Below are 53,215 nucleotides of genomic sequence, written 5' to 3' on the forward strand. Positions count from 1 at the left end.
CCTCCCCGGGGAGGGGGTAGAAGCGGGGACGCTTCCACTGCCCGACGTCCTCGAACACCGCGCCGCGGCCGACGTGCCAATCGTGCAGCGCCGTCACCCGTTCGGGGTCGAAGAGGGCGCCGCGGCTGCGGCCGGCGAGGGCGGCGAACGCGACCGGGGTGTAGGGCGGCCGGAACGTGGTGGTGCCCAGTGTCTCGATCGGCCTGCCCAGCAGTTCGGCCGTGATGCCGGAGGAGATCACACCGGACGTCTTGCCCTGGTCGTGCGCGGTGCCGATGGTCGTGTAGCGCTTGATGTGCTCCATCGACGTCATCCCCGCACCGACCGCGCGGGCGAGGTCGGCGACCGTCGCGTCGCGCTGCACGTCGACGAACTGGGTGTCCTCACCGGCGACGTCCCGCACCCGCCAGAGAACCAGCGGAGTGGACTGTTCGATCGTGGGTGCAGGTTCCGGGTCGATCGTGCGATCGGGAACGGTGAAGCCGAGATCGCGCATGATCGACTGGCCGGCGGTCTGCCCGTCGCGCAGGCACCCGTCCAGGTCGAGCACACCGTTCGCGGACCCGGCAACGGAGACTCCGTCGAGGTCCTCGCCGGGCACGAAGGCACCGAGGGTCTCGTCGTAGCGGAGCTTGCCGCGGGCCTGGGAGAACAGGTGCACGGCCGGGTTCCAGCCGCCGCTGACCAGCAGGACGTCGCAGGCGAGGGGGACGCGGAACCGGTGATCGGTGTCCGTGCGGTGCGACACGACGGCGTGGCTGATCCGGCCGTTGCCGCGGGTGCCGGACACCACCGATGCCGTGCGGATGGTGATGCCGCGCGCGTCGCACTCACGCTGCCAGCGGGCGGGTGCCTCGTCCCGGGCCTCGACGATCGCGTTGATGCGGACACCCGCATCGTGCAGGTCGATCGCGGCTTCGTACGCGCTGTCGTTGGTGGTGAACACGACGGCCTGCTCGCCCACCTTGACACCGTAGCGGTGCAGGAACGTGCGGGCGCCGTGCGCGAGCATGATGCCCGGGCGGTCGTTGTCGGTGAAGACGACGGGACGCTCGTGCGCTCCGGCGGCGACGAGGATGTGCCGGGCGCGGATACGCCAGACCCGTTGGCGGCTCAGCGCGGCGGGGGCCTCGACACCGAGGTGATCGGTGCGACGCTGCAGTGCGAGGACGAAACCGTCGTCGTAGTTGCCGAACGCGGTGGTGCGCTGCAGGTGCAGCACATCCGGGTAGGTCGCGAGTTCGGCGACCGCGGCCGCGACCCAGTCGAGGGCGGGTGCGCCGTCGATGAGGTCCGTGCTGCCGAGGAGGTCTCCGCCGGCTTCGCTCTGCTCGTCGACGAGCACCACCCGCGCACCGGCCCGGGCCGCGGTGAGCGCGGCGGCGAGACCGGCCGGTCCGGCGCCGGCGACGAGGAGGTCGGTGTGGACGTGCTTGGCGTCGTACTTCGCCGAATCGGGGATCTCGGCGAGCCGTCCCTGACCGGGGATGCCGCGGGCGACGAGGCCGTCGAACAACTCGACGGTGGTGGCGAGCAGCATCGGCTCGGGGAACGGCTCCTCGATCTGCACGAGGCCGCCGGTGTCCTCCGCCCACGCCGCGGTGATGCCGCGGGCCCGGCCGAGCTTGATACTGGTGGTGATCTGGTGGACGCCGTTCGCGAGCAGGGCCGAACCGAGCGTGTCACCGGGGTGACCGGTCAGTTCCCGGCCGTCGAACGTGAAGGTGTAGGAGGTGTCGCGGTCGAGGCGACCGCCCTGGCGGGTGCGGAAGGGTGCGTTCACGATATCGTCGGCTTCTGCTCGTCCAAGCGGTAGACGCTGTGGAATCGGTAGGTGGCGGTGTCGCGTACGGCGTTGAACCAGCGCCGGCAGCCGGCGCTGTGGTTCCACCGTTCCGCGAAAAGACCTTTCGGGTTCGCGCGGAAGAACACGAAGTGTGCCCATTGTTCGTCGGTCAGCGATTCGGGGTCTTCCGGATAGGCGACGTGGGCTTCGCCGCCGTAGTGGAACTCGGTTTCCTCACGGGACCCGCACCACGGGCATTCGATGAGTTGCATTGTGGCTCCTGAATTTCAGTACGCGACGGGGGATCAGTGCGCGACGGCCGCGGCGCCGTGCTCGTCGACGAGGGCGCCGGTGACGAACCGGTCGAGGCTGAACGGCGCGATGAACTCGTGCGGTTCGTCGTTCGCGATGGTGTCCGCCAGACACCATCCCAACCCCGGAGTGGCCTTGAATCCGCCGGTGCCCCAACCGCAGTTGAGATACACGTTGTCGTACGGGGTGCGTCCGACGATCGGGGAGGCGTCGGGGCACACGTCGACGATGCCGCCCCAGGTGCGCAGCAGATGGGCGCGGGCGAACACCGGGAACAATTCCACCGCGGCCGCCATCTGACGCTCGATGATGTGGAACGCGCCGCGCTGGCCGTACCCGTTGTAGGAGTCGACACCTGCGCCCATCACCAATTCACCCTTGTGCGCCTGCGAGACGTACACGTGGATGGCGTTGGACATCACGATGGTCGGGTGCACGGGCTCGAGCAGCTCGGAGACCAGCGCCTGCAGCGGGTGGGACTGCACGGGGGTGCGGATGCCGAGCATGTCGGTGAGCGTCGAGGTGTGCCCGGCCGCGCACAGCGCGACCTGACCGGTCGCGATGTCGCCGCGGGTGGTGCGCACCCCGGTCACCTTGTTGCCGTCCGTGACGAACCCGGTGACCTCACAGTTCTGGATGATGTCGATGCCCGCCTCGTCGGCGCGGCGCGCGAATCCCCACGCCACGTAGTCGTGCTTGGCGATGCCGGCGCGCGGCTGATAGGTCGCGCCGAGGACGGGGTAGCGGATGTCGCTCGAGATGTTCACCAGCGGGCACAGCTTCTTGACCTCGTCGGGTCCGACCCACTCGGCGTCGATTCCGTTGAGCTTGTTCGCCTCCACCCGGCGGACGCTGTCGCGGACATCCTGCAGGCTGTGCGCGAGATTGAGGACGCCGCGCTGGCTGAACAGGATCGGGTAGTCGAGGTCGTCCTCGAGGCCCTCCCACAGCTCGAGGGCGTGCTCGTAGATCTTGGCGCTCTCGTCCCACAGGTAGTTCGACCGGATCAGCGTGGTGTTGCGGGCCATGTTGCCGCCCGCGAGCCAGCCCTTCTCCAGGACCGCGACGTTGGTGATGCCGTGATTCTTGGCGAGGTAGTGCGCGGTGGCGAGGCCGTGTCCGCCGCCGCCGACGATGACGACGTCGTACGACTTCTTCGGTTCCGGGTTACGCCACAGGAAGTCGGGGTGGTCGGGCAGGTGGGCGCCGGGCGGCTGGGTGGCACTCATCAGTTCGCCTCCGTGAGGTCGGGGTAGAGCGGGAAGCGCAGCGCGAGGGCATCGACGCGGGCGCGGAGTTCGTCGAGTCCGGCCTCGTCGGTGGCCGGTCGCAGCGCGTAGCTGATGATGTCGGCGACCTCGGTGAACGCGTCCAGGTCGAAACCGCGGGTGGCGAGCGCGGGGGTGCCGATCCGCACCCCGGAGCTGACCATCGGCGGACGTGGGTCGAACGGGACCGCGTTGCGGTTCACCGTGATTCCCACCCGGTGCAACCGGTCCTCGGCCTGCTTGCCGTCGAGTTCGGACTCGCGCAGATCCACCAGCACCAGATGCACGTCGGTGCCGCCGCTGACGACGTTGATGCCGGCTTGCCGGGAGTCGTCCTCGAGGAGGCGGTCGGCGAGGATCTTCGCGCCGGCGAGCGTGCGTTCCTGGCGCTCCCGGAATTCGGGCTCGGCGGCGAGCTTGAACGAGACGGCCTTGCCGGCGATCACGTGCTCGAGCGGGCCGCCCTGTTGTCCGGGGAACACCGAGGAGTTGAACTTCTTCGCCAGTGCCTCGTCGTTGGTGAGGATGACGCCGCCGCGGGGACCGCCGAGGGTCTTGTGCGTCGTCGACGTGACCACGTGGGCGTGCGGGACGGGGGAGGGATGCAGTCCGGCGGCGACGAGTCCGGCGAAGTGCGCCATGTCGACCATGAGGTACGCGCCGACCTCGTCGGCGATGCGACGGAACGCGGCGAAGTCGAGCTGGCGTGTGTAGGCGGACCAGCCGGCGAGGATCAGCTTCGGGCGGTGCTCACGGGCCAGACGCTCCACCTCGTCCATGTCGACGAGATGATCGTCCTCGCGGACGTGGTACGCGGCGACGTCGTAGAGCTTGCCGGAGAAGTTCAGCTTCATCCCGTGCGTGAGGTGACCGCCGTGCGCGAGGTCCAGGCCGAGAATGCCGTCGCCGGGCTTCAGCAGTGCCGACATCGCGGCGGCGTTGGCCTGCGCTCCGGAGTGCGGTTGCACGTTGGCGAATGTCGCACCGAAGAGCGCGGTGAGGCGGTCGATAGCGAGCTGCTCGATGACGTCGACGTGCTCGCAACCGCCGTAGTAGCGGCGTCCGGGGTATCCCTCGGCGTACTTGTTCGTCAGCACCGACCCCTGCGCCTGCATCACCGCGAGCGGGGCGAAGTTCTCGCTGGCAATCATTTCCAGGGTGCCCTGCTGTCGCTCGAGCTCGGCCGCGATCGCCTGGTGCACGGCGGGGTCGAGATCGGCGAGCGAATGAGTCAGCGTCGGGTTCGCTGCTGCCACCTCGGTGAGGTGTGCGGTGTCCACGGTCATGGTTCGCCTTTCTGGAAGGTCAGTTGACTTCGAACTGATATATCAACTGGAAAGTAGAGTAAGGTCAGCACCGGACAAAGGTCAATAGCTCCGGAAGATCAGGGAGACGGAACATGAGCCTGGCGCATTCATCGGTCGCGGACACGGCATCGAACGGCGGCACCAACGCCGACCGCGCGTACGAGATCGTGCGCGAACGCCTGGTCATGCTGGACATCCGGCCCGGTGAACCGATCAACGACGACCGTCTCGCCGAGGAACTCGGATTCGGCCGGACACCGGTGCGGGAAGCGCTCAAGCGCCTCGAGCGGGAACGTCTCGTCGTCGCTTACCCGCGTCGCGGCACGTTTGCCACCGCCGTCGACATGACCGACCTTGCCGATATCTCCGAGATCCGCAAGCAACTCGAACCGACCGCGGCGGCCCGGGCGGCCCGGACGGCGTCCCCGGACGCCCGAGCCCGGCTGACCGCGCTCGCCGACGAGATCGCGGAGATAGACGACAGCGAAGACCCGCGCGAAGTCCTGCGCAAGGACGTGCGTGTGCACCGCGAGATCTACCGGGCGTCCGGGAACCCTCACCTCGAGGACATCCTCGTCAGCTTGGACGCGCATGCCACCCGCATCTGGTGCCTCTTTCTCGACCGGCTGCCCGACGTCGCGAGCCACGTCCGCGAGCACGTGTCCCTGCTCCGGGCCATCGTCGACGGCGACGAGAGCACCGCCTCGTCCCTCACCCTCGCCCACGTCGCCGGTTTCGAGAAGGCCATCCGCGACCTGCTGTAGGCCTCCGGCCCGTGAGTGGTTAACGAGTCCCTGGACTCGTTAACCACTCACGGGCGGCGGAGCCGCCTCAGCTGAAGACAACCGTCCGATGACCGTGCAGCAGGACGCGGTTCTCGCAGTGCCAGCGCACGGCCCGCGACAGCGCGAGGGCCTCGGCGTCCTGCCCGACCGTGGCGAGTCGCGCAGGGTCGAAGGAGTGGTCGATGCGGATGACCTCTTGCTCGATGATGGGACCCTCGTCCAGATCGGGTGTCACGTAGTGGGCGGTGGCCCCGACCTGCTTGACGCCGCGATCGAACGCCTGGTGGTAGGGCTTGGCGCCCTTGAAACCGGGCAGGAACGAGTGGTGGATGTTGATGGCCCGTCCGCGTAGCGCGCGGCACGCGTCGTCCGACAGCACCTGCATGTACCGGGCGAGGACCACGAGATCCGCGTCGAACTCCTCGACGAGTTCGAGTAGCCGGGCCTCGGCCTCCGGCTTGGTGGCCGGTGTGACCGGGACGTGGACGAACGGCAGCCCGGCGGCCTCGGCCATCGGGCGCAGCACCTCGTGATTGGAGACGACGGCGACGAGTTCGGCGCCGAGGTTGCCTGCTCGCCAGCGGAAGATGAGGTCGTTGAGGCAGTGACCCATCTTGGAGACCATCACGATCACGCGGGGCAGGTCGCTGCCGTTGAAGTTGAAGGTCATGCCGAATTTCGCGGCGACGCTCCCGAATTCCGCCGTGAGGCGTTCGATGTCGACATCTTCTGCCGACACGAGCGACGTGCGGAGGAAGAACGCGTCGCTCCGGGTGTCGTCGAACTGCTGATGCTCGGCGATATCGCAGTTCTGCTCGAAGAGGAAGGAGCTGACTGCGTGAACGATCCCGGGACGCTGAGCGCAGCTGAGCGTCAGGGTGAAGGTCTGGGTCATGTGGGTCTCCTCGATGCCGGACCAATTGAGGTGTCAGTCCGAGCGAACTGATATATCAGAATGGGCCCATGCTATTTCAGGCTGGACGAGCGGGTCAAGGGGTGGAGACGAAGTCAGACGCTGCTACGGAACCCGGCGAGCAGGGAGTCCGATCGAGTCTGGGCGTACTGGGTCGCGGCGGCGTCGACCGTGTGATTGAGCAGCAACGCCGTGGTCACCGGTCCCACCCCGCCGGGGACCGGGGTCAGCGCGCCCGCCCGGCCGTCGACGGCCGCGGCGTCGACGTCACCGAGCAGTTGGCCGTCCGCGGTCGCCGTCGTCCCGACATCGATGACGACGGCGCCGTCGGCGACGTGGTCGGCCGTGATCAGTCCGGGAATGCCGACCGCGACGACGAGGATGTCGGCGTCACGCGTGCCGGCGGCCAGGTCGGTGGTGTGCCGGTGGCAGACAGTCACCGTCGCGTTGCGCTGCACGAGCAGATGCGCGACGGGACTTCCGACCACCGTCGATCTGCCGACCACCGCGGCCGTCCTGCCGTGTGGGGAGATTCCGTGGTGATCGAGGAGAGCGATCACGGCCTGTGCGGTGGCGGGCGCGAACGCGGGCAGACGCGCGACGAGGCGGCCGAGGCTGACCGGGTTCGCGCCGTCGACGTCCTTGGCGGGGTTGATCGCTTCCCGGAGGGCGTCGAGGTCGGTTCCGTCCGGCAGGGGTGTCTGCAGGATGATTCCGTGGACATCCGGGTCGTGGCCGAGTTCGACGAGCGTGCTGCGGATCTGCTCGGTCGACGCCGCGGCGCCGAGATCGACGATGTCGCACAGGATTCCGGTGCGTTTCGCGGCCGACGCGATGGAACGCACGTACCAGGCGGTCGATTCGTCGTCGGTGGCCTGCACGACCGCCAGCTTGGGCCGGACCCCGATTTCGGCGAGGGCTGCTGCGGCGACGGACGCGTCGTTGCGGATGGAGGTGGCGAGTTCGGCGCCACCGAGGCTTCTGGTCATGAACTCAGCTGCTTTCGTACTCGTGTCGTGACTGCGTCGGCACGCTCGACGATCGCGTCGACGCCGGACAGGCACTCGGTGAGGGCCCGGCGGGTATCCGGATCGGTGATACCCGGCAGGTTCACCTCGATGTTGACCCGGGCGGTGGTGGCGGCTGCGCGGGCAGCCTCGGCGGCGGCCGCGACGTCGCTGACGACGGTGCGGTTCGCCACCGGCAGCAGGACGTCGGCGAGTGCGACGACGTCGCCTGCCGCGACCACCACCTCGGCGGGGACCGCGGCGGCGCCGGCGAGGGCGGTCGCGATCGCCGACCTGCGGGCGGCCGTTTCGTCGTCCGTGTCCTGGGGGAGCCGGTAGGCGTCGATGACGGCCGTGAATGCCGCCATGTCGTCCTCGGCGAACTGCAGGGCCTTCTCGCGAAACGCATCTGCTGAGGCGCAGATGCGTTCGACGAGCATCCCGTGGTCGGCGTACCTCTTGCCGGTGGTGTAGCGGGCGACCATCGAGACCAGCGCGGCTGCCTGGCCGAGGTGGAGAGCGCCGGTCGCGCCGCCGCCGGGCGCGGGGGTCCGAGCGGCGAGCGAATCCAGGAATCCGGCGATCGTGTCGTCTCGGAGGGTCATGACCGGATCTTCTTCATCTCGGGGTCGACGAGCGGCTCGGCCACGACCGTTGCGGGGATGCGGCGTCCGAAGTACTCGATCTCCACAGCGGTGTCGACGGTCGCGTTCGCGGGAAGCCAGGCGTAGGCGATCGGCGCCCCCACCGTGTGACCGAACGCGGCGCTCGTGACGTACCCGGCGGGCTGTCCGTCGACGAACACCGGCTCGTGGCCGAGGACCACCGACGTGCGGTCGTCGATCATGAGGCACGCCAGGCGCCGCTCCACCGTCTCGTCGGAAACGCCGTCGAGCGCGTCACGCCCACGGAAGTCGCCCTTCTGCAGCCGGACCGCGAAACCGAGACCGGCTTCGTAGGGGTTGTGCTCGGTGGTCATGTCGCTGCCCCACGAGCGGTAGCCCTTCTCCATCCGCAGGCTGTTGAACGCGGCGCGGCCGGCGGCGATGACGTCGTACTTCTGCCCCTCCGCCCACAGCAGATCCCACAGTCGCAGACCGTTGTCGGCGGACGTGTACAGCTCCCAGCCGAGTTCGCCGACGTACGACAGACGCATCGCCGTGACGGGAACACCGCCGATGCGGACCTGCTTCGCGCGGAAGTACTTGAAGTTCTCGTTCGTGAAGTCGTCGGAGCTCAGCGCCTGCACCAGGTCCCGGGCTCGCGGACCCCACAACCCGATCCCGCACGTGCCGCCGGTGATGTCCCGGATCTGCACACTGCCGTCGTCGGGGGACTGGCGGCGGAAGTAGTCGAGGTCGAGGTTGCCGTTGGCGCCGACCTGGAAGACGGTGTCGGACAGTCGCGTGACGGTGAGGTCGCTGCGGACGCCACCGGTCTCGTCGAGCGCGAGCGTGTAGGTGACGGACCCGACGGACTTGTCCATCTTGCCGGTCGTCAGCCGGTCGAGCAGGGCCAGCGCGCCGGGACCGCTGATCTCGAGCCGCTTCAGCGGTGTCATGTCGTACATCGCCACCGACGTGCGGGTACGCCAGGCCTCGGCCGCGGCGATGGGGGAGTGGAACATCGCCGCCCACGGTTCACGGGCCGGTGGCTGCCATTCGGCCGGAAGGTCTTGCACCAGACGGGCGTTGGATTCGAACCAGTGCGGGCGCTCCCAGCCGGAGCTCTCCAGGAACACGGCGCCGAGTTCCTTCTGGCGAGCGTGGAAGGGGCTGACCCGCAGGTCGCGGGGAGACTCCTTGGGCTGCAGCGGGTGCAGCACGTCGTAGATCTCGACGAAGTTCTGCTGCGACGTCTCGCTGACGTAGTCGGGTGCGAGCTGGATCTCCTCGAAGCGGTGAACGTCGCAGCCGTGCAGTTCGACCTCGGAGCGGCCGTCGACGAGCAGTTGCGCGACCGCCCGGCCGACACCGGCGGAGTGCGTCACCCACACTGCCTCGGCGATCCAGAACCCGGCGACGTCCGGGGACTCGCCGATGAGCGGTCCGCCGTCCGGGGTGAACGAGAAGACCCCGTTGAAACCGGCCTCCAGTTTCGCGGATTCGAGGCACGGCAGCAGCAACTTGCTCTGCTCCCACGACGGCGCGAAGTCTTCCTCCGTGAACGGCAGCATCGACGGCATGTCGGACGCGGACACGTCGTCGCTCTCGTCCAGGTCGCGCAGGTTCACCGGCATCGGGCGGTGAGCGTACGTGCCGATGCCGAGGCGGTCGACGTGCTCACGGAAGTACAGATCCTGGTCCTGGTGGCGCAGGATCGGGAAGCCCGCCTCGGCGAGTTCGGTGTTCCGTCCGACGAGTTCGGGAATCTGCTCGGTCTTCGCGTACTGGTGCGCCAGAGGGAGCAGCGGGACGTCCATGCCCACCATCGCGCCGATGTCGGGACCCCAGAAGCCCGCGCAGGACACCACGATGTCGGCGGGGATCACCCCGTCGGCGGTGGCGACGCCGGTCACCTTGCCGCCGCTCTGTTCGATGCCGATCACCTTCGTCGAACCCTGGAACACGGCACCGCGGGCCTCGGCGCGCCGGGCCAGCGCGACGACGACACGGGACGCCTTCGCGAGGCCGTCCGTCTCCACGTACAGCCCGCCGAGAACCCGCTTCTCGTCGAGCAGCGGGTGCAGCTTCGCGCACTCGGCCGGGTCGAGGACGGCGCCCTCGATGCCCCAGGACGTGGCCCAGCCCTGCTTGCGGTGCAGATCGGCGAGACGCTCGGGGGTGGTGGCCACCTCGAGTCCGCCGAGCTGGTTGAAGCACCATTCGCCGTCCACGTCGAGTCCGACGAACTTCTCGACCGTGTACCGGGCGAACTCGGTCATCGTCTTGGACGCGTTCGTCTGGAACACCAGGCCCGGTGCGTGCGACGTGGAGCCTCCGGTGAGCGGCAACGGTCCCTGGTCGAGAACCGTGATCCGATCCCAGCCGCGAGCGGTGAGCTCGTCGGCCAGATTCGCGCCGACGATGCCGGCTCCGATGATCACTACGCGCGGTGACCCCATGATGGTCCTCCTGGTTGGGTGGGTGCCTGTGTGTGGCGAAGTTGCGGGAGATTCGGTGTTCGGTGTGGGCTCGAACGGCGCCGGAAAGAACTGTGAATTGCGAAACGGATCGGACTGATGTGACTCCATTACGGCAACTGATATATCAACACATTAGGTTCGGAAGAGTAAGGGGGTCAACCCCGAATTGCGGGTAATTCCACGATGATTGGTTGGGGAAATGAGAGCGATTCCGCGAGCGACCGTGGAAATGTGCACCGTGCGCGACGGTGATGACGCGGAACCGGGTGTGGATGGAGGTAACCGTCGCACGGTGATGTCGCCTATCCTGAAGTCGCGATGACTGAATTGGACGATAACTCGAATGGAGATCGGAGCCGGCCGTCCGGCGCTGTGCAGTCAGTGGACCGCGCTCTGGCGGTACTCGAAATCCTGGCGAGGCTCGGTACCGCCGGCGTCACGGAAATCGCCGACGAGTTGGGTGTCCACAAGTCGACCGCGTCGCGCCTCGTTGCCGTTCTGGATTCGCGAGGCTACGTCGCCCAATTGAAGAACCGGGGAAAGTTCCAGCTCGGCAATTCCATCGTCCGTCTGGCCCGCACCGCGTCGCCGGACGGCGATCTGGTGCGGCAGAGTCAGGAATTGTGCGCCGAACTGGCGGAAACTGTCGGCGAGAGCGTCAATGTGTCGATACTCGACGGCAATCGCTCGGTGAGCATCGTCAAAGCGGACGGTCCGTCCGGTGTCGGTACCAATACCTGGGTGGGTCAGAGCAGCCCGGCACATGCGACGGCGAGTGGAAAATTGTTGCTGACGGAATTGTCCGACAGTGAACTCGCGGAGCGCGTGGGAGAAACTCCGATTGCTCTCACGGAGAAAACTCTCACCGATGTGCCTGCGCTCGTGGAATCGCTGAAAACCATTCGCGAGCGGGGCTGGGCGGAGTCCGAGGAGGAACTCGAACTCGGGCTGAACGCGGTGTCCGTCCCGATCCGCGACTACACGTCGAAAATGATTGCTGCTCTGAGTGTGTCCGGCCCCGCCTACCGACTGCTGCCGGAACGGTTCGAGGACGTCGCCCGCGCCGCACTCGACACGTCCCAGCAGATCAGCAGCCGATTGGGCTATGCCGTCACGTAGTGCCGGCATCAGGCCCGCGACCTGGCGAGTTGCTTCTTGTACCGGGTGAACAGCCGGGGACTGTTCATCGCGAAGACGCCCACGGTGTCGCCGTCCCGGTCGTAGGTGGCCACGAACGTGCCGGTTCCGGGATCGCCGTCGACGAACCGGACCTCGTCGGTGCTGTGTCTCGTCCCGGCGAACTGCAGCATCTTGCCGTACTGGTGGGACCAGAAGTACGGGATCGCGGCGGGTCCGGACGGTGTGGCCATGATCGTGTCGGCGACGGTGGCGGCCTGTGCGACGGCGTTGCTCCAGTGTTCGCTTCGGTGGTGCACCTGGTGGGCGTCGTCGAACGTCCGCGCGCAGTCGCCGATCGCGTACACGCCGGGGACGTTCGTGCGGCACGACGAGTCGGTGAGGAAACCGTCTTCGATCATCAGTTCCGAGTCGCTTGCCCATTCGACATTGGGGACGGCCCCGATTCCGACCACCACGGCGTCCGCGGGGAGGGTCGTTCCGTCACTCAGCTGGACGGCTTCGACCGCGTCGTCACCGAGCAGTGCGGCGACGACTGCCCCGGTGAGGAGCCGGACGCCGTGTGCGGCATGCTGTCCTGCGCAGATCGCCCCGAGTTCGATGCCGAGCGGGCCGGCGAGGGGCGTGGGCGAGGCCTCGACGACGGTGACGTTCAGGCTCATGCGGGCCGCGGTGGAGGCCACCTCGGCGCCGATGAACCCTGCTCCCACGATCACGAGGTTCTGTGCACGTGACAGCGAATCCCGCAGTGCGCGTGCGTCGTCGACCGACCTGAGGGTGTGCACGCCGGCGAGGCCGGAGTGTCCGGGCAGGGTCCGGGCGCGCGCGCCCGTCGCGACGACGACGGCATCGGCGTCGAAGTGGGATCCGTCGTCGAACGTGACCCGGTGGCTCCCGTCGGGGGAGCGGACCAGACCGGTGGCCGTTCGGTTCATGCGCCATTCGACGTCGAGTGTGTCGTCGTCGCTGTTCATCAACAGGAGGTCCTCGTCGGTCAGGTCGCCGGTGAGGAATTCCTTGGACAGGGGCGGCCGGTCGTAGGGCAGGGACTGCTCGCTCCCGGCCACGACGAGGCGGCCTGCGTATCCCTTCTCGCGCAGTGCGCGGACCGCCGACAGTCCGGCGAGTGAAGCACCGAGTACCACAATGGAATTCGGGACAGTGTTCATCGGGCGTCGCCCTTCTCTTCGAGATGAAGCAGCACGGTGCCGTCGACGATCGACACATCGTGTGTGCGGACTGCGATCTTGGCCGGTGGGCCCGAGGGCACTCCGGTGCGCAGGTCGAAGCACGCTTCGTGGAGCGGGCACTCGACGGTGCAGCCTTCGACCCAGCCGTCGGCGAGGGAGGCGTCCTGATGGGTGCAGGTGTCGTCGATGGCATACAGACCGTCGGAGGTGTGGAAGACGGAGATGGCAGCCATGCCCGGCGGGGTCACCGTGACGACTTCGCCCACGGGCAGTGTCACGAGTTCGCACACGGGGAAGGCCGTGGCGCCGGGGTGGGTCACAACTGGGGAATCGTTATCGAGAATCACTCGATACCTCCGAAAGCGTCGGGGAGGAAGGACAAGTTGTGGAGCGGTTGTTGCGCTATGCGCGACGACTTGCAAGGTGTGCAACACAATGCTCTCCGGTGCTGCCCCACGGTGTCAAGCATTCGCGTGTAAAAACTGCGTTCCCGAAGTGGGTGGGCATAACCTCGGGGCATGAGTGAATCCGAGGCAACGGCGCCCGCGGCCCAGGGAACGGAAGGAAAGGCGAAGACCGTGCACGCGGTGGAACGTGCCATCGACGTGCTCGAGATAGTCGCGGCAGAAGGCCGTGTCGGCGCCTCGGAGATCGCCGTGCGTCTCGGCGTGCACAAATCGACCGTGTCACGCCTGATCGCCTCGCTGCAGCAACGCGGATTCGTGGAGGAAGCGGGTGTTCGCGGCAAGTATCAGCTCGGATTCGCGGTAGTGCGATTGGCCGAGGCCACGGTCGCGCAGAGCGGGCTCGTCGAGGTTGCGCAGCCGGAGTGCGACCGCCTGGCCGATGCCTTCGGGGAGACGGTCAACCTCGCGGTACTGGACGGTGCGGCGACTCTCAACGTGCTCGAGGCCCGCAGCGATCGCCACGTCGCGCTGCGTACGTGGGTGGGTCAGGTGACCCCGGCGCACGCGACCGCGACCGGCAAGGTCCTGGTCTCGGAATTGACGTCCGGCCAGCTCCGGAGCCGGTTGGGGCCGCAGTTGAGCCCGCTCACTCCCAATACGATCACCGACTTCCGGGCGCTCGACGTCGAACTCGAGCACGTGCGGTCGCGCGGGTGGGCGTCCACGGCCGAGGAACTCGAAGCGGGGCTCAATTCCATCGCCGTGCCGGTGCGGAGCAAGGTCACCAACCGGATCGTCGCGTCGATCTGTGTGTCCGGTCCGGAGTACCGGCTGGCGCCCGAACGGTTCGAGGCCGTGGCGCTCGAACTCGCCGACGCGGTCGCGCGGATCGAAGCGCAGCAATCCGTCGGCGCGGGTGACTGAACGCCCGGAAGTGCTTCTCCCTCAAGGCGGGACGAACGGATAGTCCCGTTTGCCCGGGTTTCGGCCGTCCGCGGTTAACGCGATGTTTCGGTCGTGTCGCGTCTGCGAAAGAAGTGTCGAATGTGATGTTTGACACGTCCGCGGGCCACAGTCTAAGTTGTGTAAATCGCATAGCGTTGCTGATGACGCAACAATGCTGACGCCGCGATGACTCGGCGGGAACAGCTGCCCGCTGTTCGAACGGTCGCCGCGGATCGGGCACGCATGTCGTCACACTCGGCAACGACGCCCCCTGCGATCTGCGCCCCCTACGCACACAGACATCAGGTCACAGCCCGACCGAAACGCATCTTTCCCGGCAACGAAAGAAACGGTGACATCTATGTCCGCTCCGGACGTCCAAGCCCCCGCTCCCGCCTCCGCGCCCGCACCGGCACTGATCCCCACCCTCGGTGGCCGCTATTACACCGACGCCGACATCTTCACGGACGAACAGGAGAACCTGTTCGAGGCGATGTGGTTCTGCGCCGTCCGCGCCGCCGATCTCGCCGACCCCGGAGCCTTCCGGAAGGTCACGGTGGGCCGGGAGAGCGTGCTCCTCGTCCGCGGCCGCGACGGGGAACTGCGCGCCTTCCTCAACATCTGCCGGCACCGCGGCGCCATGCTGTGTACCGAGGACGAAGGGCAGATCCGCAGAAACCTTCAGTGCCCCTACCACGCGTGGACGTACGGACTCGACGGCAAACTGGTGGCCGCCCCCAACATGGCCGCGCTGCGGGACGAGACCGGAGCCGACATCGACCGGGTGCGGTACGGACTGGTGCCGGTCGCGCTTCGCGAATGGCTCGGCTACGCATGGGTGTGCCTGGCCGACGAACCGCCGTCGTTCGAGGACGAGGTCGTCGGCGCCGTCACCGAACGACTCGGTGATCCGGCCGCCATCGACCGGTACCAGATCGGAACCCTGGAACTCGGCCGCCGGATCGTCTACGACGTCGCGGCCAACTGGAAGCTGATCATCGAGAACTTCATGGAGTGCTACCACTGCGCGACCATCCACCCCGAGCTCACCGAGGTACTTCCCGAGTTCGCGGACGGCCTTGCCGCACAGTACTTCGTGGGGCACGGTGCCGCCTTCGGTGACGACGTCGAGGGATTCACCATCGACGGAACCGGCGGATTCGAGTCGTTGTCCGGCATCAGACCCGACCAGGACCGCAAGTACTACGCCATCACGATCCGGCCGCAGGTCTTCGTCAACCTCGTGCCCGACCACGTCATCTTCCACCGCATGTACCCCGTGTCCGCGGATCGCACCATCGTCGAATGCGACTGGCTGTACTCCCCGGAGGTCACCGCATCGGGTCGGGACGTCTCCCGTTCGGTGGAGCTGTTCCACCGGGTCAACCAGCAGGACTTCGACGCCTGTGAGCGGACCCAGCCCACGATGGCGTCGAAGGCGTACCGGAACGGGGGTGTGCTGGTGCCCGCGGAACACCACATCGGCGAATTCCACGACTGGCTACTCGAAAGGCTGAGCGGGGATCCCCGATGACCTACGCCGGCGAGCAACCGAGGGTGACCGACCCTCCCAGGGTGAACGATGTCGATCCGCAACCTCGACACCAGGAGCAGGAGCCGGCGGTGCCGTCCGGCGGCGAGGGGCGGCGGAGCGTCGACAAGGTGGTGTTCGGCACGGCCGCGGCGCTCGGTGTCGGACTCATCCTGTGGGGACTGCTGGCGCCGGAGAACCTCTCGGTCGTGTCGACCGCGGCGCTGGACTGGCTGGTGGCCGACCTCGGTTGGCTGTTCATCGCCGCGTCGTCGGCGTTCGTCGTCTTCTCGCTGTTCCTCGCGTTCTCCCGGTACGGCCGGATTCCGCTCGGCCGCGACGGCGAGAAACCGGAGTTCCGAACGGTGAGCTGGATCGCGATGATGTTCAGCGCCGGCATGGGAATCGGATTGATGTTCTACGGCGTCGCCGAACCCCTCGCCCACATGGTGAGCCCGGCGCCGGGAACAGACGGTTCCGTCGGTTCGGCGATGGCCACGACGATGTTCCACTGGGGACTGCACCCGTGGGCGATCTACGCGGTCGTCGGATTGTCCATCGCCTACGGCTCCTACCGGCGCGGACGCAAACAACTCATCAGCGCCGCGTTCTTCCCTCTCCTCGGCCGCCGCTCGGAAGGCGCCGTGGGGAAGGTCATCGACATCCTCGCGATCATCGCGACGATGTTCGGCACCGCCGCGTCGCTCGGGCTCGGCGCACTGCAGATCGGTTCCGGCCTCGAGATCATCGGCTGGATGGACAACGTCGGCACGTTCGCGCTCGTTGCCCTCGTCGGGCTGCTGACATTCGCGTTCGTCGGTTCGGCGGTGTCGGGAGTCGCGCGGGGCATCCACTGGCTGTCCAACATCAACATGGTGCTGGCGGTGATTCTCGCGCTGTTCGTGTTCGTGCTCGGTCCGACCGTCCTCATCCTCAATCTGCTCCCCACCGCGATCGCGGACTATGCGGCGCAACTCGCCACCATGTCGGGACGGACGGCCGCGAGTTCCGGCGACGACACGGCGTCCTGGCTGTCGTCGTGGACGATCTTCTACTGGGCGTGGTGGGTGTCGTGGACTCCGTTCGTCGGAATGTTCCTCGCCCGGATCAGCCGCGGCCGCACGATCCGGCAGTTCGTGATCGGCGTGATCGTCATTCCCACCTCGGTCAGCCTCGTGTGGTTCGCGGTGTTCGGCGGTGCCGGCATCGGACAGCAGCAGGACGGAGTCGACCTGGCGGCCCGCTCGTCGACCGAAGGCCAGTTGTTCGGGATGCTCGACCATCTGCCGTTGACCGGATTCGCCACCGTGCTGGTCATGGTGCTGGTTGCGATCTTCTTCGTGTCCGGCGCGGACGCCGCGTCGCTGGTGATGGGCACGCTGTCGCAGCGTGGTGCACGAGAACCGAGCACGTGGGTCGTCATCTTCTGGGGAACCCTCACCGGGGGCACCGCGGCACTCATCCTCTGGACCGGCGGCTCGGACGCCCTTCAGGGGCTGCAGACGATGACGATCATCGCGGCCGCGCCGTTCCTTCTGGTGATGATCGGACTGTGCTTCTCGCTGTATCGGGACGTCTCCCGTGATCCGCTCATCGTCGGTTCATCGAAAAAGTCTGCACACGAGAGGGTTTCGGACACAGTATGAAGATGTCGGCACTATCCGCGGATCTCGACGTCCCGAGGTTGTTCGGGAAGGTGAATTTCATCGCGGGGGAGTGGGTCGCGGCGACGTCGGGGCGCACCCGCGACTGCATCGACCCGGCAACCGGGAACGTGATCGCCACGGTCGACGAGGCGTCGCCCGAAGACGCCGGGCGAGCCGTGCTGGCGGCCCGGGCGGCCTTCGATGCCGGGGACTGGCCGGAGACGGCGGTTGCCGTGCGATCGTCGCTCCTGTCGCGCATCGCGGATCTCCTCGAGCGCGACAAGGAGGAATTGGCGCGTATCGAGACGTTGGACACCGGTAAGACATTGGTGGAGAGCCGAATCGACATCGACGACGTCGTCTCGGTATTCCGGTACTACGCCCGGCTGGCCCTCGTCTCCAGCGACCGAGTGGTCGACGTGGGTGACCCCGCGGTCGTCTCCCGGGTCGTTCGCGAACCGATCGGGGTGTGCGTCCTCATCGCACCGTGGAACTACCCGCTGCTCCAGATCTCCTGGAAGGTGGCACCCGCGCTGGCCGCCGGGTGCACGATGGTGCTCAAGCCCAGTGAGGTCACGCCGCTGAGCACGATCGCGTTCGCCCGGCTGATCGAGGAGGCGGGTGTGCCCGCCGGGGTCGTCAACCTCGTGCAGGGCAGCGGCGCCGACCTCGGCCCCGCGCTGACCGACACCGGTGACGTCGACTTCATCTCGTTCACCGGTGGACTCGCGACCGGCACCACCATCCTGCAGACGGCCGCGAAGCACGTCACGAAGGTCGCCGTGGAACTGGGCGGGAAGAACCCGCACATCGTCTTCGCGGACGCCGAATGGGAGTCCTCGGTCGACCAGGTGCTCACCGGCGTCTTCCTGCATTCGGGGCAGGTGTGCTCGGCAGGGACGCGGCTGATCGTGGAGGAGTCGATCGCCGACGACTTCGTCGCCGCCCTCGTCTCGCGCGCCGAGGCCATCCGCGTCGGACCGGGTCTCGATCCCGGCAGCGAGACCGGACCTCTCGTGTCGGCGGCGCAGCGCGACAAGATAGAATCCTATGTGGCACTGGGTATCTCCGAAGGGGCGACGCTCCGTACGGGTGGCTCCCGGCCCGCCGATCCCGCGCTCGACGGCGGCAGCTACTACCTGCCCACCATCTTCGACCACTGCGACCGCTCCATGCGCATCGTGCAGGAGGAGACGTTCGGGCCCATTCTCACGGTCGAGAGATTCACCACCGAGGAGGACGCGGTCCGGCTCGGCAACGACACCGAGTACGGCCTCGCCGCCGGAGTCCGGACGTCGGACGCCGCCCGGGGCGAACGGGTGGTGCGCCGCCTGCGCCACGGGACCGTGTGGCTCAACGACTTCGGCTACTACACCGCGGCGGCGGAATGGGGCGGATTCAAGAAGTCCGGCAACGGACGCGAACTCGGACCCGCCGGGCTCTCCGAATACCAGGAAGTCAAACACATCTGGAACAACACGACCTCGCCTCTCGCGGGTTGGTTCACCGCGCCCTGACATTCTCCCGGCAGGGCGCGCGAGCAGGCACACTCAACTTCTCAGGAAGTGATCGAATGACCAGTACCGACAACACAACCGGCGATCACGACAGTGGACTCGAGGATTTCGGCTACAAGGAGTCCCTCGATCGCAGTATCGGCAAGTTCGCGAGCTTCGCCGCGGGCGTCAGCTACATTTCCATTCTGACCGGCACTTTCCAGTTGTTCTACTTCGGATTCGGCACCGCCGGCCCCGCCTACCTGTGGTCGTGGCCGCTGGTGTTCGTCGGCCAGCTCGCCGTGGCACTGTGCTTCATGGAGCTGGCCGCCAAGTATCCGATCGCCGGCTCCGTGTACAACTGGGCGAAGACGCTCGGCAGCAGAATAGTGGGGTGGTCCGCGGGCTGGCTGATGCTCACCGCGTCGATCGTCACCCTGTCGGCCGTTGTGCTGGCACTGCAGCTCAACCTGCCGCGGCTGTGGAGCGGCTTCCAGATCGTCGGTGACGGCACCGGAGAACACGACTTCGCCACCAACGCCGTCATTCTCGGGACGGTGATGATCGGCTTCACCACCGTCGTCAACGCGCTCGGTGTCCGTCTCATGGCGATGATCAACAGCGCCGGTGTGTTCATCGAGATCATCGCGGCGGTGCTGATCGCGATCATCCTCGCCGCCAACATGACCCGCGGCCCGCAGGTATTCTTCTCCACCCACGGGTACGGCGCAGGCGAAAGCGGTGGATACCTCGGTGCGTTCCTGGTGGCGACGCTCGCGTCGGGCTACGTGATGTACGGCTTCGACACCGCGAGTTCGCTGGGCGAGGAGACGGTCGAACCCCGCCGCACCGCCCCCAAGGCGATCTTCCGTGCGATCCTCGCGTCGTTCGTGATCGGCGGCGCGATCCTCGTGTTCGCCGTGATGGCGGCACCCGACCTCGACGATCCGAAGATCGGCGCGTCGGACGGCAGCCTGCAGTACATCGTGGAGCAGGTGATGTGGGGGCCGCTGGGCACGATCTTCCTGGTATGCATCGTGATCGCGGTGACCGTCTGCTCGCTGGCGGTGCATACCGCCGCCATCCGGCTGACCTTCGCGATGGCTCGCGACAACGCACTCCCATTCGGTGAGCGGCTCGCCCGCGTCCACCCGAGAACGCGGACACCCGTCGTGCCTGCCGTGACGATCGGGGTGGTGGCCGCGCTGATCCTGGTGGTCAACATCGGCCAGCCCCACATCTTCACCGTGCTGACCTCGATCGCGATCATCATGATCTACCTGGCCTACCTGATGGTCACCGGACCGATGCTGAAGAAGAGGCTGCGGGGTGAGTGGCCGCCGCGGGACCTGAAGGAGGGTGGCTACTTCACGATGGGCAAATGGGGACTACCCGTCAACATCGTCGCGCTCGTGTGGGGAATCGGGATGGCCCTCAACCTTGCCTGGCCGCGCGAGGCCGTGTACGGCGAACCCTGGTACAACACCTGGGGCGCCTTCGTCTACATCGGCGTCATCCTCGGGTTCGGCCTGCTGTGGTACCTCACCACCGGCAGGCACCACATCGGAACGTTGACGTCACACTGCGCGGCGGTGGTAACGCCCGCGCCGGAATCCGAACCGAACGACAAGGAGCTCGCCCGATGACCGACGGCGAATCGAAGAGCACTGCAGGGGAATTCGACTACGTGATCGCGGGCGGCGGCAGCGCGGGATGCGCTCTCGCGGCTCGTCTCAGCGAAGACCCGGCGGTGACGGTGTGCCTGCTCGAGGCGGGCCCGTCCGACGTGGGGGACCGGGCGATCCTCGAGCTGTCCCAGTGGATGCATCTGCTCGACTCCGGGTACGACTGGGACTACCCCGTCGAGCCGCAGGAGAAGGGCAACAGCTTCATGCGGCACGCCCGGGCCAAGGTTCTCGGTGGCTGCTCGTCCCACAACTCGTGTATCGCATTCTGGCCGCCCGCCGAGGCACTGGACGACTGGGAGGCGATGGGGGCGTCGGGATGGGGTGCGCGTGACATCCTCCCGTACGTCAGTCGGCTGGAGAGCAACGACGCCCCCGGTGAGGGGCACGGCCGCGGCGGGCCGGTGCGGTTGCGCGACGTCCCGCCGAACGACCCGTGCGGCCGAGCGGTTCTCGACGCCGCCGCCGCGGTCGGTCTGCCGACCGTTGCATTCAACCGCGGTGGAACGGTGCTCAACGGTGCCGGGTGGTTCCAGATCAACGCGTCCGAGGACGGTACCCGGATGTCGTCGTCGCACGCCTACCTGCACCCGATCCTCGGGACCCGGCCCAATCTGGAGGTTCGGACCGGCTGCTGGGTGAGCGAGATCCTGTTCGACGAACAGCAGACGGCGACGGGCGTCCGGTACCAGCGTCCCGACCTCACCGGCTACGACACGGTGTCGGCGCGACGGGAGGTGGTGGTGACGGCCGGGGCCATCGACACCCCGAAGTTGCTGATGCTGTCGGGTATCGGTCCGGCGGAGCATCTCGCGGAGTTCGGGATTCCCGTGCGCGTCGACTCGCCCGGTGTCGGATCGAACCTCGACGATCACGTCGAGGGGCTCGTGTTCTGGGAGGCGTCCCAGCCGATGGTCACCGAATCGACGCAGTGGTGGGAGATCGGCCTGTTCGCGACCACCCGGGAGGGCCTGAACCATCCCGACCTGATGATGCACTACGGCAGCGTCCCGTTCGACATGAACACCCTGCGGTGGGGCTACCCGACCACCGACAACGGATTCTGCTTGACACCCAACGTCACTCAGGGACGCTCCCGCGGAACGGTCCGGCTGCGGTCGCGGGACTTCCGCGACCGCGCGAAGGTCGATCCACGGTACTTCACCGACAGCGAGGGTCACGACGACCGGGTGATGCTGTCCGGGGTGAAGCTGGCCCGCACGATCGCCGAGCAGAAGGCGCTACGCGGGTGGATCGCCCGCGAACTGGCGCCGGGACCCGACGCGGTGACGGACGACGAGATCCTCGACTACATCCACAAGACCCACAACACGGTGTATCACCCCGCGGGCACGGCCCGAATGGGCAGTGTCGACGATCCGATGGCGGTGCTCGACCCGGAACTGCGGGTCAAGGGGGTTCGAGGACTGCGGGTGGTCGACGCGTCGGCGATGCCGAAACTGCCGCACGTCAATCCGAACATCACGGTCATGACGATGGCCGAGAGGTGCGCGGATCTGCTCCGTGGTCGGACCGCGGCCGGGCTGCGGGCGGCGGAGTCGACGTTGTCCGAGGTCTGATCCGGGCGTCTATCGCCTCGGCGGTCCTTCGCCAGATCTCGCTCTCCGGATCGATGACGGTGAAGTGATCGCCGGGCCCCTCGATCCGGACGACGTCGTCGGGGGTCGCCGCGGCGGCTTCGTGGTACTCCCTGCTCATCTCCAGCATGTCCGGCTCGTCCCCGACGGCGCACACCACCAGCTGAGGGATGCCCAGCGGCAGTCGCTCGATCGGCGACGACCGTTCGTACGCCGCACGGTCGCCGGCCCAGTGGCTGCCGACGGCGTCTGCCACCGCGCCCTCGCCGAGGTGGCGTTCGCCGGCGAGTCGCAGATTCAGCACCCCGGCGAGGCTGACCGCCAGGGCCGGACGAACCGCCGCCTGCTCGGCAGCGGCGTCGGCGGCGGCGCGGAGCGCGAGCTGAGCACCGGCCGAGTGGCCGAGGATCACGACCCGCTCCGGGTCCGCCTCCGGGACGGTCGCGACGGCCCGCACGGCGTCGGCAACATCAGATGTCATTGCAGCCCAACGGTGCTCCGCGCCCCGCCGGTACTCGGCATTCCAGGTGACGTACCCGAGGGCCGTCAGGTCGACCGCCAGCGCGTCCATCAGGTCGGACTCCCAACGAGGACGCCAGAATCCGCCGTGGACCAACACGGCGACGGGGAAGGGGCCGTCGCCGCCCGGGATCCGTAGTTCCACTCGCTGATCGGGGTGGTCGCCGTAGCGGACGATCCGCCCGGGGTGGAAGCGGTGGTGGTACCAGCTGTCGACGGCGTAGCGGAGTCCGTCGAGTCCCCGCCCCCGGATGTGGACCCGGGTGCCCGCCGAGCGGTCGGCCTCGCCCTCCCCGAAATCGACGCGGATCGCCCCGCCGGCCGGGGCGGTGAAGGAGGCCCCGGCACCGGGCACGGCGATGAATTCGCCTCGCCCCGCCGCCGACCGCACGGCCCGCTCCAGCCCGGCGGTGTCCGCGGCGAACGACAACTCGCCGGTCAGGCCGCGTGCATCCAGCGCCCGGCCCACGAGTTCCTCCGCGGTTCCGCGGTGTGCCACCACGCCGGGGGCGAAGACGATGTCGACTCTGCGCGCTGGTTCGGTCACCGAGTCACCGTACGTACCCGTGATGGCATCTGGCCAGGACACGCGTGATCCGTGCGAGGACGGCCGATTGGCAGTGGTGGTGCTGCTTCGGTGCAATCGATCAATGGATTTGCGAGCCGAACGGGGGTCCCGGGGTGAGTGCGGGGGCTCGCGCCGGAGCAATGATCGGGGATCAGCGTCTGAATGGCGCCGAGGTAATGGAGTATGAAATATACTGTTGTGCAGTGTAATTCGCTCCTTTTTGCGGCGGTACCGCTTGTGCTGCCCTGGCGGTGGACGAGCTAGGAGCCGCCGTGACGATATTTTGAGTGCGCCCGTCGGTGGTGCTGAGTCGGTGCGCACGGGCGGCGAAGCCGCATAATTGAGGTGCGAGGTGAGGTCGGTGCGGCAGACGCCCTGGTTGGCGACGACGGTATTCGTCGGGTCGGTTGCTGTCCTGCTCGCAGTCCACGCCGGCGGCGGTGCGTCGAGCGAACCCGACAGGGAAGCGACGCGCATGCTCGATCCCGCCGGGCCGGTCCTCGTCGTCACTCCGCCGCGCGGGCAGCCGGGCGACCGCATCCAGTATCACGCGACGAGTCTTCCGACCTGCGGCGGGCCGTGGACGGTGGAGTTCGGCGATCGTGTCCTGGGCGAGACCCGTCAGGTCGGCAGCGTCGCCGACTTCCGCGCGGCGGTGCCGAACCGCGGCAGTCGCGGTTTCCAGGTGGCCGGCCTGCGGTGCGTGCCGACCCCGTCCATGGTGGTGCAGACGACTTTCGAGGTGCTTCCGGTGACACGCTCGTCGGAGCCGACGACTACCTGGATCCTGCCGCCACCAGAGCTACCGACGCGGACGAAGAGACCCACACCGACGACCCCCACCACCACGGTCACAGCTCCTGCTGACGCGGAGCGGTAGCGGCGGCATCCGGAGCCGGAACGGTCCCGGCGGGGCCGCCTGCTGGGAAATCGTCGTCCACCGAGGGCCACTGGGGTGGTGTCCTCGGACGGTGTAGTGCAGCAGAGAGACGCCGTTCCGGAAGCCGCGGGCCTCCACCAGTTGCAGTCTCGGCATCTCGTACCCGTCGGGGAACAGTCGTCGTCCCCGACCCTGGACGGCGGGGTGCACGAACAGCCGGTACTCGTCGACCAGGCCGGATTCGATCAGGGCGTGGGTCAGAGTGATGCTGCCCGTGACCACGATGTCGCGGCCCGCCTGCCCCTTCACGGCGCATACCTGGGCGATCCAGTCGCCTGTGAGCACGGTCGAGTTCCGCCACTGGGGGTCGGCAATGGTCGAGGAGACGACGTACTTCTGAATCTGGTTCAGCTCGTCGGTGATCCCAGTCTGGTCGTCGGTCTGTCGGGGCCAATAGCCGCGGAAGTCCTCGAAGGTCTGCCTGCCCAGCAACATCGCGTCCGCACGCTCGGACTGCCGGCGGGTCGCCTCGAGCAGCTGCGGATCCTGGTCCGCCGGGTCGAACCAGTCGCCGAGCATCTCGATGGAGCCGTCGAGGGTGATGTTCTGGGTGATCGCGAGTGTTCTCATATCGAATACTGACACCGCCACGGTCGCAAAGCCATCGCCGCACGACCGACCGGGCCTGGTCGGATCTACCGGTGTGCGACGCCCATGAGGGCGCTGAACTCGCGTTGCAGAGTGGCACCCGGGGTGGCGCGTGCTCGGCTGTCGGTCGACGTGCCGGACGTCGTCGGGCAGGGGCCGGTGTGTGGTGTGAGTCCAGGCTGCGGGGCGCGTATTCGACAACCGTAGCGGTCGCCACGATTATGTAATATGAAGGTCGGGAGCCCGGTACTCGAACACCAGCAGTGAGGACGGTCATGGGCGTGCAGGCCAACACCAGAGCCATCGAGAAAGACATCGTCACCGACTTCAGCGAGCGGATGAGCTACGGGTCGTACCTCGACCTCGACACCCTGCTGAGCGCACAGAAACCGGTGAGCCGCCCGGAACATCACGACGAACTGCTGTTCATCATCCAGCACCAGACCACCGAACTCTGGCTGAAGCTCGTCCTGCACGAAACACTTGCGGCCCGAGCCGCTTTCGACGAGGACGAGATCGGCCGGGCGCTCAAGTGCGTGGCCCGCGTCAAGCACATCCAGAAGACGCTGACCGAACAGTGGTCGGTCCTGGCCACCCTGACCCCCACCGAGTACTCGGAGTTCCGCCAGTTCCTCGGCAATTCGTCCGGGTTCCAGTCCTACCAGTACCGCGCCGTCGAGTTCGTGCTCGGCAACAAGAACGCCGGAATGCTGACGGTGTTCGACGCCGATCCCGCCGCCCACGATCTGCTCGAACGGCTCCTCACCGAGCCGAGCCTGTACGACGCGTTCTGGCAGTGCCTGTCGCGGCTCGGGTACGACGTGCCGGCCTCTGCACTGGACCGCGACGTGACCACCGCCTACACGCTGAACGAGGACCTGCTGCCCCTGATCAAGTTCGTCTACGAGAACCACGACGAACACTGGGCCGTCTACGAGGCCTTCGAGGAGTTCGTCGACCTCGAGGAGAACTTTCAGCTGTGGCGCTTCCGTCACATGCGCACGGTGCTGCGGACCATCGGGATGAAATCCGGAACAGGCGGATCCAGTGGAGTGGGTTTCCTGCAGAAGGCACTGGACCTGACGTTCTTCCCGGAACTGCTGGCCGTGCGCACCGAGATCGGACGATGATGACCACCTCGACCGATGCGCCGGCCGCCCGCGCCGCCGAACTCGACGCCGCGGACCCGTTGCGCCCGTATCGCGACCTGTTCATCGGCGCCGACGACCCCTCGGTGCCCGCCTACCTCGACGGAAACTCGCTCGGACGGCCCACCAAGGCGAGCGCCGAGCGGATCACCGCCTTCGTCACCCAGTCGTGGGGCGGCCGGCTCATCCGCGGGTGGGACGAGGAGTGGTACGACCTGCCGATCACGATCGGTGACACCCTCGCGAGGGTGACGCTCGGCGCGGCCGCCGGACAGACCACCATCGGCGACTCGACGACGGTCCTGCTGTACAAGCTGGCACGCGGTGCGCTCGCGTTGCGCCCGGACCGCACCGAGATCGTCGTGGACCGCGACAACTTTCCGACGGACCGCTACGTGCTCGAGGCCGTCGCCGGAGAACTCGGGCTCACGCTCCGGTGGATCGAGTCCGATACCCGGGGCGGCGTCACCGTCGACGACCTGAAGTCCGTGGTCTCCGAACACACCGCGCTCGTCGTGCTCAGCCACGTCGCCTACCGCTCGGGTTACCTGGTCGACGCCGCCGGCGCCGCTCGCGTGACACACGACGCCGGTGCGCTGCTGCTGCTCGACCTGTGCCACTCCGTCGGCTCGGTTCCCCTCGAACTCGACACGTGGGGTGTCGATCTGGCGGTCGGGTGCACGTACAAGTATCTGAACGGCGGGCCGGGCTCACCGGCGTTCGCCTACGTTCGTGCAGACCATCAGCAGGACTTCGTGCAGCCGATCTGGGGCTGGATGGGCCGCGACAACCCGTTCGCGATGGAGCAGGGCTACCGGCCGGCGCCCGGCATCCGGCGCGTGATCAGCGGAACGCCGTCGGTCCTCGGCATGATCGCGCTGCAGGACACCCTCGCACTCCTCGACGACGTCGGCATGGACGCCGTGCGCGCCAAGTCGATCGCGCTCACCGAGTACGCGCTCGACCTCGTGCGCGAGTTACTGGTTCCGCTGGGCGTGGAGATCGGATCGCCGGAGGATTCCGCCGAGCGGGGTGGTCACGTCATCATCGACCACCCGCGGTTCGAGACCGTCGTCGAGCGACTGTGGACGAACGGCGTCATCCCCGACTTCCGGGCACCGCAGGGTCTGCGGCTCGGCCTGAGCCCGCTGAGCACGAGCTTCGGTGAGGTGTGCGCCGGGATACTCGCGATCCGTGATGAACTCACCGACTGAACCCGCGAGCGCGATCCTCGACGACTTCGATTCGCGGCCCGGCAGCGCGACGTCGCTGATCCGCACTGTCCTCGGTGCGTACGTGCGCGACCTCGGCGGGTGGGTGGCGATCGCCGACTTCGTGGAACTGATGCACGCCGTCGGTATCCCGTCCGAATCGACGCGCATTGCGGTGGCCCGCCTCAAGAAGAAGGGGGTGCTGCGGCCGCTGACCCGCGACGGGCGGAGCGGATACGAGGTGACCGAGCAGGCCGAGGCGATGTTCGGACGCGGCGATCCGCGGATCTTCGGCTTCCGTCAGATGGCGGACACCGATCCCTGGCGGCTGATCTCGTTCACCATCCCCGAATCTCAACGGGCGGTGCGGCACCAGTTGCGCAGACGGCTCGGCTGGATCGGTTGCGGAACCGTGTCGCCCGGCTTGTGGATCGCCCCCGAGTACCTCGCCCGCGAGGTGGGAGACATCGTCGACGCGCTGGGCCTGTCCGAGTACGTGACCACGTTCGTGTCGACGGCGGTGTGCGTCCCCGATTCGATGGGGGACGCGGCGACGCGGTGGTGGGACCTGGACGGCATCGCCGCGCGGCACCGCGACTTCCTGGACCGCCACCGGGTCGCTCTGGCTGCCGCAGAGGAGGTGTCGCCGCGCGAAGCGTTCGTCCGCTTCGTCCCGCTGCTCGACGAATGGCGCATCATCCCGTACATCGACCCGGGCCTGCCTGCCGGCATGCTGCCCGAGGACTGGCCCGGCGCCGACAGCGTCCGCCTGTTCGCGTCGGCGCGGGACCGCTACCTCGACGGGAGCCGCGACTGGGTGCGGAGCGTGCAGTCGCGGCTCCCCGTGTGAGGTGCTATCCGAGGAATTCCTCGCCGATGTTCTTGGCCCACTCCTCGGCCTGATCCTTCGGGCGGATCGAGCTGGACCCGTCGTGCCTGCCGTGTTCGCCGACCTGGACCGCGCCGAGGGAGACGAGCTTCTCCGCGATGATCTCGCCGCCGCGGTTGTAGGTCTCCTCGTACACCTTGTCGCCGAGGCCGAACAACGCGAACTGCACACCGGTGAGGTCGGGTTCGTCCTCCTCGAGGCCCTCGAAGAAGGGTTCCGCGCCGGTGGGCAGCTCGCCCTCACCGTAGGTGGAGCACACGATGACGTGGAAGTTCTCGGGGTCGAGATCGCCCGCGTCGAATTCCATCATGTCGTACAGGGACGTGTCGCCGTAGTCGCCGAGCACGTCGGCGATGTTGTCGGCCACCAGTTCGGAGGTTCCGCCCTCGCTGCCGTACAGAATCACCACTGCCATTGTTCTTGCTCCTCGTGAGTTGCTGCCGACGTGGTCAGTACACGTCGCGCAGGTAACGCTTTTCCTTCTTGAGCTTGGTCACGTACTCGGCGGCCTGCTCGGTGGAAAGGGTGCCATGGGTGGCGATGACGTCGTGCAGGGCCCGGTCGACATCCTTCGCCATCCGGGTGGCGTCGCCGCAGACGTAGAAGTGGCCGCCGTCCTCGAGCCAGGCGAACAACTCCGCGCCGTTCTCGAGCATCCGGTTCTGCACGTAGATCTTCTCCGCCTGGTCGCGGGAGAACGCGAGGTCGAGGCGGGTGAGGAGACCGCTGTCGCTCATCGCGCCGATCTCCTCCTCGTAGATGTAGTCCGACGCGCGGTGCTGGTCGCCGAAGAACAGCCAGTTGCGTCCCGACGCGCCCCGCGCCTGCCGCTCCTGCAGGAACGCGCGGAACGGCGCGATGCCGGTGCCGGGTCCGACCATGATCATCGGTGCGTCGTCGTTCGCGGGGACGCGGAACGACTTGTTCTTCGACACGAAGATCCCGCCGTTGCCGCCCTCGGCGATCCGGTCGGCGAGGAACGTGGAGCACACGCCACCGCGGTCGCGCCCGGCCGAGCTGTGGCGGACGCTGGCGACGGTCAGGTGCACGCTGCCGGGGTTGGCGAGCGGGCTGGACGAGATGGAATACGCCCTGTGCTGCAACGGCTTCAGCAGCCCGACGAACTCGTCCGCGGTCAGGGTCACCGACGGTTCGAGGAGCAGCAGGTCGAGCACGTCCTTGCCCCACAACCAGGCGTCGAGTGCTTCCTTGTCGCCGTGCCGCAGCACATGGCTCAGTTCTTCGTCGCCCGCTCGCTTCTCGATCTCGTCGATGAATTCGTGGCTCGGCGTGGAGATCTCGTAACCGTGCAGCAGGAGATCGCTGAACGGCCGCTCCTTGCCGGTGACGGCGGCATCCGCCGGGGTGCCCAGCCGGGACACCAGGGCGTCGACGAGCGCGGGATCGTTGATCGGCATCACACCGAGCGCGTCACCGGCCTCGTACTCGAGACCGCTGTCGGCGAGCGCGAACTCGTAGTGCCGGATCTCCTTCGCGGACGTGTCGCTCGACAGCCGACGGTTCACGGAGAGCGTGGACGCGTAGGGGTTCTTGCGGTTCCACTGCGACCGCTTCCGGGCCGGCTTCGTCTCGGGCTCGGCGACATCGGCGACGGGGGACTCGCCGCGAATGCCCTCGACGGCTGCGAACAGGGGGAGAGTGTCGGCGACCCACGCGGCGGCCGTGTCCTCGTAGTCGACGTCGCAGTCGACGCGCGGAGTGACGCGGCGGGCACCGAGCTGCTCGAGCCGGGTGTCGATCATCTTGCCGGCCTGGCAGTACCCGTCGTACCCGGTGTCGCCGAGCGCGAGCACCGCGAAGTCGGTGTTCTCCAGTCGTGGCGCGGTCTCCGCGGACAGTGCCTGCCAGAACAGCTCGGCGTTGTCCGGCATCTCACCCTCACCGTAGGTGGAGGTGACGACGAGGACGCGGTGCATGGCGGCGAGGGCGTCCGTGTCGACGTCGTCGAGGGCGCTCACGACCGGCGCGAAACCCTGCGAACGTGCCGCGGCCGCAGCGTCCTCCGCCACACCCTCGGCGTTCCCGGTCTGGCTGCCGTACAGCACGTGCATGGCGGGCAACTGCCCACCGCCCGCCGCGGCGGGCGCATTGGAGCCGCCGACGACGAGGCGCGAGCTCATGCCGGCGAGGAAGCCGGTGAGCCAGACGCGCTGGTCCTCGCTGAACGGGGCGTCCTGGGGGATGTAGGGCATCTTCATGAGGGGACCACGTCTCTCGTGGGGATCAGATCGGGGAGAGCGTGCTGCGCGAACAGCTCCTCGAAACCGGGCAGCCGGCCGATCTTGTCGACGTTCTTGGCGTCCTGGTGCAGGATCCAGCCGTACGTGCCGGGGGCGTCGATGGACCGCACGTTGCGGCGGCGCAGCGCATCCTTGTAGTCGGCGAGACGCTTGGCCGCCACCATCACGGCCAGGTCCTCGTCGCTGTAGTCCTTCAACGCTTCCCGCGCGTACCGCTGCAACCGCTGCATGAGGAAGAAGTCCTCGGTGAGCAGCAGGTTGCGGACGGCCTTGTCGACCGCCGGATCGGACGGATCCGCGGCACCCGGCAGCTTGGACAGCGCCATCTCCTGCGCCGCGTTCAGCACGGTGTAGTTGTTCAGTAGCGCGAACATGGCCTCGGTGTCGGCCTCGCCGTAGCCGGGCACGGCGCCGTCCAGCACCGCGTGACCGTCCCGGTAGTCCAGCTTGAACTTGCGCACCTGGTGCGCGACCAGTGCGGCGGCGAGTTCGTCGGCCAGGTCCTTGCGGGGCTTGGCCTTCAGGATCTCGTCGCTGTCCTGGTACTGCAGCAGCGCGCGCGGCATGCCGTACACGAAGTGGTGCTGTTCGGTCTCCCAGTTCTCGAGCAACCAGGCCGCCTTGGCGGAGCCGGTGGCCTCGAGGTGCCACCCGAGCAGCACGTGCACGGCCTGACGGTGCAGCGCTGCGTGCTCGTCGTCGCCGGTGACGGAGCCGAGCAGGATCGAGTCCGCGCTGGCCTTGCCGGGCAGCTTGCCCTCGGGGTCGTACTGGTAGACGAAGCCACCGCTCATGCCGTTGCCGACGCCCTTGCCGAAGCCGCCGAGGTTGAGGACGGCGCCGTTGGTCATGTACTCGCACGCGAAGTCGCCGACGCCCTCGACCACCGCGGTGGCACCCGAATTGCGCACCGCGAAACGGTCACCCGCCTGGCCCTCGACGAACGTGCGCCCACCGGTGGCGCCGAACAGTGCGAAGTTGCCGATCAGCACGTTGCCGCCGTGCAGGTCGGAGCCGCCACCGGGCGAGCGCACGACGATGCTGCCGCCGTTGGCGCCCTTGGCGACGCCGTCGTTGGCGGTGCCGGTGTGGACGAGGGTCATGCCGTCGTTGCAGAACGCACCGTACGACAGGCCCGCGGACCCGGACGTGGCGATCCGGACGCTGCCTTCGCGCAGGTAGCCGCGGCCGCGCTCGTCGCGGAGCACGGCGGGCAGCTCGACATCGGTGAGCTCGTGGTTCAGCATCCGCTCGATGTCGACCGCCAGCTGGGCGCCGACGCTCTTGTTGCGGTTGCTCAGATGCACCCCGTCGCCGAGCTCGATCGTGGCCTCGCCCTGCTCGATCAGCGCGGCGCGTAGCTGCACGAGCCAGCCGTCGTCGAGGGTGTAGTCCTTCTCCAGGTACACCGGATCGCCGATGGTCACTTCCTCGACCACGGCGAGCATCGCGCGCAGGTCGAGCTGGCCGACGCTCGACGGGTGGTCGAGGAGCTGCAGCAGATCCGATCGGCCCCGGGCCTCGCGCAGCGAGGACATTCCCAGCTCGGCCAGCACCTCGCGGGTCTCGTGCGCGATGTTCAGCAGGTACTGCGCCATCGCCCGCGGATCACCGTCGAACAGCTCGGGATTGGTGGTCAGACCGGCCGGGCACTTGACGTTGCAGTTCTTGGCCATGACGCACTTGAGCATCATCAGCGCGGTGGTGCCGAACTCGAAGCTGTCGGCGCCGAGCAGCGCCGACTTCACCACGTCGCTCGCCGTCTGGTGCGCGCCGGAGCACCGGAGCAGCACCTTCTGCCGCAACCCGTTGGCGCACAACGCCTGATGGACCTCGGCGACGCCGATCTCCGCCGAACGTCCGGCGTACTTGAGGCTGGTCACCGCGGCGGCACCGGTGCCGCCGGTGTTGCCCGCCACGTTGATGACGTCGGCGCCGGCCTTCGCGACACCCACCGCGATGGTGCCGATGCCCTCCGAGGACACGAGCTTGACGATGACCCGGACCCGCGCCGCCTTGCAGTCGTGGATCAGCTGCGCGAGGTCCTCGATGGAGTACGTGTCGTGATGCGGTGGGGGAGAAACGAGTTCGACGCCGGGTGTGCCGCCGCGAGCGGCCGCGATCTCGACGGTCACCTTGGGTGCGGGCAGCTGCCCGCCTTCGCCGGGCTTGGCGCCCTGCGCGATCTTGATCTCGAGTTCCTCGAGCATCGGGTCGGCCAGGTACCCGGCCCACACACCGAAGCGGCCGGACGCGAACTGCTTGATCTTGGAACCGCGGATGGTGCCGTAGCGGGAGATGTGCTCGCCGCCCTCACCGCTGTTCGACATGCCGCCGGCCATGTTGGTGCCGTGCGCGACGGCCTCGTGCGCGTTGGAGTTCAACGCGCCGTGGCTCATGGCGCCGGACGTGAGGAACGGGGTGATGTCGCTGGCCTTCTGCACCTTCTCGATCGGCAGGCTCGCCGGAGCGGTGCGCAGCAGCGACAGACATCGCAGCGCCTCACCGGACGTGCGCACGAGAAGAGCGTCGCCGTCCACGCTGTGCTCGCGGAGATCGTCGCCGAACCGCATCGCCAGCGATTCGCCGAGCGCCGCCAGCACGCGGGCCTCGCCCGCGTGGGGGCCGGTGAGCCGGAGCCGGAACCGGTCCTGGCCGACGGCCTCGGATTCGAGTCCGCGCACCGCGAAGCTGTTGTTGCCCTTGCGGGAGAAGCGGCCCATCTGCTTGCGGAACTCGGCTGCCGTGGTGAGGAACGTGACGTCGGCAGGCAGATCCAGCACATCCCGCAACGCTGCGGGACGACGGGTGCGCTCCTCGGCCATGGTCCGCGCGAAGGCGCGGTAGCCGGGGGTGATCTCGAAGCGGTCGATCGCCTCGGGTGTCAGCTTCTGGAAGCCGGCGTTGCGGTAGGCGTCGTCGTCGAGACCGAACGCGTCCTCGAGCCGGTTCAGCGGCAGCAGTCGCAGCGATTCCGTGTGGTCCTGCGTGCCCGCCGTGTCGAAGGAGATGGGCTCCTCGGTGAGGTCGACGAAGCCACGCACGGCTGCCGTGCCGTACGAGTGACCCGCGCCCTCCGCGCGCTCCTTGAACAGGCCGAGCAGCGGGACGTCCTTCTCCCCGGTGACCGTCAGGGCGCGCTGGTGCCAGTCGGCGACGGCCTGCGCGATGACGGTGAACCCGACGCCACCGACCGGCGTCTTCACGTTCGCGAAGTAGCGGCGCAACACCCGGTCGTCGGTGTCGAGGTAGTTGGGTTCGAAGAACTCGCCGCCGATGTAGCTTTCGGCGGTGCACAGACCGACCCGGCCCATCGTCTTCATCAGCGACTTCTCGGCGGCCTTCGCGAACCGCTTGAACGCCACATCCGCCTCGTCGGCGAACTTCTCCTCGGCGCGCAGACGAACGGCGAGCGGGTAGATCGCGGCGGCGCCGAAACCGAGGGCGGCGGCCACGTGGTGCGACGACGAGATCTGACCGCTCTCGGCGACGACGGACACCCGCAGGCGCAGGCCCTCCTCGATCAGCCGCTGGTTGACAGCGGAGATCGCCACGATCATCGGCAGCGCCGCACTGTCGGTGGCCACGTGACGGTCGGTGACGATCGCGATGCCGCCCTGCTCGCGGGCGAACGCCTCCACCTCGTCGCAGAGCCCGTCGACGGCGGCCTCGAGGGTGGCCGCGTTGGCGGCGGAGTCACCGTGGACGGGGGTGTACAGCATCGGGAATCGCTGCACCGGCGTCTCGGACTGCTTGCGGATCCGGAGCATGTCCATGTGGGTGAGGATCGGCGACGGCACCACGATCTGCGGCGCCGACTGCGCCCCGCTGTTCGGCTTGGCGCCCAGCGCGACGCGCAGCGTCATGCCGTCGGCCTCACGGATGCTGTCGAGCGAAGGGTTCGTGACCTGAGCGAAACGCTGCGAGAAGTACTTCGCCACCCCGCCTTCCTGATCGGAGAGCGCGTTGATGGCGTTGCCGTAGCCCATCGCGGAGATCTTCTCCTGACCCGACGCGAGCATCGGGTCCATCATGAACTTGAAGCTTTCCTGGTTGTGCGAGTACGCGACGTAGCGCTGGGTGCGCTCGAGGTCGCCGTTGTAGCGCAACGGTCCCGGCTCGGCCTCGACCTCGGGCAGCGCCTCGATGGTCCGGCGGGCCTCGGCGACGAGCGCCGGGTAGTCGTTCCGGGAGGCGAGCAGCTCGAGTGCCTCGTCGGTGGAGTACGAGCGGCCCTCGCGGTGGTCGAAGTACAGCATGCCGCCGGCCTCGATGCGTCCGCGGTGCAGGACCGTCTCGGGGTCGAAGTCGATCTGCCCGGCCTCGGACGTGACGCACAGGTACTCGTCCGTCTCCACCGAGCGCAGCGGACGCAGTCCGAGCCGGTCGAGCCGGGCGCCGACGACGGTGCCGTCACCGAAGATCAGCGCCGCCGGGCCGTCGTTCTTCTCCTCGTACAGCGAGAAGTACTCGAGCATCGCCCGGACCTCGGACGACAGGGTGGAGTCGTTCTCCCACGCCGGCGGCATCATCGACACCACCGCGGTCACCAGGTCGAGACCGTCCTCCACGACCCGGCTCTGCAGCGTCTGGTCGAGGCGGCAACTGTCCGACTGGCCGTGCGGGCGGACGATCTCCCGGTTACGGGCACGAGCGAGCGCCGTCTCGGACAGGCGGTTCTTCTTGTCCGTGTTGAGCTCGCCGTTGTGCGCCATCAGACGGAACGGCTGCGCCATCGTCGGGTGCGGGTCGGTGTTCGTCGAGAACCGGGTGTGGAAGTACAGGGTGTGGATGGCGTGCGCCGGGTCGACGAGGTCCTGGAAGTAGGGCATCACCTCGTTCGAGTTGAGGCGGCCCTTGAGCACCTGGGTGCGGGCGCTCAGCGACAGCGGGTACAGCCCGGCGAGATCCGGCTGGGTGTACGCGACGGCCTCGATCGCGAGCAGGGCGTCGTGGATGCGACGGTCGAACTCGGTCTCGTCGGCGCACGCCTCGGGCACGGTGAACACCCACTGCCGGATCGGCAGCTGATGCCGGATGGCGGCGGGCCGGAGCACGGTCGCGTCGACGGGCACGTCGCGCTCGAGCAGCACCCGGAAGCCCTGATCGGCGAGAGCCCGCTCGATGACGGCCTCCGCGTCGCCGTGGAACGCCACATCGGTGGGGAGGAAGAAGTTGCCGACACCGAACCGGCCGGCCTCGAGATCGTCCTGACCGGTCAGCGTGCGGAAGAACGGCACCGACAGGTCGACGCAGACACCGGCGCCGTCGCCGACACCCTCGGCCGACATGCCACCACGGTGAGGAACAGCACACAGGGCCTCATGGCCCCGGGTGAGGACGTCATGGGTCTGAATGCCGTCCTTGCGGGTGATGAAGCCCACGCCGCAGCTGCTCTTGTCGAGCGTCCTGTCGTACAGGCCGGACTCGGTGGCACTCGTGTTCAACCGACTGTCTCCTCGCGATACTCGCCGAATATGGGGCCGTGCTGGGCGCACGGGTGGCGTCGGCGAGAGGATCACGGCAGAGAACCGGCCCCGAACCGATACGCCGGTGAGGCAGACGTCGTTGTCTGAGGTGCGGAGCTTTCGCAGGTCCGCGCGAAATCGCAGATTAGCCGAGGCTAAGTCCCTACTGCAAGCTGCTCGATCCGCAGCCGCCGAGCCCTAGCAAATCCGCGCCGGGCATGCAGCCGAACGCCGAGTTGCGAACATCACACCTGGCCAGGACGCTGGGCCCCGCTCGGAGATGCCCGGACATTGGTCAGATGCGGACGCTTTTGCGGGTGCGGGTGACTATTCGGTCGGCGTGTGCGGGACTGATCTCAGTCGGTGAGATCGATGCGGACGGTCAGGAGGTCGGTGCCGACAGCCCGGACGGCGACGCTGTTCATCCGGGGAAGCTGCGCCAGCCGGGCGCGGGCGTCGTCGTCGGGGAGCAGCGTCGCGGTGCCCGTGTGCCACCTGCCGTGGATCCGCAGACGAACGGCATTGTTCGCGCGGATGTTGCGGATGTAGTTCGACCGCTCACCGAACTCGGACACCAGCCAGAATTCGGTGCCCTGTCGCCGGCCACCGATGGGCGTGACGCGGGGCTGCCCGCTGACGCGGCCGGTGGTCTCGAGGAGCGTCTGGCTCGACAGTCGTGTGGAGAGCGGGTTGGCGACGTGCCGCTGGAATTGCATGACGATCCGTCGTTTGATCGCGTCGAGGTCGGCCATGACGAGAGCCTTCCACGTGGGAAGGCTCTCGTCGAGCGTTTCGCTACTTCGCTGCGACCGCGTCGTCGTCCTCGAAGGGGTCGCCGGTTCGTTCGGCGTTGTAGCGGGATTCGTCGAGGATGCCTTCCCGCTTCGCGACGATCGTCGGGACGAGAGCCTGGCCGGTGACGTTGACCGCGGTGCGGCCCATGTCGACGATCGGTTCGACCGCGAGCAGCAGGCCGACGCCGGCGAGGGGCAGTCCCAGCGTCGACAACGTGAGCGTCAGCATGACCGTCGCACCGGTGGTGCCCGCGGTGGCCGCGGATCCGATCACGGAGACGACGATGATCAGCAGATAGTCGGTGAACGACAAAGGCACACCGTAGAACTCGGCGACGAAGATCGCGGCGATCGCGGGATAGATGGCAGCGCAGCCGTCCATCTTGGTGGTCGACCCGAGCGGCACCGCGAACGACGCGTACTCACGGGGGACACCGAGATTGCGTTCGGTGACCCGCTCGGTGAGGGGAAGGGTGCCGATCGACGAACGGGACACGAAGCCGAGCTGTGTCGCGGGCCAGACGCCGGAGTAGAAGGCACGCACGGACAGTCCGTGCGCGCGGATCAGGACGGGATAGACGACGAGGAACACCACGGCCAGGCCGATGTAGACGGCGGCGGTGAACCAGCCGAGCGAGCCGATGGCGTCCCAGCCGTAGGTGGCGACGGCGTTCGCGATCAGCGCGGCGGTCCCGATCGGTGCGAGGCGGATGATCCACCACAGCACCTTCTGCACGATCGCGAGCAGCGACGCGTTGAACTGCAGGAACGGTTCGGCCTTGGCCCCGACCTTCAGTGCGGCGATGCCGATCGCGGCCGCGACGACGAGCAGCTGCAGCACGTTGAAACTCAGCGACGTACTGGCGGCGCCCTCGGTGAGGGTGGTCTTCGCGTTCAGGCCGAGGAAGTTGCTGGGCACGAGGCCGGTGACGAACGCCCACCACGACCCGGTGGTGGCCGGTTCCTTGCCGGCGCCTGTGACGGTCGTGTGCGATCCGGGCTGCGTGACGAGCCCGATGACGATCCCGATGACGACCGCGATGAACGCGGTGATCGCGAACCACAGCAGCGTCTGCACGGCGAGGCGCGCGGCGTTGGCCACCTCACGCAGGTTGGCGATCGAACTGACGATGGCCGTGAACACCAACGGGATCACCGCAACGGTAAGCAGTTTCACGTAACTGGAACCGATGGTGTGGACGGTTCCGACGAGCCAGTTCTCGTTGCCGTCGGCGGCGACGGGCATGGCGCGGGCGACGAGTCCGAGGACGACGCCGACGACGAGTCCGGTGACGATCTGGGGGCCGAACGAGGTGGCCCACTGGGGTAGCCGGCGTCGAGAGGTGGTCTCGGCGCGCGTGGACAGCGCGGGACTGGGCATGGGTGTGCCTTTCGCATGGGGCCGTGGAACGTCGCCCGGTGGGGCGGATACGGCGAGAGAGAGTCCTGAGTGGAGAGGTGCGTCAGCGCGAGCGCGGACAGATTGCGCTCGCCTGCAGGCGGAGGTCGACGTAGCGCCGAGAGGTCAGGAACAACACTGCGGGAACAATACTCCCGGCGGGGGCGCGCGTTTACTCCGGTTCCGCCTCGCCCGGATACCAGCGCTGGTAGACGTCGGGGTGCGCGCGGGTGCGGCTCTTCCACGCGTTCTCTCCGTACGTGCGATAGAGCGGATTCGCCGGGTCGAGTTCGATGCCGCGGGCACGTTCGGCCAGGTGCGGCGGCAACCCGATGGTCGGGACCGTGGCGTCGAGAGCGGGATTGAGGAAGTACGGCACCGACAGTCGCTCGGGCGCACCGGCCGGGGTGAGCACCCGGTGCCGGGTGGCCCTCAGGTACCCGCCGGTCGCGACCTCGAGCAGTTCGCCGATGTTGACCACGAACGAGCCGGCGCGGGCCGGTGCGTCGATCCAGTCGCCGTCCTCGGTTTCCACCTGGAGTCCCGACGACTCGGGTTCGAGGAGCAACATCGTCAGAACGCCCGAATCCTTGTGGGCGCCGACGCCCTGCTCGCCGGTGTGGTCGGCGCTCGGCCGTTCCGGATAGCGGACGACCTTGATCAGCGTGGCGGGGGCGTGCGCGAAGGCGTCGTCGAAGATCGCCGGATCGGCGTCGAGTGACGCGGCCCAGTGCCGCAGGAGCCGCATCCCGACGTCGGCGAGCGCGGCGTCCAGTGCCTCGATCGTCTTCTCGAGGTCGGGGAGATCCGCGGGCCATTGATTGGGACCCTGCAGTCTCAGGTATCCGTCGGCGCCGGGGATCGGTTGCCGTTCGGGGCCGATGTCGATCTGTTCCCGCCAGTCGGTCTCGCCGTTGGTCAGTTCGCCGCCCACCCGGTTGTAGCCACGGAAATGGGGGCTGTTCAGCATCGCGATCGACTGCTTGGAGTCGTCGGGCAGGGCGAAGAACTCCCGCGCGACGGTGAATACCCGATCGAGCAGCTCCCGGGCGACGCCGTGCCCGTCGAGGTAGAAGAACCCCACATGATGGGTGATCTCCCGCAGCCGTTCCCGCCCGGCCGGTGTGTCCAGTTCGGCGAAATCGATGACGGGGAGCATTCCTCCACGGTATCCCCGGGTCGTCGCGGTGTCAGGTCTCCCGGCGGCGCTCGAGCAGCACGCTGTCGTGCCAGACGCCGTCGATCTGCGCGAGGCGATGCCGCACCCCGACCGTCCGGTAGCCGACCGCGTGGTGCAGTGCGATGGACCCGGTGTTCACGGCCAGCACCGACGCCTGGAGCGTCCAGATGCCCGAGCGGTCCGCCTCGTCGATGAGCCGCCGCATCAGCGCGGTGCCGACGCCCGCACCGCGGAACTCTCGGGCCGTGTACACCGAGTTCTCCGCCACTCCGCGGAAGCAGCGCCGCGAGGACACGGGGGACAGGGCGACCCACCCGGCGACCGTCCCGTCCACCTCGGCCACCCACCGGTGGCCGTCCAGCCAGCGCGCGTCCAGCTCCGACCGCGTCGGGGTCTCGGTGTCGAAAGTGGCCGGCCCGCCGGCGATGCCCTCCGAATAGATGCGAAGAACCGACCCCCAGTCCCTCGCATCGAGCCTGCGTACGGTGATCGGCGGCATCGTAGAAGTATCGCCATGAAGTGCTGTGACACAACGCAATCGAGGATCTGTTTCCGGAGGGGCGGGGGCAGACATGGCGCCAGCATAGCGGCTCGACGTGCCCACGTGGGGTGCCACGTTTCGGGGCGAATGTACCTTCGGGCGCCTCGGCAGCGCCGACGGGTACATTCGCCCGGCGAGGTCGGGAGCTCAACCCGGTGTCGTGACGCTCACTGCCGCAGCCGGATCCACGTCGTCTTCAGTCCGGTGTACTTGTCCAACGCGTGCAGGGAGAGGTCGCGGCCGAACCCGGACTGTTTGAACCCGCCGAACGGGGTCTGCGCGCTGATGGCGTCGACGGTGTTGACGGAGACGCTTCCCGCCCGCAGTGCCGCGGCGACGCGGTGCGCCCGGTTCAGGTTCTCGGTCCACACCGAGGCGGCCAGCCCGTAGATGCTGTCGTTGCCCATCCGGACGGCCTCGGCCTCGTCGGTGAACGTCTGGACGGTGAGGACGGGTCCGAACACCTCCTGCGTCACCACCTCGGCCGTGGGTGCGACGTCCGCGAAGATCGTCGGTTCGACGAAGGATCCGCGGCCGTCGACGGTGGTCCTGTTGCCGCCCAGCAGCACCCGGCCGTCGGACCGGGCGCGGTCGATGAACCCCGTCACGGTGTGAGCGTGGATCTCGTCGACGATCGCGCCCAGCGTGGAGGCGGGATCGAGCGGATTGCCGGGGCGGATCGACGACGCCCGGCGGACCAGGGCCTCGGTCACCTGTTCGGCCACCGACGCCTCGACCAGCAGCCGGGAGTTGGCCGAGCACACCGCGCCCTGGTTGTAGAACGCACCGAACACCGCCTTCTCCACCGCCTCGTCGAGGTCGGCGTCCGCGAAGACAAGGTTCGGGCTCTTCCCTCCGCATTCGAGCCAGACCTGCTTCAGGTTCGAATCCGCCGCGTACCGGAGGAACCGCTTCCCGGTCTCGGTCGAACCGGTGAAGGCGATGACGTCCACGTCGGGGTGCAGGCCCAGCGACGCGCCGGCCTCGGCGCCGAGTCCCGGCACCACACTGAGCACGCCGTCGGGGAGTCCCGCCTCGGCGGCGAGCTCGGCCAGCCGCAGCACCGACAGGGGGGCCTGCTCGGCAGGTTTGAGGACGACGCTGTTGCCCGCCGCGAGGGCGGGCGCGAGCTTCCACACCGCGAGGTCGAGTGGGAAGTTCCACGGGACCACCGCCCCGACGACCCCGAGGGGTTCGCGGGAGACGAGCGCGAGACTCCCGGGATCGGTGGGCGCGATCTCCCCGCCGATCTTGTCGAGGGCCTCGGCGTAGAACGTGAAAAGCTCGGCGGCCGAGGGGACGTCGACATTCAGCGCCTCCACCACGAGCTTGCCCATGTCGAGGGAGTCGAGCAGCGCGAGCTCGTGGCGGTGTTCGAGGATCAGCTCGGCGAGCCTGAGCAGAACCCGTTTGCGGTGGGACGCCGGGCTCCGCGACCAGATACCCGAGTCGAATGCCTCGCGCGCAGACCTGACCGCGGCATCGACGTCCGGGGCGTCCGCGGCCGACACCCGGGCCAGCAGTTCACCGGTGGCCGGGTTGATCGAGTCGAACGTCTCGTCCGACTTGGCGGGACGGAACGCGCCGTCGATGAAGAGCTCCCGGCGCGGCGTGATCGTCGCGGCGAGCCGGGTCCAGTCGGCGAGTGTGGTCGGATCAGGCATCGTCATCCCTCGGCTCGAAAGTGGTGGTGTGCGATCAGGGAACATAGATGGCGAACTGTTTGAGCAGGGGCTCGTCGACGCGGTACTCGCCGCGCCACCCCTTGGTCAGGGTGAACGCGTCGCCGGGTCCGAAGGTGTGTGCGACGCCGTCGTCCGCTGTCAACGTCACCGAACCCTCCAGCACCCGGGTGTATTCGTTGCCCGGGTAGGACTCGATGTACTCGCTGTACGGCTCGGCGCGCCAGGAGCCGACGGTGAACTTGTCGTCTCCGCTGCTCAGGTGAACCATCTCGTGTTCCTTCGGGTCACCCGCCCGGAGCGTGTCCGCGGTGACGTACGCGCTGGGCGTCATCGCCGCGATGTTCCGGGCGTCGGTCGGGATCGGATGGACTGCGGTCATGGTGGTGTTCCTCAGTTCTGTGCGGTGGCGAGCGGGGGGACGGAGAATTTCTCGACGGTTTCGATGGACAGTCCGGTGACTTCTCGCCGGAAGGCGACCGGACCCGGGGCCGGCGGTTCGTCCAGTTCCTCGGCGTACCGGTGCCCGGACCAGACCGCGGCCGCGATGGTGGACGGAGCCCAGGCGTCGCCGATGCCGCGGACACTGCGCAGGTCGGCGCCGGCCCATTCGGGTTCACGCGACTGCAGTTCGTGGAACAGTCCGTCCTTCGGGAGGCGCGCGGTGACGAGGACGACGCTGTCCGCGTCGACGAACTGCTCGTCGCCGGTGAACGCGCACACCGTGCGCACACACTGGGCGGTGACCGCGGTGACGGCGCGGTTCACCTGAACGTGCACACCGGCCTTGATGATTCGCTTGCGGATCCGTACCACCTCCATGGTGTTCGTCGTCCACTGCGACACGTGCGCGGCCGGGGTGATCAGGGTGACGTCGAATCCCTCCTTGGCGAGGAGTTCGGCGACGACCGCACCGAGGTAGTAGTGGTCGTCGTCGAAGAGCACGACCTTGTTGCCCCGGGGGCGGAGCCCCGCCATCACGTCGTCGGGGGTCAGGACGTCGGCGTGCTCGTCGACGGGGACGGCGTGGGTGTGCCACCGGCCGACGCCGTCGCGGCGCCAGTGCGAACCGGTGGCGACGACGACGTGGTGGAAGTCATTCTCGATGACGTCGTCGGCGGTCATCTCGCTCTCCATGAACACGTCCACGTTGGGGAGCTTGCGGAGTTGCTGTTCGCGGTAGTCGACCACGCGGATCCACGCGGACAGTCCGGGCAGCTTGGACTCGCGGGTCACACGACCGCCGAGTTGCCTGCTCGCCTCGGCGAGGCTGACGTTGTAACCGCGTTGCCCGAGTGCACGGGCAGCCTCGAGTCCGGCGGGGCCGGCGCCGACCACGAGGACGTTCGAATCGGTCGAGCGGACCTTGATCCGCTCCGGGTGCCAGCCGCGCCGGAACTCCTCGCCCATCGTCGGGTTCTGGGTGCAGCGGATCGGGGACATCGTGAAGTCGCCGGACACGCAGATGTTGCAACCGATGCACTCCCGGATGTCCTCGAGGTTCCCCTCCTCGATCTTGCGGGGAAGGTACGGGTCGGCGATCGAGGGGCGGGCCGCCCCGATGAAGTCCAGGATGCCGCTCTTGACCTGGTGCAGCATCGTGTCGGGCGAGGTGAAGCGGCCGACGCCGACGACGGGTTTCGTGGTGAGTTGCTTCAGCCCGCGGACATACGGTTCCTGCTCCGCCTCGGGACCGAACCGCGAGGTGACGGAGTCGTCCTCCCAGCTGCCCAGCACGAAGTCCCACAGATCGGGGATCTCGCCGAGCAGACCGATCACGTCCTCGATCTCGCTGCGGGTGATCCCTTCGTCGCCGAGGAGTTCGTCGACCGAGATGCGGCACGCGACGGCGGCCTTCCCGTCGGCGACCTCACGTGAATCCTCGAGGATCTCGCGGAGCAGGCGAACCCGGTTGGTCAGGCTGCCGCCGTACTCGTCCGACCGGTTGTTGTAGCGGCGGGACAGGAAGTGGTGCAGGCCGCCGATCGCGTGCCCGGCGTAGACGTAGACGATGTCGTACTCGGCCTTCAGCGACCGGCGGACCGCCTCCTTGTGCCAGTGCCGGAGGTCGGCGATGTCGGATTTCGTCATCGCCCTGGCCTGGACGGGGTCGTAGTTCCAGGAGACGACGGGCAGATTCTGCGGGCCGAGCGGGGTCTCGCGGCTGATCAGGTTGGGACTGTTCAGGCCGTTGTGGGCGAGTTCGATGCCTGCGAGGGAGCCGCCCTCGTGAATCTTTCTCGGAGATCCGGGTCAGGGCAGGCAGGTCCTGGTCGTCCCACAGGCGCAGTTCGATGAACGGGCCGATGTCCGAGGTGGGGTGGATCTCGACCTGCTCGGTGCAGACGACGGCCCATCCGCCCTCGGCCTTGACACGCCGCATGTACGCCTCCCCGGAGGGGTCGCGGTAGCCCATGCCGTTGCAGTGCGGGACTTGGAAGAATCTGTTGCGGGCGGTGACCGGTCCGATCTTGACCGGTTCGAAAAGGATGTCGTATCGCGGATCACGCACGGTGGGTTCCTCACGCTGTTCGGTTCGTGCAGTGCCAGAATCGTCGGTCCGCGCGACCACAACAGTCAACAGGATCTTTCCGTGCCACTGCATCAGTTTTTCAGATGCCACCGTGGCGACCCCGGCATCTGGAGAACTGATGCAGTACCCCGGATCTTTGTGCTGTACAGATTTGCCGGGTGCGGACGAGAGTAGTGACCGGCATCACTGCAACGAGAGAGACGTCATGACCACAGATTCGCCCGCAGCCGCTGAAACAGCGCGCGGCGGCCTACTCGAGCGACACACGATCGGACCCGTCCCCGCGGCCGACCGGAACGGGACCGGCTGGGGACTGTTCGGCATCTGGCTCGGCGTCAGCATGCTGCCGTTGACGGTCGTGACCGGCGCTCTCGCGACCGCCGTGTTCGGTCTCAGCTTCTGGTGGGCCGTCACGGCTGTCCTCGTGGGCAACGTGTTCGGCGGCATCTTCATGGGACTGCACGCGTCGCAGGGCCCCGAACTGGGCGTCCCGCAGATGCTGCAGGCGCGCGGCCAGTTCGGAGCCAGGGGCGCCGCCTTCGTCGTCGTCGTCGCCCTCGTCATGTTCATGGGCTTCTTCGTCTCCAATGTCGTCGTCGGTGCACAGGCCATCCATCAGGTGGTCCCGTCGATCTCCGTGAACACGGGCATCTGGCTCGCCGTGGCGATCAGCCTCGTCATCTCCGCGGTCGGCCTTCGGCTGATCAAGATCCTCGTCAGCTTCTGGGCCGTCGTCATCGGAATCCTCGGGGCCGCGTCGTTCGTGTGGATCATCGCCGACGGCATTCCGTCCGGTGCGCTGTCCGCCGGCAGCTTCACCTCCGCCGGATTCTTCTCGATGGTGGCGGTCGGAGCGGTCTGGCAGATCGCGTTCGCTCCCTACGTTTCCGACTTCTCCCGGTACATGCCATCGAAAACGGGTGTGCGGGGAGCGTTCTGGGGAACCTACGGCGGATCGGTGCTCAGCGGCTCGCTGATGATGACCCTCGGCGCCCTCGTGGGTGCGCTCTCCGCCGAAGCCGACGCGATGAGCGGTCTCGACGGGTTGCTCGGCGGCTTCGGCCCCACCGTGCTGTTCTGCTTCGCCCTCGCCTCGGCGAGCACCAACGCGGGCAACATCTACTGCGCGATGCTCAACGCCCTCACCCTGATCGAAACGTTCGTCCGGGGTTGGTTGCCCGGGGTCCGCGGTCGATTGATCGCGACGATCGCCCTCCACGTCCTCGGTCTCGGAATGTCGATCCTCGGACAGGGCAGCTTCCTCACCAACTTCACGAACTTCATCACGCTCCTTCTCTACGTGCTGATTCCGTGGTCGGCCATCAACCTCGTCGACTACTTCCTGGTCAAGCACGGTGACTACGACGTCGACTCGTTCTTCGCCGCGGACGGCGGCATCTACGGGCAGTGGAACACGACCGCGCTGGCCGTGTACGCCGTCGGCATCGTCGTCCAGATCCCGTTCGCCGTCACCCCGTCCTTCACCGGACCGTTCGCCGAGGACCTCGGCGGAGTCGACGTGGCCTGGTGCGCGGGACTGCTCGTATCCGGTGTCCTTTACTACGTGCTGGCCCGGCGGACCGTCGTGTCGTCGCCGGCGCCCACCCTCACGGAAGAACTGGTGAACCGATGAGCACCATCCTCGCGGACACGGTATTCGTCAACGGGTCCGTGTTCCTGAGCGCCGACGCCGCGCCCGCGGATGCGGTGGCCGTGCAGTCCGGCAGAATCGTGCACGTCGGCCGCGGCGGCCTCCCCGAGTTCGTTGGTCCGGCAACCGAAGTGGTCGACATGCAGGGCGGCAGCCTCCTGCCGGGATTCCAGGACGCGCACGTCCACCCGGTGGCCGCAGGCATCCAGGGCCTCACGTGCGACCTGTCCCGCGAACCGCATTCGCGGGAACGGTACCTCCGCGCCATCCGGGACTACGCGGACGCTCACACGGGCGAGGCCTGGGTCACCGGGAACGGCTGGTACGGCGACGCCTTCCCGGGCGGGCTTCCGATGCGACACGACCTCGACACCGTAATTCCCGACCGGCCGGCAGTGTTCACCAGCCACGACGGGCACGGTGTCTGGGTGAACAGCCGCGCCCTCGCGGTCGCCGGCATCGACTCGGCCACCGCCGATCCCGACGGCGGCCGGATCGATCGGGACGCGGCAGGCGTGGCCACCGGAATCCTGGTCGAGAAGGCCGGCGAACTGGTCACCGGTCTGCTCCCGCCGATCACCGACGACGTCATGGACGAGGCACTGCTGGCCGCGCAGAGCCACCTGCATTCGCTCGGAATCACCGCCTGGCAGGACGCCGGCGTCGGTATCCCGCTGTTCGGATTCCCGGACAACCTCGGTTCCTACCTGCGGCTGGACGCCGATCGGACGCTGACCGCCCGGGTGATCGGCGCACTGTGGTGGTCGGCCGACCGCGGCCTCGCGCAACTCGACGACATCCGGGCACGACGCGCGCAGAGCGGCACGACGCGGTTCCACGCGACCACCGTGAAGGTGATGCAGGACGGCATCTGCGAGAACTGCACCGCCGCGATGCTCAGCCCGTACACGAGCGTCGCCGCCGGTGCGGAGGCGCTGGGCGCGTCGTTCATCGAACCGGACGATCTGGCCAAGGTGGTCGACGCACTCGTCGGAGATCAGTTCCAGATCCACATGCACGCCGTCGGCGACCGCGCGGTCCGCGAATGCCTCGACGCACTCGAATTCGGCATCCGGTCCCACCCGCAGTCGGACGGGCGGCACCAGATCGCGCACCTGGATGTCGTGGATCCCGAGGACATTCCGCGATTCGCCGAACTCGGTGTGATCGCGAACATCCAGGCGCTGTGGGCGCGACGCGACACGGAGATCGTCGAGCGCAAGTTGCCGCTCCTCGGCGCCGAACGCGAGAAGTGGCACTTCCCCTTCCGGTCGCTGCACGGCAGCGGGGCGCGCCTCGCGATGGGCAGCGACTGGCCGGTGACCGACCCCAATCCGCTCTGGGCGATTCACACCGCCGTCACCAGGACCGGTCCGAAGGACGATCCGCACGCGATCGGGGACGAGGCCCGCACCGTGCCGCTGGGTCCGGATCAGGCACTCGATCTCCGGACCGCTATCGAGGCCTACACGCTCGGCTCGGCGTACGCCAACCACCTCGACCACGTCACCGGCACCGTCGAGGTCGGCAAACTGGCCGATCTTGTTCTCCTCGACCAGGACGTCTTCGCCGCCGAAGACGTCAGCACGATACGCCCCACCCTGACCATGGTGGAGGGGCGGACCGTCTACCGCGCCGACTGAAAACCGGCCGACTGAAAACCCAGAGCGCGCAAGCACATTCCCATCGGCTCCAGCAACGAGGTACATCGATGAGCGACAACACCCCCACCGCCCTGGCGGACGAACAGACACAACATCTCCAGAAGTCACTCGGCCGTTTCGACATCGTCTTCCTCATCGTCGCGGCGGTGGTGTCGGTCGAGGTTCTCGGTCAGGTCTCCACCTTCGGCGCGGAGACGTTCACCTGGGCACTGGTTCTCGCGGTGTTCTTCCTGCTGCCGTACGGCCTCATCTTCGCCGAGATCGGCAGCACGTTCACCGGCGAGGGCGGTGTGTACGTGTGGGTCCGGAGAGCGTTCGGCCGGCCCCCCGCCGCCCTCGCATCGCTGCTGACGTGGGTGACCCAGCCCGTGTGGGTCGGCGGGTCCATGGCGTTCATCGCCGCGGAGACCTGGAACCACTACGTCACCGCGTTCGAGGAAGGATCGGTGACGGACTACCTGTTCAAACTGGTCTTCATCTGGCTGACGGTGCTCGCGGCCGTCGTGAGTCTGGCACGCGGCAAATGGATTCCGACGGTCGGCGCGTTCCTCAAGATCGTCTTCCTGCTGTTCTTCCTCGTCACCACCGGCATCTACGCCGCGAAGAACGGATTCGCCGGCATCTCGGCGGGCGACTTCAGCCCCACCCTGACCGGGCTCCTCGGGGTGACGCCGCTGCTGCTGTTCTCCTACCTCGGCTTCGAATCCGGAAACAGCGCCGCCGGGGAGATGAAGAACCCTGCCCGCGACGTCCCGATCTCGATCGCCCGCGCCTGCGCCATCGCCGCCGCGTCCTACCTGCTGCCGATCTTCGCCATCCTGCTCGTCGTCCCCGCAGACGACATCACCGGTGTCGGCGGACTTCTCGAGGCAGTCGCGACCGTGTACAGCGTCTACGGTCCCGCCGCACCCGCCATGCTCACCGTGACCGGGGTGATCTTCGCGGTCATCCTGATGACCCAGGGCGCGGCGTGGATGATCATCAGCGACCGCATGCAGGCCATGGCCGCGGCCGACGGCGCGTTCTTCGGCGGGTTCTTCGGCCGCTTCCATCCGCGTCTCGGAACGCCGGTGCGCGTCAACTTCCTGTCCGGACTCGTCGCCACCGTCTTCATGATCGCGGCCATGCAGATCACCGGCTCCGGGGGTTCCATCTTCGCGGTCGTGCTCACCATCTCGATCTCGACGTTCCTGCTCAGCTACCTGATCGTCATCCCCTCGGCGGTCCGCCTGCGCACCCGTTTCCCGGACGTCGTGCGGCCCTTTCGGGTTCCCACCGGAAACGCGGGCTTCCGCGTGCTCGGCATCCTCTGCTTCGCGTGGGTGCTGCTCGGCTCCTGGGTGGCGGTCTTCCCCGGAACCCTGGAATCGGTGTTTGGCCTGGACTACGACTTCGAGGAGATCTGGGGAGTGAGCCAGGGGACGTTCGAACTGTTCACCCTCGGGACGCTGGCCGTGCTCGCGCTCCTTGGCGCCGTCGGATACGTGCGCGGCAAGTCCGTGCGGTCCGAGAGCGGCCCGCGCCCCGCCCGGGAGGACGGCCCCGGATCGGAGCGGGATCCCGACCTCGTGAACGCCGACATCCGCTGACGGTGTCGCGGCCGCCGCGTGTGTCGTGGGTGGCTCCCCGGTCGGAGACCTGCAATCCTGGTGGCCTCAGATCCCGAGGAGAGCGCATGCAACGACGACCCGACGTGACGTTCACCCAGCTCAGGTATTTCGTCGAGGCCGCGAACTTCTCCAGTATGACGAAGGCCGCCGACGAACTGATGGTCGCGCAGTCGGCGGTCTCCTCGGCGATCTCCCAACTCGAGCACCAGATCGGCACCCAGCTCTTCATACGGCAACGGTCCCGCGGACTGGTCCTCACCGCGGCGGGTGAGGAGATGCTCCGCGACACCCGCAGCGTCCTCGCCCACCTCGGTGAGGTTCTCGACGCGGCGCGCGGCCACGAGGACAACGTCCGGGGAACGGTGCGCCTGGCCTGCTTCGTCACCCTCACCCCGTTCATCCTCCCGACACTGATCTCGGACCTGCGTGATCAGCACCCCGACCTGGAGGTCGAGGTGGTCGAGACGCAGGCGGAGGCGGTGCGGTCGGCGCTGCGCAACGGCACCGCGGAGCTGGCCCTGACCTACGATCTCGGGCTGGGCGACGACATGGAGACGGAGACGCTCGGGGTCGCCCGACCGCACGTCATCCTTCCGCCGGACCACCGGCTGGCCGGACACGACGCGATCACCCTCGCCGACCTCGAGGGCGAACCCATGGTGTTGCTGGACCTGCCGAGCAGCCGTGACTACTTCCTGGCGATGCTGTCGGCGGCGGGGGTCACGCCGGTGGTCCGGTACCGGTCCGCGAGCTACGAAACGGTGCGCGGGCTCGTCGCCCGCGGCCACGGCTTCTCGATCCTCAACCAGCGGCCCGCCGAGGGCCGGACCTACGACGGCGGACGCGTCGCGACGCTGCCGATCGCCGACGACGTCCCCGGCCTCCCCGTGGTGCTCGCCCGGCTGAAGGGTGTGCGGAGCACGGCGCGGGCCCGGGCCGTCGCCGAACGGGCGCGCGCCGTGTTCGCGAAACAGGCCGGTTCGGGCCGCTAGAACGGCCACCCCATCTGGGCGTCGCGGTCGGCGCCGAAGGCGTGATCGACACGGTCGAGGACGTCGGGGTCCGCAGCCTGCAGCCGGTTCGCGGCCGCGAACGTGCGTGCCCGGTGGGCGCCGAGATACAGGCTGCCCAGCACGTCCAGGTCGAGCACCACCTGCGGGGCGGAGGCGGTCGCGGTGCACATCGCGGTGCCGTCCCGCACAGTCAGCGCGAACCGCCCACCGGCGTCCAGGAACCCGTCGTCGACCTGGATCACGACGTCGAGGTCTGTTCGGTACCTGCGGGCCTCGAGGGCGGCGGGCACGTCCATGATCCGGACCCACAGCTCGTCGTGGCGCGAGGTGGTGCGCACCAGCCGGCCGTCGGTCAGCAGATACGGCAGCGGGTCCTCGGGGGTGAGGTGCGCTTCGATGCGGCGCACGAGGTCCAGGCCGAGCAGTGCCCGCCACAACGCCGCGTGCGCGTCCCGCGTGACCGTGCGGATCTCCTCCACCCGGGCGACGGTTCCGTTGTCGCCGGACACGCGACGGTAGAGCACGTAGCCGTCGTCATGGACGAGCCCGAACAGGCTTGTGCCGCCGCCGCGCTCGCTCTCGCGGTCGGCGAAGATCCGATTCCACACGATCCCGGGCCGGACCTGCGCCCCCGGGGTCACCCGTTGCCAGCGGTCGTAGACGTCGGTGAACGCCACCCGGGCCTCCGCGGGATGGACCATCCGCACACCACCCGGGTCCGGTGCCTTCGGGTGCGGCACAGCGAACCGGCGGTCGATGCTCGACGTGGTCTCGACCGTCGCGGGTCCGTACCCGAAGCGGCCGTAGATCCCGCCCTCGCTGGCGGTGAGGAGCGACAGCGGGACACCCGACGTCCGGATGCGGGTGTGATGTTCGGTGTAGAGCGCGCGCAGGAGGCCGCGGCGGCGATGGGTGGGCGCGACCGTCACCGCGGTGACGCCCGCCGCGGGAACGCCTTCGCCACCGGGAACGGTGACGGTCATGGGGATGTCCATGGTGGCGCCGACCACCGCGTCCTCGTCGAGCGCGATGATCGGCGGCGCGCCGCTGACGAGTTGCTTCCAGTGGGCGGTGAACTCCTCGGTCTGCGGTGTCACGAAGCAGATCTCGTTGAGCAGGGTGATCTTCGGCCAGTCCTGTTCGGTCGCCGTTCTGATCGTGATGCCGGCGGTGGTCGTCGTCATGTCCCGACACTGGCACACACCACGTGGACGCGCAGCCGAATTTCGGCGTCCGACCTTGACCCGGTGCGTGTCTTCGGAGAGTCTGAGACCTTGCCGACCGGTGAGGGGGTGACGTCACGGTGTCGAGTGACCACACCTCGTCCGCACCTCGCCGAACGCTCCGGCTGCGTCGGGAGTCCTGGGGATTCGTCATCGGCTCCTTCCTGTTCGGGATGGCGGCCACACGGGTGTACGGGCAGGCGGTCGGCCCCGAGATCGACAACATCACCTACTTCGTCGGATCGCTGTTCTTCACCACCGCCGGATTCATCCAGCTGCGGCTCAGCGGCAGGCCGGTGCCCGGGGAGGAATCCGCGACGGTCGAACGCTACGACTGGTGGGCGGCGCTGATCCAGTTCGTCGGCACCCTGCTGTTCAACGTGAGTACCGGGGTGGTGCTGATCCAGAGCCTCACCGTCGAACAGGACCGGGTGTGGGGGTGGAGTCCCGACCTCTTCGGGTCGACGGCGTTCCTCGTCGCCAGCGGTCTGGCGGTGGTGGCCACCACCGAAACCGACAAGCTGTGGGATCCGCATGCCCGCAACTGGCGCAGCACCTGGCTGAACATGATCGGGTCGATAGCGTTCGGGGTGTCCGCGGTCGGCGCGTACATCGTGCCCGGCACCGACGCGCTGAAGAACGCGACGATCGCCGATCTGGGCACGTTCGTGGGCGCGGTCTGCTTCCTCGTGGCCGCACTGCTGATGCGCCCGCCTCACCCCAGGTATTCGCCGAACCAGGCGAGGACACGTTCGTAGGCCTCGGCTGCCGCGGTCGCGTTGTAGCGGGGCCCGGTGTCGTTGAAGAACGCGTGATCGGCACCCGGAACCGTGACGATCTCGTGCGGTAGCCCCGCCTTCGCGAGTGCGGCGGCCGCGGCGTCGCGGGACGCGTTCACCCGGGCGTCCAATTCCGCGTAGATGGCGAGGACCGCGGCCTTCGACCCGGAGAAGTCGGCGCCCTCGGGCAGAGGACCGTAGAAGGGGACCGCCGCCGCCAGCCGCGGCTCGCCGGACGCGAGGAGTTGCCACACCATCCCGCCGCCGAAGCAGAACCCGACCGCCGCCATCTTCTTGTCCGGCACCCGTCGCCCGAGTTCGTCGATACCGGCCTTCATGTCGGCGACGAAGCGTGCCGGCGGCACGGTGGCCAGCGCGGCGGTGGCCTGCGCCTGATCGGTGAACGTCGCGGTCCCGCCCTCTTCCGAGAGCAGGTCGAGGGCGAGGGCGGAGTAGCCGGCACCCGCGAATCGTCCCGCCACCGAACGAATGTGGTCGGTCAGGCCCTTGTTCTCGTGTATGACGAGGACCGTTCCGCGGGGCGAGGCCGCGTCGGCCCACGCACCCTGCAGGACCCGGCCGTCCGGGCCGGGGAACGTCACAGCTTCGGTCCCGACGGCGTCGGCCGCGCCCGGTGGCGGGGGCGTCGCTCCGCCGGGTGTCACCGGCGCCGAGGTCGGCGACTCGTCGCTGTCGGTGGAACACGCGGCGAGCAGCGAGGACGCCGCCGCCACGCCGAGACCGATGAGGCCGAGTCTTCGCAACGCCTCGCGGCGGGACAGCAGCCCGTCGGCATGGTCGATTGCGATCTCTTCGGCGATATAGCGTTGCAGTGGCGTCATGATCGTCCCCGTCCGCATCGGCTGATGTAGGGAATTATCCCTGGTCGAAGTCGTGATCGGCATCGGTTCCCGATTCATCACTTTTCCTTATGCAGTGCGCCACTTATCTGTGTTGTACAGATTTCACTGGGGACCTCAAGATTGGTGCAACGGCACGAACTCCCCGCTCACCGCACATAGAAAGGAGCCCGTCATGCCGATCGCTGACCGTCACACAGCCGTCGAAACGACGGCCCGAACATCGGTGGCCCCACCGATGCCGGACAGCTCGACCGTGAACTTCGTCGCGGCCATGGGCGCCGTCGCCACCGGAGTCACCGTCGTCGCGACCGACGGCCCCGGCGGGCGCGCCGCACAGACCGTGAGCGCAATGTGCTCCGTCTCGGCCGACCCGGCGTTGGTGCTGGTCTGCCTGCACGGACGAAGCCCGGTCAACGACGCGATCTCCGAGAACGGCGTCTTCTGCGTCAATGTGCTTGCCACCCAGCACGATCACGTCGCAGACACCTTCGCCGGCCGCCCGTGGCCCGGCAAGCAGCGGTGGGATTTCACCTGCGGGCACTGGACCGTGGCCGAATCCGGCTCACCCCGCGTCCACGACGCGATCGCGTCGT

The 53,215-nt window shown here is 68.0% G+C and carries 40 protein-coding genes and 2 pseudogenes; 18 read left to right on the top strand and 24 right to left on the bottom strand.

All coding sequences use genetic code 11. The annotated features are described in order from the left end of the window. The 4 genes from AZG88_RS27175 to glyA form a co-directional block, all read right to left on the bottom strand. Positions 1 to 1,783 (bottom strand): 2Fe-2S iron-sulfur cluster-binding protein (locus AZG88_RS27175; RefSeq protein ID WP_156517636.1); only part of this gene is annotated, 1,783 nt, incomplete at its 3' end. After that, positions 1,780 to 2,058, bottom strand: a complete 279-nt coding sequence (locus tag AZG88_RS27180) for a sarcosine oxidase subunit delta (RefSeq protein ID WP_061044372.1) — start codon at positions 2,056 to 2,058, stop codon at positions 1,780 to 1,782. The genes AZG88_RS27180 and AZG88_RS27175, both read right to left, overlap by 4 nt. A gap of 33 nt (positions 2,059 to 2,091) precedes the next feature. Further along, on the bottom strand, positions 2,092 to 3,327 hold the full coding sequence (locus tag AZG88_RS27185) for a sarcosine oxidase subunit beta family protein (protein WP_005252387.1): 1,236 nt from the start codon (positions 3,325 to 3,327) through the stop codon (positions 2,092 to 2,094). Next, positions 3,327 to 4,652 (bottom strand): serine hydroxymethyltransferase, encoded by a 1,326-nt coding sequence (gene glyA, locus AZG88_RS27190; RefSeq protein ID WP_061044373.1) that lies wholly within the window; start codon positions 4,650 to 4,652, stop codon positions 3,327 to 3,329. Before glyA ends, AZG88_RS27185 begins: the two co-directional genes overlap by 1 nt. Before the next feature lie 113 nt (positions 4,653 to 4,765). Between glyA and AZG88_RS27195 the strand changes: the two genes are divergently transcribed. After that, positions 4,766 to 5,437: a GntR family transcriptional regulator gene (locus AZG88_RS27195; RefSeq protein ID WP_005253976.1), complete on the top strand. Its 672-nt coding sequence runs from the start codon at positions 4,766 to 4,768 to the stop codon at positions 5,435 to 5,437. Between the two features lie 67 nt (positions 5,438 to 5,504). Here AZG88_RS27195 and purU read toward each other — a convergent pair whose 3' ends face one another. The 4 genes from purU to AZG88_RS27215 all read right to left on the bottom strand — a co-directional run bounded on the left by purU (position 5,505) and on the right by AZG88_RS27215 (position 10,442). Beyond that, positions 5,505 to 6,353, bottom strand: coding sequence for a formyltetrahydrofolate deformylase (gene purU / locus AZG88_RS27200; protein ID WP_061699692.1), 849 nt, complete (start codon positions 6,351 to 6,353; stop codon positions 5,505 to 5,507). A gap of 113 nt (positions 6,354 to 6,466) precedes the next feature. Then, entirely contained in the window at positions 6,467 to 7,360 is an 894-nt protein-coding gene (locus tag AZG88_RS27205; RefSeq protein ID WP_061044375.1) for a bifunctional 5,10-methylenetetrahydrofolate dehydrogenase/5,10-methenyltetrahydrofolate cyclohydrolase, read from the bottom strand. Further along, entirely contained in the window at positions 7,357 to 7,983 is a 627-nt protein-coding gene (locus AZG88_RS27210) for a cyclodeaminase/cyclohydrolase family protein (protein ID WP_061044376.1), read from the bottom strand. The genes AZG88_RS27205 and AZG88_RS27210 overlap by 4 nt, the downstream gene beginning before the upstream one ends. Beyond that, positions 7,980 to 10,442: a GcvT family protein gene (locus AZG88_RS27215; protein WP_061044377.1), complete on the bottom strand. Its 2,463-nt coding sequence runs from the start codon at positions 10,440 to 10,442 to the stop codon at positions 7,980 to 7,982. The genes AZG88_RS27210 and AZG88_RS27215 overlap by 4 nt, the downstream gene beginning before the upstream one ends. Positions 10,443 to 10,781: 339 nt before the next feature. Here AZG88_RS27215 and AZG88_RS27220 point away from each other — a divergent pair, with 339 nt between their 5' ends. Further along, complete coding sequence (locus AZG88_RS27220) at positions 10,782 to 11,582, top strand: IclR family transcriptional regulator (RefSeq protein ID WP_005252395.1); 801 nt, start codon at positions 10,782 to 10,784, stop codon at positions 11,580 to 11,582. Positions 11,583 to 11,590: 8 nt separating this feature from the next. Here the strand turns inward: AZG88_RS27220 and AZG88_RS27225 are convergent, their stop codons facing one another. Together AZG88_RS27225 and AZG88_RS27230 are read right to left on the bottom strand one after the other, a co-directional pair. Then, entirely contained in the window at positions 11,591 to 12,769 is a 1,179-nt protein-coding gene (locus AZG88_RS27225) for an NAD(P)/FAD-dependent oxidoreductase (protein ID WP_005252396.1), read from the bottom strand. After that, the gene (locus AZG88_RS27230) at positions 12,766 to 13,110 is read right to left on the bottom strand and encodes a bifunctional 3-phenylpropionate/cinnamic acid dioxygenase ferredoxin subunit (protein ID WP_005253983.1); all 345 of its coding nucleotides are present in this window, start codon (positions 13,108 to 13,110) and stop codon (positions 12,766 to 12,768) included. The genes AZG88_RS27225 and AZG88_RS27230 overlap by 4 nt, the downstream gene beginning before the upstream one ends. A 198-nt stretch (positions 13,111 to 13,308) precedes the next feature. Here AZG88_RS27230 and AZG88_RS27235 point away from each other — a divergent pair, with 198 nt between their 5' ends. The 6 genes from AZG88_RS27235 to AZG88_RS27260 all read left to right on the top strand — a co-directional run bounded on the left by AZG88_RS27235 (position 13,309) and on the right by AZG88_RS27260 (position 22,080). After that, a complete protein-coding gene (locus AZG88_RS27235; protein WP_005252398.1) occupies positions 13,309 to 14,121 on the top strand; it encodes an IclR family transcriptional regulator in 813 nt (270 codons plus the stop codon). A 382-nt stretch (positions 14,122 to 14,503) separates the two neighbouring features. Then, on the top strand, positions 14,504 to 15,676 hold the full coding sequence (locus tag AZG88_RS27240; RefSeq protein WP_005252400.1) for an aromatic ring-hydroxylating oxygenase subunit alpha: 1,173 nt from the start codon (positions 14,504 to 14,506) through the stop codon (positions 15,674 to 15,676). Further along, entirely contained in the window at positions 15,673 to 17,319 is a 1,647-nt protein-coding gene (locus tag AZG88_RS27245; RefSeq protein WP_082833491.1) for a BCCT family transporter, read from the top strand. The genes AZG88_RS27240 and AZG88_RS27245 overlap by 4 nt, the downstream gene beginning before the upstream one ends. Further along, positions 17,316 to 18,836 carry an aldehyde dehydrogenase family protein gene (locus AZG88_RS27250; RefSeq protein ID WP_025433069.1) on the top strand — a complete coding sequence of 507 codons (1,521 nt, stop codon included), beginning with the start codon at positions 17,316 to 17,318 and terminating at the stop codon, positions 18,834 to 18,836. Before AZG88_RS27245 ends, AZG88_RS27250 begins: the two co-directional genes overlap by 4 nt. Before the next feature lie 56 nt (positions 18,837 to 18,892). Continuing rightward, complete coding sequence (locus AZG88_RS27255; RefSeq protein WP_005252403.1) at positions 18,893 to 20,461, top strand: APC family permease; 1,569 nt, start codon at positions 18,893 to 18,895, stop codon at positions 20,459 to 20,461. Beyond that, positions 20,458 to 22,080, top strand: a complete 1,623-nt coding sequence (locus AZG88_RS27260; protein WP_061699693.1) for a GMC family oxidoreductase — start codon at positions 20,458 to 20,460, stop codon at positions 22,078 to 22,080. Before AZG88_RS27255 ends, AZG88_RS27260 begins: the two co-directional genes overlap by 4 nt. Here the strand turns inward: AZG88_RS27260 and AZG88_RS27265 are convergent. After that, positions 21,989 to 23,164 carry an alpha/beta hydrolase family protein gene (locus tag AZG88_RS27265; protein WP_061699710.1) on the bottom strand — a complete coding sequence of 392 codons (1,176 nt, stop codon included), beginning with the start codon at positions 23,162 to 23,164 and terminating at the stop codon, positions 21,989 to 21,991. The two genes, AZG88_RS27260 and AZG88_RS27265, sit on opposite strands and share 92 nt — an antisense overlap. A 382-nt stretch (positions 23,165 to 23,546) precedes the next feature. On the opposite strand from AZG88_RS27265, the gene AZG88_RS27270 reads away from it, so the two are divergent. Then, positions 23,547 to 24,065, top strand: coding sequence for a hypothetical protein (locus tag AZG88_RS27270; protein WP_082833492.1), 519 nt, complete (start codon positions 23,547 to 23,549; stop codon positions 24,063 to 24,065). An 87-nt stretch (positions 24,066 to 24,152) separates the two neighbouring features. Here the strand turns inward: AZG88_RS27270 and AZG88_RS27275 are convergent. Next, a pseudogene (locus AZG88_RS27275) lies at positions 24,153 to 24,695 on the bottom strand (dihydrofolate reductase family protein); the annotation flags it as partial. Between the two features lie 293 nt (positions 24,696 to 24,988). Between AZG88_RS27275 and AZG88_RS27280 the strand changes: the two are divergent. From AZG88_RS27280 to AZG88_RS27290, 3 genes are read left to right on the top strand one after another with little or no spacing between them, the layout of a single operon-like run. Beyond that, on the top strand, positions 24,989 to 25,843 hold the full coding sequence (locus AZG88_RS27280) for a tryptophan 2,3-dioxygenase (RefSeq protein ID WP_005252409.1): 855 nt from the start codon (positions 24,989 to 24,991) through the stop codon (positions 25,841 to 25,843). Next, on the top strand, positions 25,840 to 27,075 hold the full coding sequence (locus AZG88_RS27285; protein WP_061699696.1) for a kynureninase: 1,236 nt from the start codon (positions 25,840 to 25,842) through the stop codon (positions 27,073 to 27,075). The genes AZG88_RS27280 and AZG88_RS27285 overlap by 4 nt, the downstream gene beginning before the upstream one ends. Beyond that, complete coding sequence (locus AZG88_RS27290) at positions 27,059 to 27,922, top strand: PaaX family transcriptional regulator (RefSeq protein ID WP_061699697.1); 864 nt, start codon at positions 27,059 to 27,061, stop codon at positions 27,920 to 27,922. The genes AZG88_RS27285 and AZG88_RS27290 overlap by 17 nt, the downstream gene beginning before the upstream one ends. A gap of 4 nt (positions 27,923 to 27,926) precedes the next feature. Here the strand turns inward: AZG88_RS27290 and AZG88_RS27295 are convergent, their stop codons facing one another. The 10 genes and pseudogenes from AZG88_RS27295 to AZG88_RS27340 all read right to left on the bottom strand — a co-directional run bounded on the left by AZG88_RS27295 (position 27,927) and on the right by AZG88_RS27340 (position 43,798). Continuing rightward, positions 27,927 to 28,376, bottom strand: coding sequence for a flavodoxin domain-containing protein (locus tag AZG88_RS27295; protein ID WP_005252412.1), 450 nt, complete (start codon positions 28,374 to 28,376; stop codon positions 27,927 to 27,929). 34 nt (positions 28,377 to 28,410) lie between these two features. Further along, complete coding sequence (locus AZG88_RS27300) at positions 28,411 to 30,180, bottom strand: sulfite reductase subunit alpha (RefSeq protein ID WP_061699698.1); 1,770 nt, start codon at positions 30,178 to 30,180, stop codon at positions 28,411 to 28,413. Next, positions 30,177 to 35,669 (bottom strand): glutamate synthase-related protein, encoded by a 5,493-nt coding sequence (locus AZG88_RS27305; RefSeq protein WP_061699699.1) that lies wholly within the window; start codon positions 35,667 to 35,669, stop codon positions 30,177 to 30,179. The genes AZG88_RS27300 and AZG88_RS27305 overlap by 4 nt, the downstream gene beginning before the upstream one ends. Positions 35,670 to 36,046: 377 nt before the next feature. After that, positions 36,047 to 36,442: a nitroreductase/quinone reductase family protein gene (locus AZG88_RS27310; RefSeq protein WP_061699700.1), complete on the bottom strand. Its 396-nt coding sequence runs from the start codon at positions 36,440 to 36,442 to the stop codon at positions 36,047 to 36,049. A 43-nt stretch (positions 36,443 to 36,485) separates the two neighbouring features. Further along, positions 36,486 to 37,865, bottom strand: coding sequence for a dicarboxylate/amino acid:cation symporter (locus AZG88_RS27315; protein WP_061699701.1), 1,380 nt, complete (start codon positions 37,863 to 37,865; stop codon positions 36,486 to 36,488). Positions 37,866 to 38,055: 190 nt separating this feature from the next. Then, positions 38,056 to 39,042: an isopenicillin N synthase family dioxygenase gene (locus tag AZG88_RS27320; RefSeq protein ID WP_061699702.1), complete on the bottom strand. Its 987-nt coding sequence runs from the start codon at positions 39,040 to 39,042 to the stop codon at positions 38,056 to 38,058. A 31-nt stretch (positions 39,043 to 39,073) separates the two neighbouring features. Then, positions 39,074 to 39,562 (bottom strand): GNAT family N-acetyltransferase, encoded by a 489-nt coding sequence (locus AZG88_RS27325; RefSeq protein ID WP_025433067.1) that lies wholly within the window; start codon positions 39,560 to 39,562, stop codon positions 39,074 to 39,076. 209 nt (positions 39,563 to 39,771) lie between these two features. After that, positions 39,772 to 41,268 carry an aldehyde dehydrogenase gene (locus tag AZG88_RS27330; RefSeq protein ID WP_005252419.1) on the bottom strand — a complete coding sequence of 499 codons (1,497 nt, stop codon included), beginning with the start codon at positions 41,266 to 41,268 and terminating at the stop codon, positions 39,772 to 39,774. 34 nt (positions 41,269 to 41,302) lie between these two features. Next, entirely contained in the window at positions 41,303 to 41,668 is a 366-nt protein-coding gene (locus tag AZG88_RS27335; protein ID WP_061699703.1) for a cupin domain-containing protein, read from the bottom strand. Between the two features lie 11 nt (positions 41,669 to 41,679). Further along, positions 41,680 to 43,798, bottom strand: a pseudogene (locus tag AZG88_RS27340) (oxidoreductase). Positions 43,799 to 44,024: 226 nt separating this feature from the next. On the opposite strand from AZG88_RS27340, the gene AZG88_RS27345 reads away from it, so the two are divergent. The 4 genes from AZG88_RS27345 (at position 44,025) to AZG88_RS27360 (ending at position 49,736) form a co-directional block, all read left to right on the top strand. After that, on the top strand, positions 44,025 to 45,452 hold the full coding sequence (locus AZG88_RS27345) for a purine-cytosine permease family protein (RefSeq protein WP_061699704.1): 1,428 nt from the start codon (positions 44,025 to 44,027) through the stop codon (positions 45,450 to 45,452). Then, complete coding sequence (locus AZG88_RS27350) at positions 45,449 to 47,113, top strand: amidohydrolase (protein ID WP_061699705.1); 1,665 nt, start codon at positions 45,449 to 45,451, stop codon at positions 47,111 to 47,113. The genes AZG88_RS27345 and AZG88_RS27350 overlap by 4 nt, the downstream gene beginning before the upstream one ends. A gap of 68 nt (positions 47,114 to 47,181) precedes the next feature. Next, positions 47,182 to 48,723, top strand: coding sequence for an APC family permease (locus AZG88_RS27355; protein ID WP_061699706.1), 1,542 nt, complete (start codon positions 47,182 to 47,184; stop codon positions 48,721 to 48,723). Positions 48,724 to 48,809: 86 nt separating this feature from the next. Continuing rightward, positions 48,810 to 49,736 (top strand): LysR family transcriptional regulator, encoded by a 927-nt coding sequence (locus AZG88_RS27360; protein WP_005252424.1) that lies wholly within the window; start codon positions 48,810 to 48,812, stop codon positions 49,734 to 49,736. On the opposite strand, the gene AZG88_RS27365 is transcribed toward AZG88_RS27360, so the two are convergent. Beyond that, complete coding sequence (locus AZG88_RS27365; RefSeq protein WP_061699707.1) at positions 49,733 to 50,941, bottom strand: enhanced intracellular survival protein Eis; 1,209 nt, start codon at positions 50,939 to 50,941, stop codon at positions 49,733 to 49,735. The two genes, AZG88_RS27360 and AZG88_RS27365, sit on opposite strands and share 4 nt — an antisense overlap. Before the next feature lie 119 nt (positions 50,942 to 51,060). Between AZG88_RS27365 and AZG88_RS27370 the strand changes: the two genes are divergently transcribed. Further along, positions 51,061 to 51,738 (top strand): YrhK family protein, encoded by a 678-nt coding sequence (locus tag AZG88_RS27370; protein WP_005252427.1) that lies wholly within the window; start codon positions 51,061 to 51,063, stop codon positions 51,736 to 51,738. On the opposite strand, the gene AZG88_RS27375 is transcribed toward AZG88_RS27370, so the two are convergent. Next, entirely contained in the window at positions 51,696 to 52,601 is a 906-nt protein-coding gene (locus tag AZG88_RS27375) for a dienelactone hydrolase family protein (protein ID WP_061044474.1), read from the bottom strand. The genes AZG88_RS27370 and AZG88_RS27375 overlap by 43 nt on opposite strands. A gap of 193 nt (positions 52,602 to 52,794) precedes the next feature. Here AZG88_RS27375 and AZG88_RS27380 point away from each other — a divergent pair. Next, positions 52,795 to 53,215 (top strand): flavin reductase family protein (locus AZG88_RS27380; RefSeq protein WP_061699708.1); only part of this gene is annotated, 421 nt, incomplete at its 3' end.

Source organism: Rhodococcus sp. LB1 (assembly GCF_001583455.1).
Taxonomy (GTDB): domain Bacteria; phylum Actinomycetota; class Actinomycetes; order Mycobacteriales; family Mycobacteriaceae; genus Rhodococcus_F; species Rhodococcus_F opacus.

Coding starts and splice junctions, on each gene's coding strand:
- AZG88_RS27225 (WP_005252396.1), bottom strand. CDS start 12,769: ATGAACACTGTCCCGAATTCCATTGTGGTACTCGGTGCTTCACTCGCC.
- AZG88_RS27180 (WP_061044372.1), bottom strand. CDS start 2,058: ATGCAACTCATCGAATGCCCGTGGTGCGGGTCCCGTGAGGAAACCGAG.
- AZG88_RS27330 (WP_005252419.1), bottom strand. CDS start 41,268: ATGCCTGATCCGACCACACTCGCCGACTGGACCCGGCTCGCCGCGACG.
- AZG88_RS27355 (WP_061699706.1), top strand. CDS start 47,182: ATGAGCGACAACACCCCCACCGCCCTGGCGGACGAACAGACACAACAT.
- AZG88_RS27290 (WP_061699697.1), top strand. CDS start 27,059: ATGAACTCACCGACTGAACCCGCGAGCGCGATCCTCGACGACTTCGAT.
- AZG88_RS27350 (WP_061699705.1), top strand. CDS start 45,449: ATGAGCACCATCCTCGCGGACACGGTATTCGTCAACGGGTCCGTGTTC.
- AZG88_RS27365 (WP_061699707.1), bottom strand. CDS start 50,941: ATGACGACGACCACCGCCGGCATCACGATCAGAACGGCGACCGAACAG.
- AZG88_RS27215 (WP_061044377.1), bottom strand. CDS start 10,442: ATGGGGTCACCGCGCGTAGTGATCATCGGAGCCGGCATCGTCGGCGCG.
- AZG88_RS27245 (WP_082833491.1), top strand. CDS start 15,673: ATGACCTACGCCGGCGAGCAACCGAGGGTGACCGACCCTCCCAGGGTG.
- AZG88_RS27260 (WP_061699693.1), top strand. CDS start 20,458: ATGACCGACGGCGAATCGAAGAGCACTGCAGGGGAATTCGACTACGTG.
- AZG88_RS27205 (WP_061044375.1), bottom strand. CDS start 7,360: ATGACCAGAAGCCTCGGTGGCGCCGAACTCGCCACCTCCATCCGCAAC.
- AZG88_RS27320 (WP_061699702.1), bottom strand. CDS start 39,042: ATGCTCCCCGTCATCGATTTCGCCGAACTGGACACACCGGCCGGGCGG.
- purU (WP_061699692.1), bottom strand. CDS start 6,353: ATGACCCAGACCTTCACCCTGACGCTCAGCTGCGCTCAGCGTCCCGGG.
- AZG88_RS27195 (WP_005253976.1), top strand. CDS start 4,766: ATGAGCCTGGCGCATTCATCGGTCGCGGACACGGCATCGAACGGCGGC.
- AZG88_RS27220 (WP_005252395.1), top strand. CDS start 10,782: ATGACTGAATTGGACGATAACTCGAATGGAGATCGGAGCCGGCCGTCC.
- AZG88_RS27240 (WP_005252400.1), top strand. CDS start 14,504: ATGTCCGCTCCGGACGTCCAAGCCCCCGCTCCCGCCTCCGCGCCCGCA.
- AZG88_RS27285 (WP_061699696.1), top strand. CDS start 25,840: ATGATGACCACCTCGACCGATGCGCCGGCCGCCCGCGCCGCCGAACTC.
- AZG88_RS27295 (WP_005252412.1), bottom strand. CDS start 28,376: ATGGCAGTGGTGATTCTGTACGGCAGCGAGGGCGGAACCTCCGAACTG.
- AZG88_RS27360 (WP_005252424.1), top strand. CDS start 48,810: ATGCAACGACGACCCGACGTGACGTTCACCCAGCTCAGGTATTTCGTC.
- AZG88_RS27310 (WP_061699700.1), bottom strand. CDS start 36,442: ATGGCCGACCTCGACGCGATCAAACGACGGATCGTCATGCAATTCCAG.
- AZG88_RS27315 (WP_061699701.1), bottom strand. CDS start 37,865: ATGCCCAGTCCCGCGCTGTCCACGCGCGCCGAGACCACCTCTCGACGC.
- AZG88_RS27335 (WP_061699703.1), bottom strand. CDS start 41,668: ATGACCGCAGTCCATCCGATCCCGACCGACGCCCGGAACATCGCGGCG.
- AZG88_RS27250 (WP_025433069.1), top strand. CDS start 17,316: ATGAAGATGTCGGCACTATCCGCGGATCTCGACGTCCCGAGGTTGTTC.
- AZG88_RS27185 (WP_005252387.1), bottom strand. CDS start 3,327: ATGAGTGCCACCCAGCCGCCCGGCGCCCACCTGCCCGACCACCCCGAC.
- AZG88_RS27325 (WP_025433067.1), bottom strand. CDS start 39,562: ATGCCGCCGATCACCGTACGCAGGCTCGATGCGAGGGACTGGGGGTCG.
- AZG88_RS27375 (WP_061044474.1), bottom strand. CDS start 52,601: ATGACGCCACTGCAACGCTATATCGCCGAAGAGATCGCAATCGACCAT.
- glyA (WP_061044373.1), bottom strand. CDS start 4,652: ATGACCGTGGACACCGCACACCTCACCGAGGTGGCAGCAGCGAACCCG.
- AZG88_RS27345 (WP_061699704.1), top strand. CDS start 44,025: ATGACCACAGATTCGCCCGCAGCCGCTGAAACAGCGCGCGGCGGCCTA.
- AZG88_RS27210 (WP_061044376.1), bottom strand. CDS start 7,983: ATGACCCTCCGAGACGACACGATCGCCGGATTCCTGGATTCGCTCGCC.
- AZG88_RS27280 (WP_005252409.1), top strand. CDS start 24,989: ATGGGCGTGCAGGCCAACACCAGAGCCATCGAGAAAGACATCGTCACC.
- AZG88_RS27235 (WP_005252398.1), top strand. CDS start 13,309: ATGAGTGAATCCGAGGCAACGGCGCCCGCGGCCCAGGGAACGGAAGGA.
- AZG88_RS27255 (WP_005252403.1), top strand. CDS start 18,893: ATGACCAGTACCGACAACACAACCGGCGATCACGACAGTGGACTCGAG.
- AZG88_RS27300 (WP_061699698.1), bottom strand. CDS start 30,180: ATGAAGATGCCCTACATCCCCCAGGACGCCCCGTTCAGCGAGGACCAG.